43 protein-coding genes, 1 tRNA gene and 1 riboswitch (1 of these 45 running past the window's edge) are annotated in these 57,671 nt (G+C 72.8%); of the genes, 30 read left to right on the forward strand and 14 right to left on the reverse strand.

Annotation, left to right across the window (positions count from 1 at the left end; all coding sequences use genetic code 11):
- Window positions 1-61: 61 nt before the first annotated feature.
- Window positions 62-1,147, reverse strand: a complete 1,086-nt coding sequence (locus HLI28_RS00005) for an aquaporin (protein WP_171245454.1) — start codon at window positions 1,145-1,147, stop codon at window positions 62-64.
- 206 nt (window positions 1,148-1,353) lie between these two features.
- On the opposite strand from HLI28_RS00005, the gene HLI28_RS00010 reads away from it, so the two are divergent.
- The 3 genes from HLI28_RS00010 (at window position 1,354) to pulA (ending at window position 11,974) form a co-directional block, all read left to right on the forward strand.
- Window positions 1,354-2,340, forward strand: a complete 987-nt coding sequence (locus HLI28_RS00010; protein ID WP_171245455.1) for a malate dehydrogenase — start codon at window positions 1,354-1,356, stop codon at window positions 2,338-2,340.
- A 137-nt stretch (window positions 2,341-2,477) separates the two neighbouring features.
- The gene (locus tag HLI28_RS00015) at window positions 2,478-6,044 is read left to right on the forward strand and encodes an ATP-binding cassette domain-containing protein (RefSeq protein ID WP_171245456.1); all 3,567 of its coding nucleotides are present in this window, start codon (window positions 2,478-2,480) and stop codon (window positions 6,042-6,044) included.
- 86 nt (window positions 6,045-6,130) lie between these two features.
- Window positions 6,131-11,974, forward strand: coding sequence for a pullulanase-type alpha-1,6-glucosidase (gene pulA, locus HLI28_RS00020; RefSeq protein WP_171245457.1), 5,844 nt, complete (start codon window positions 6,131-6,133; stop codon window positions 11,972-11,974).
- 90 nt (window positions 11,975-12,064) lie between these two features.
- On the opposite strand, the gene HLI28_RS00025 is transcribed toward pulA, so the two are convergent.
- Entirely contained in the window at window positions 12,065-12,868 is an 804-nt protein-coding gene (locus HLI28_RS00025; protein WP_171245458.1) for an alpha/beta fold hydrolase, read from the reverse strand.
- A 307-nt stretch (window positions 12,869-13,175) separates the two neighbouring features.
- Here HLI28_RS00025 and chvE point away from each other — a divergent pair, with 307 nt between their 5' ends.
- The 5 genes from chvE to HLI28_RS00050 all read left to right on the forward strand — a co-directional run bounded on the left by chvE (window position 13,176) and on the right by HLI28_RS00050 (window position 19,225).
- Entirely contained in the window at window positions 13,176-14,333 is a 1,158-nt protein-coding gene (chvE, locus tag HLI28_RS00030) for a multiple monosaccharide ABC transporter substrate-binding protein (protein ID WP_171245459.1), read from the forward strand.
- 138 nt (window positions 14,334-14,471) lie between these two features.
- Window positions 14,472-16,031 carry a multiple monosaccharide ABC transporter ATP-binding protein gene (gene mmsA, locus HLI28_RS00035; RefSeq protein ID WP_171245460.1) on the forward strand — a complete coding sequence of 520 codons (1,560 nt, stop codon included), beginning with the start codon at window positions 14,472-14,474 and terminating at the stop codon, window positions 16,029-16,031.
- Window positions 16,028-17,206, forward strand: a complete 1,179-nt coding sequence (mmsB, locus tag HLI28_RS00040; protein WP_171245461.1) for a multiple monosaccharide ABC transporter permease — start codon at window positions 16,028-16,030, stop codon at window positions 17,204-17,206. Before mmsA ends, mmsB begins: the two co-directional genes overlap by 4 nt.
- A gap of 91 nt (window positions 17,207-17,297) precedes the next feature.
- Window positions 17,298-18,482: an ROK family transcriptional regulator gene (locus tag HLI28_RS00045; RefSeq protein ID WP_171245567.1), complete on the forward strand. Its 1,185-nt coding sequence runs from the start codon at window positions 17,298-17,300 to the stop codon at window positions 18,480-18,482.
- Window positions 18,479-19,225 carry an ATP-binding cassette domain-containing protein gene (locus tag HLI28_RS00050; RefSeq protein ID WP_171245462.1) on the forward strand — a complete coding sequence of 249 codons (747 nt, stop codon included), beginning with the start codon at window positions 18,479-18,481 and terminating at the stop codon, window positions 19,223-19,225. The genes HLI28_RS00045 and HLI28_RS00050 overlap by 4 nt, the downstream gene beginning before the upstream one ends.
- Window positions 19,226-19,238: 13 nt before the next feature.
- Here HLI28_RS00050 and HLI28_RS00055 read toward each other — a convergent pair whose 3' ends face one another.
- Window positions 19,239-19,739: a MarR family winged helix-turn-helix transcriptional regulator gene (locus tag HLI28_RS00055; RefSeq protein WP_171245463.1), complete on the reverse strand. Its 501-nt coding sequence runs from the start codon at window positions 19,737-19,739 to the stop codon at window positions 19,239-19,241.
- 104 nt (window positions 19,740-19,843) lie between these two features.
- Here HLI28_RS00055 and HLI28_RS00060 point away from each other — a divergent pair, with 104 nt between their 5' ends.
- Both HLI28_RS00060 and HLI28_RS00065 read left to right on the forward strand, forming a co-directional pair.
- Window positions 19,844-20,461, forward strand: coding sequence for an NADPH-dependent F420 reductase (locus tag HLI28_RS00060; RefSeq protein ID WP_171245464.1), 618 nt, complete (start codon window positions 19,844-19,846; stop codon window positions 20,459-20,461).
- 38 nt (window positions 20,462-20,499) lie between these two features.
- Window positions 20,500-21,381, forward strand: coding sequence for a VOC family protein (locus tag HLI28_RS00065; RefSeq protein WP_171245465.1), 882 nt, complete (start codon window positions 20,500-20,502; stop codon window positions 21,379-21,381).
- A 123-nt stretch (window positions 21,382-21,504) separates the two neighbouring features.
- Here the strand turns inward: HLI28_RS00065 and purU are convergent, their stop codons facing one another.
- The gene (purU, locus tag HLI28_RS00070) at window positions 21,505-22,404 is read right to left on the reverse strand and encodes a formyltetrahydrofolate deformylase (RefSeq protein ID WP_171245466.1); all 900 of its coding nucleotides are present in this window, start codon (window positions 22,402-22,404) and stop codon (window positions 21,505-21,507) included.
- Window positions 22,405-22,432: 28 nt separating this feature from the next.
- On the opposite strand from purU, the gene HLI28_RS00075 reads away from it, so the two are divergent.
- From HLI28_RS00075 to HLI28_RS00130, 12 genes are all read left to right on the forward strand, one after another.
- The gene (locus HLI28_RS00075; RefSeq protein ID WP_171245467.1) at window positions 22,433-23,014 is read left to right on the forward strand and encodes a GNAT family N-acetyltransferase; all 582 of its coding nucleotides are present in this window, start codon (window positions 22,433-22,435) and stop codon (window positions 23,012-23,014) included.
- Window positions 23,015-23,052: 38 nt separating this feature from the next.
- On the forward strand, window positions 23,053-24,075 hold the full coding sequence (locus HLI28_RS00080; RefSeq protein WP_171245468.1) for a LacI family DNA-binding transcriptional regulator: 1,023 nt from the start codon (window positions 23,053-23,055) through the stop codon (window positions 24,073-24,075).
- 83 nt (window positions 24,076-24,158) lie between these two features.
- Window positions 24,159-25,772, forward strand: a complete 1,614-nt coding sequence (locus tag HLI28_RS00085) for a xylulokinase (RefSeq protein WP_171245469.1) — start codon at window positions 24,159-24,161, stop codon at window positions 25,770-25,772.
- 28 nt (window positions 25,773-25,800) lie between these two features.
- Complete coding sequence (locus HLI28_RS00090; RefSeq protein ID WP_171245470.1) at window positions 25,801-26,523, forward strand: L-ribulose-5-phosphate 4-epimerase; 723 nt, start codon at window positions 25,801-25,803, stop codon at window positions 26,521-26,523.
- Window positions 26,524-26,552: 29 nt separating this feature from the next.
- Entirely contained in the window at window positions 26,553-28,064 is a 1,512-nt protein-coding gene (gene araA / locus HLI28_RS00095; protein WP_171245471.1) for an L-arabinose isomerase, read from the forward strand.
- Window positions 28,065-28,271: 207 nt separating this feature from the next.
- Entirely contained in the window at window positions 28,272-29,774 is a 1,503-nt protein-coding gene (locus HLI28_RS15845; protein WP_171245472.1) for a helix-turn-helix domain-containing protein, read from the forward strand.
- A 162-nt stretch (window positions 29,775-29,936) separates the two neighbouring features.
- A riboswitch (ZMP/ZTP riboswitch) is annotated at window positions 29,937-30,025 on the forward strand.
- Window positions 30,026-30,067: 42 nt separating this feature from the next.
- On the forward strand, window positions 30,068-31,351 hold the full coding sequence (gene glyA / locus HLI28_RS00105; protein WP_171245473.1) for a serine hydroxymethyltransferase: 1,284 nt from the start codon (window positions 30,068-30,070) through the stop codon (window positions 31,349-31,351).
- Entirely contained in the window at window positions 31,348-32,238 is an 891-nt protein-coding gene (locus tag HLI28_RS00110) for a bifunctional methylenetetrahydrofolate dehydrogenase/methenyltetrahydrofolate cyclohydrolase (RefSeq protein WP_171245474.1), read from the forward strand. The genes glyA and HLI28_RS00110 overlap by 4 nt, the downstream gene beginning before the upstream one ends.
- 134 nt (window positions 32,239-32,372) lie before the next feature.
- Window positions 32,373-32,855, forward strand: coding sequence for a VOC family protein (locus HLI28_RS00115; protein WP_171245475.1), 483 nt, complete (start codon window positions 32,373-32,375; stop codon window positions 32,853-32,855).
- Between the two features lie 59 nt (window positions 32,856-32,914).
- Complete coding sequence (locus HLI28_RS00120; RefSeq protein WP_171245568.1) at window positions 32,915-33,748, forward strand: exodeoxyribonuclease III; 834 nt, start codon at window positions 32,915-32,917, stop codon at window positions 33,746-33,748.
- Between the two features lie 136 nt (window positions 33,749-33,884).
- The gene (locus tag HLI28_RS00125; protein WP_171245476.1) at window positions 33,885-35,117 is read left to right on the forward strand and encodes a Na/Pi symporter; all 1,233 of its coding nucleotides are present in this window, start codon (window positions 33,885-33,887) and stop codon (window positions 35,115-35,117) included.
- Entirely contained in the window at window positions 35,114-35,443 is a 330-nt protein-coding gene (locus tag HLI28_RS00130) for a hypothetical protein (RefSeq protein ID WP_216077203.1), read from the forward strand. The genes HLI28_RS00125 and HLI28_RS00130 overlap by 4 nt, the downstream gene beginning before the upstream one ends.
- A gap of 62 nt (window positions 35,444-35,505) precedes the next feature.
- Here the strand turns inward: HLI28_RS00130 and galK are convergent, their stop codons facing one another.
- Together galK and HLI28_RS00140 are read right to left on the reverse strand one after the other, a co-directional pair.
- Complete coding sequence (galK, locus tag HLI28_RS00135; protein ID WP_171245477.1) at window positions 35,506-36,735, reverse strand: galactokinase; 1,230 nt, start codon at window positions 36,733-36,735, stop codon at window positions 35,506-35,508.
- Window positions 36,736-36,824: 89 nt separating this feature from the next.
- On the reverse strand, window positions 36,825-37,976 hold the full coding sequence (locus HLI28_RS00140; RefSeq protein WP_171245478.1) for an Mrp/NBP35 family ATP-binding protein: 1,152 nt from the start codon (window positions 37,974-37,976) through the stop codon (window positions 36,825-36,827).
- A gap of 135 nt (window positions 37,977-38,111) precedes the next feature.
- On the opposite strand from HLI28_RS00140, the gene HLI28_RS00145 reads away from it, so the two are divergent.
- On the forward strand, window positions 38,112-38,924 hold the full coding sequence (locus HLI28_RS00145) for a YflT domain-containing protein (RefSeq protein WP_216077204.1): 813 nt from the start codon (window positions 38,112-38,114) through the stop codon (window positions 38,922-38,924).
- A gap of 93 nt (window positions 38,925-39,017) precedes the next feature.
- Here the strand turns inward: HLI28_RS00145 and HLI28_RS00150 are convergent, their stop codons facing one another.
- The 7 genes from HLI28_RS00150 to HLI28_RS00180 all read right to left on the reverse strand — a co-directional run bounded on the left by HLI28_RS00150 (window position 39,018) and on the right by HLI28_RS00180 (window position 45,637).
- Window positions 39,018-40,166, reverse strand: a complete 1,149-nt coding sequence (locus tag HLI28_RS00150) for a bifunctional 2-methylcitrate synthase/citrate synthase (RefSeq protein ID WP_171245479.1) — start codon at window positions 40,164-40,166, stop codon at window positions 39,018-39,020.
- Window positions 40,167-40,229: 63 nt separating this feature from the next.
- Window positions 40,230-41,141, reverse strand: a complete 912-nt coding sequence (gene prpB / locus HLI28_RS00155; RefSeq protein WP_171245480.1) for a methylisocitrate lyase — start codon at window positions 41,139-41,141, stop codon at window positions 40,230-40,232.
- A complete protein-coding gene (locus tag HLI28_RS00160; RefSeq protein ID WP_171245481.1) occupies window positions 41,141-42,658 on the reverse strand; it encodes an MmgE/PrpD family protein in 1,518 nt (505 codons plus the stop codon). Before HLI28_RS00160 ends, prpB begins: the two co-directional genes overlap by 1 nt.
- A gap of 166 nt (window positions 42,659-42,824) precedes the next feature.
- Window positions 42,825-43,466, reverse strand: coding sequence for a response regulator (locus HLI28_RS15340; protein ID WP_171245482.1), 642 nt, complete (start codon window positions 43,464-43,466; stop codon window positions 42,825-42,827).
- Window positions 43,463-44,773 (reverse strand): histidine kinase, encoded by a 1,311-nt coding sequence (locus HLI28_RS15850; RefSeq protein WP_171245483.1) that lies wholly within the window; start codon window positions 44,771-44,773, stop codon window positions 43,463-43,465. The genes HLI28_RS15340 and HLI28_RS15850 overlap by 4 nt, the downstream gene beginning before the upstream one ends.
- A gap of 97 nt (window positions 44,774-44,870) precedes the next feature.
- Entirely contained in the window at window positions 44,871-45,440 is a 570-nt protein-coding gene (locus tag HLI28_RS00175; RefSeq protein WP_171245484.1) for a hypothetical protein, read from the reverse strand.
- A gap of 124 nt (window positions 45,441-45,564) precedes the next feature.
- Window positions 45,565-45,637, reverse strand: a tRNA-Arg gene (locus tag HLI28_RS00180).
- Window positions 45,638-45,761: 124 nt separating this feature from the next.
- Here HLI28_RS00180 and argS point away from each other — a divergent pair.
- A complete protein-coding gene (gene argS, locus HLI28_RS00185; RefSeq protein ID WP_171245485.1) occupies window positions 45,762-47,414 on the forward strand; it encodes an arginine--tRNA ligase in 1,653 nt (550 codons plus the stop codon).
- 8 nt (window positions 47,415-47,422) lie between these two features.
- Window positions 47,423-48,814, forward strand: a complete 1,392-nt coding sequence (gene lysA, locus HLI28_RS00190) for a diaminopimelate decarboxylase (RefSeq protein WP_171245569.1) — start codon at window positions 47,423-47,425, stop codon at window positions 48,812-48,814.
- Window positions 48,815-48,983: 169 nt separating this feature from the next.
- Here the strand turns inward: lysA and HLI28_RS15690 are convergent, their stop codons facing one another.
- Complete coding sequence (locus tag HLI28_RS15690) at window positions 48,984-51,674, reverse strand: S8 family serine peptidase (protein WP_171245486.1); 2,691 nt, start codon at window positions 51,672-51,674, stop codon at window positions 48,984-48,986.
- Window positions 51,675-51,934: 260 nt separating this feature from the next.
- On the opposite strand from HLI28_RS15690, the gene HLI28_RS00200 reads away from it, so the two are divergent.
- From HLI28_RS00200 to rpmE, 5 genes are all read left to right on the forward strand, one after another.
- A complete protein-coding gene (locus tag HLI28_RS00200; protein ID WP_171245570.1) occupies window positions 51,935-53,305 on the forward strand; it encodes a homoserine dehydrogenase in 1,371 nt (456 codons plus the stop codon).
- Between the two features lie 2 nt (window positions 53,306-53,307).
- Entirely contained in the window at window positions 53,308-54,414 is a 1,107-nt protein-coding gene (thrC, locus tag HLI28_RS00205) for a threonine synthase (protein WP_171245487.1), read from the forward strand.
- A 1-nt stretch (window position 54,415) separates the two neighbouring features.
- Window positions 54,416-55,375, forward strand: coding sequence for a homoserine kinase (thrB, locus tag HLI28_RS00210; protein WP_171245488.1), 960 nt, complete (start codon window positions 54,416-54,418; stop codon window positions 55,373-55,375).
- 276 nt (window positions 55,376-55,651) lie between these two features.
- Entirely contained in the window at window positions 55,652-57,550 is a 1,899-nt protein-coding gene (gene rho, locus HLI28_RS00215) for a transcription termination factor Rho (protein WP_246246241.1), read from the forward strand.
- A 119-nt stretch (window positions 57,551-57,669) separates the two neighbouring features.
- On the forward strand, window positions 57,670-57,671 hold a 2-nt sliver of the coding sequence (gene rpmE / locus HLI28_RS00220; RefSeq protein ID WP_171245490.1) for a 50S ribosomal protein L31. It continues 211 nt past the right edge of the window; a 2-nt sliver of its 213-nt coding sequence is all that appears in the window; only part of the start codon is in view: it crosses the right edge, with 2 bases visible at window positions 57,670-57,671; its stop codon lies beyond the right edge, outside the window.

A 57,671-nucleotide genomic window follows, 5' to 3' on the forward strand; every position in this document is an offset into this window, starting at 1 on the left:
ACGCCGGGTGGTGGTCCCGCGGGACCACCACCCGGCGTTCGTCGTGGCGGGGGACGTCGGCTCAGGACGTCTTCGAGGAGTCCGTGCCGTCGTCGTCGGTGTCGTCGGTGGCGTCCGTGTCGGTCGCGTCCTTGTCGGCGGTGTTCGTGCCGGTCGCCTTCTCGTCGGTCGTGGTCTCGTCCGACGCGGTCTCGTCCGACGGGACGTCCGTGCCGGCGGTGGACCGCTCGGGGGTCACGGCGTCCTCGGTCGTCACCGCTGCCGCCGTGGCGGAGGCGACCGCCGCGGCGGCAGCGGCCTCGGTGGTGCCCGCGGCGGTGCCGGGCTGCTCGCCCCAGCCCTCGACCGGCGTCGTCGTGCCCATGGGGGCGAACGCCCGCGCGAAGAGCGCGGCGAGGGCCGCGCCGACGAGCGGGGCCACCAGGAACAGCCACAGCTGGCCGAAGCCGCCGCTCGCGGTCCAGGCGTCGGGGGAGATCACGGAGGCCAGGGACCGGGCCGGGTTCAGCCCGGTGTTCGTGACCAGCCAGGACACGATGTGCAGCGCGGTGAGCGTGAGGCCGATGACAACTGCCGGGTAGGTGATCTTGGCGCGCACGTTCGTCACGCCGAGGATCACGCCGACGAAGATCGCGGCGATGACCACCTCGACGATCGCGGCGGTGCCCAGGTCGAAGGTCACCTGGCCCTGGGACAGCTGCGCCAGCGGCGACTGGTCGCCGTATCCGTTGGCGGTGTCGGCGAGGACGGCACCGACGTTCGCCGCGCCGATCGCCGCCGGGAAGGTGCTCGGGACGATGAGCAGCAGCAGCGCACCGGCGGCTGCGCCGCCGACGAGCTGGGCCACCCAGTACGGCAGCAGGTCGACCCACCGGGACCGTCCGGCCAGGGTGAGACCGAAGGTCACGGCCGGGTTGAAGTGCCCGCCGGACAGGTGGCCGACGGCAGCGATGACCGCCATGAGGGAGATACCGGCGGCGAGGGCGATCGGGATGATCGATCCCTGGTTGACGAAGTTGAAGGTCGCCGTGCCGAGGATCGCGAGGACCAGGACGAAGGTGCCGAAGGCCTCCGCGGTCATGCGGGTGAAGAGTCGGGCACGTGGCGTCGTCCCGACGTCCGGTGCTGTCACGGTCTGCGCGGCCATGGAGGTGTCCTTTGCTCGTGTCGAGAAGTGTGCGGGCGCCGCCCGGGGCGCCGCGGCGATGCTGGCAGCGGTCCCTGAGCGCGACCTGAACGCCGCGCGGGCGAACGCTGCCACCGGGGTGCACCGTACCGCGCCTCGTCGGCCGGTCTCCGGGACACCGGCGCGCAAGGGATGACGTGCGCCCCCGGGTAGGCCAGAGTGGGGCCATGAGGACTCCTGTGAACGTCACCGTGACCGGAGCCGCCGGTCAGATCGGGTACGCGCTGCTGTTCCGCATCGCCTCGGGCGCGATGCTCGGCCCGGACACCCCCGTGCGGCTCAAGCTTCTCGAGATCCCCCAGGGCGTCAAGGCGGCCGAGGGCACCGCGATGGAGCTCGACGACTGCGCCTTCCCCCTGCTCGCCGGGATCGACATCGACGACGACGCCGGGCGGGCGTTCGACGGCGCGAACGTCGCGCTGCTGGTCGGGGCTCGTCCTCGGGGGGCCGGGATGGAGCGGGCCGACCTGCTGGAGGCCAACGGCGGGATCTTCGGTCCGCAGGGCAAGGCCATCAACGACGGTGCCGCCGACGACGTCCGGGTCCTCGTGGTCGGCAACCCGGCCAACACCAACGCGCTCATCGCCGCCGCGCACGCCCCCGACGTGCCCGCCGACCGGTTCACCGCGATGACGCGGCTGGACCACAACCGAGCGCTGTCGCAGGTCGCGCACAAGGCCGGGGTCCCCGTCGCGGAGGTGCGCCGCCTGACCATCTGGGGCAACCACTCGGCCACGCAGTACCCCGACCTGTTCCACGCCGACGTCGCCGGCACCCCCGGCGGCACGCTGACGGCCGACAAGGCCTGGCTGACCGACGACTTCATCCCGACGGTGGCCAAGCGCGGCGCGGCGATCATCGACGCCCGCGGCGCCTCCTCGGCGGCGTCGGCCGCCAACGCCGCCATCGACCACGTCCACGACTGGGTGCACGGCACCCCCGCGGGCGACTGGACCAGCGCCGGGATCGTGTCCCGCGGTGAGTACGGCGTGCCGGAGGGGCTCGTGTGCTCCTACCCGGTGACGGCGTCGGACGGTGCCTGGCACGTCGTCGAGGACCTGGAGATCGACGACTTCTCCCGCGAGCGGATCGACGCCAGCGTGGCCGAGCTGGCCGCTGAGCGGGACACCGTGCGGTCGCTCGGACTCGTCTGACGGGTCGTCCCGTCGGTCGGCCCGCCGGGACCCGGCCTCGTCCCCTCCCGCGGTGGGCCGGGGCCTGGCGGCGCGTCCGCGCCGGTGCCGGCGGAAAAGGAGTCGAGCGGCGCCCGACGGCGGCCTAGCCTCGAGGAGTGATCGAGCTCTCCGCGCCGCCGGCGCGTCCCACGACCGTCGCCCAGGACCCGGCGCGACGCCTCGACTGGCGACGCCTGCGCGGCCCCGTGAGCGCGCTGGCCCTCGGTGCGCTGGCCGTCGGCACGGTCGGCACGGCGCTCGGGACCGTCGTCGCCGGCGGTCTCGCCGAGGACCCGACCACGACGGGCGTCCTGTTGCTCGCGCTCTGCCTGATGGGCGGAGCCCTGCTCGACGCGGCCGGCCAGGTCGCGTGGGCCGGCGTCGTCGACCGGGCCGAGGGCCGGCTGCGTCGCGACCTGCTCACCGCCGCCCTGCACCAGCCGCTCGGCGTCCTCACCGAGCAGGCCGTCGGGGAGATCCTCGACCGGGTCGACGACGACACCCACTCGGTCGGAGGCCTCGCCCGCCGCCAGCTGTGGGGGATGGGGCGCACCGTCGTCGGCGTCGGGCCCATCTGGGTCGTGGCGACCCTCACCTGGTGGCCGGCGGGCGTGCTGTTCCCGCTGCTCGGGGCCGTGACGTGGTGGACCGTCCGACCGCTGCTGGGCGAGATCGCACGGCGCAAGGTCGTCGAGGAACGGGCCTGGACGGACCAGGCGGCCGTCCTCGAGGAGGGCGTGGCGGCCCGGGACGACCTGCGGACCGCCGGCGGGCAGGGCTTCGCGCTGCGGCGCCTGGCGGAGATGTCCGCCCGGGTGCACCGCGCGCTGCTCGCGGTGGTCCGGGTCGAGATCCGGCTCATGGCCCGGGCGGGCGTGCTGCTGCACGCCCTGCTGGCCGGTGTCGTCGTGGCCGGGGTCGCCCTGGCGGTCACCGGCAGCATGCCGGTGGACCGCCTGGTCACGCTGTTCCTGGCCACCTCGCTGTTCGTCGGGCAGGTCGACCGTCTCGCCCAGCACCTGCCCGACCTGCAGGAGGGGCTCGGCGCGGTCGTGCGCATCCGCCAGCTCCTGGACAGCGAGCCGGAGCCGGTCGGCGGCGCGACGCTGCCCGACCGCCCGCTCGACATCGAGGTGCGGGGGCTGCGGTTCGCCTACGACGAGGGCACGTTCGCGCTGCGCGACGTCTCGCTGTCCGTGGCGGCCGGGCAGACGGTCGCGTTCGTGGGGCGCACCGGGTCGGGCAAGACGACCCTGGCCTCGCTGCTGTCCCGGGCGGTGGAGCCACCGCCGGGTACCGTGTTCCTCGGCGGTGTCGACGTGCGCGACGCGGACCTGCAGCACCTGCGCGGCGCCGTCGGCGTGGTGACCCAGCGCACGGAGATCCTCGCCGGGACGCTGGCGCAGAACATCACCCTGTTCGCCGACCTGCCCCGCACGGACGTCGAGGCCGCCGTGCACGAGCTCGGGCTGGACGACTGGGTGACCGGGCTGCCCGACGGGCTGGACACCCTGCTCGGTCCCGGCGGGACGTCCCTGTCGGCGGGGGAGGAGCAGCTCGTCGCGTTCGCCCGACTGCTCGTGCGGGACGTGCGACTCGTGGTGCTCGACGAGGCGACCGCCCGGATGGACCCGCACACGGAGGCCCGCGTCGTCGCGGCCTCCCACCGGCTGCTCGCCGGACGGACGGGTGTGGTGGTCGCGCACCGGCTCGGGACGGTGCGCCGCGCCCACCGCGTCGTGGTGCTCGACCACGGACGGGTCGTCCAGCAGGGGCTGCGCGCCGACCTGGTGCGCCAGGAGGGGCCGTTCCGCGACCTGCTCGCAGCCGGGGGAGCCACCGGGGACGACGTGCTCATCGACGGCGACCCCGGCGAGCCCGTGCCGCACGCCGCCGACGACGTCCCGTCGGCCGACGGGTCCGCCGGCGCGACGTCCGGCAGCATCGGAGGTCGGCGCCGCGTCGGGGAACCGCCGACCCACGCCGAGCCCGGTCGTGGGCCCGGCCTGGCCCGCAGCGTGCTGCACGCGCTGGTGACCCGGCCCCGCTGGGGTCTCGCGGCGACCGGCCTGTTCCTGCTGAGCGTGCTGTTCGCGGCGCAGGGCGCGCTCGCCGGGTTCCTGTGGGGCCGCGCGGTGGAGACGGTGGCCGCGGGCGGGACGCCCGTGGCCGAGACGGCGGGTCTCGTGGCGATGCTCCTCGCCGCGCCCCTGTGCCTGGCGGCGGCCGTGCGGCTGTACCCGTCGTGGTGGATCGAGATCATGCTGCGGGTGCGCGTCGCGGTGCTGGTGGGGCAGACGCGCCGGCACCGGCTGCGGCGTTCGCCGGCGGGCGAGGTGGTCGCCCGCGCGCTCGACGCCGACCGGTTCGTCCTCTACGTCGACCGCTGGGTGGACTTCCTCAACGGCCTGGTCGTCGTGCTGGTCACCTGGGCCGTCAGCCGCGAGCCGCTGGCCGGCCTGGTGCTGCTCGCCGTCATGGTGACGACCGCCGCCTGCGCGCTCGCGGGGCGGCCGGTGGCGGGGCGGACGGCGACGCGGTCCGCGGAGGCGCGGGCGGGCTTCGGGCGCGCCCTGGTCTCGGCGCTGGACGCGGCGCGCACCGTGAAGCTCGCGGCGCGGACCCCCCACGTGCACCGTCACCTGGACCAGGTCGACGCCGGCCGGGTCGGGGCGGCGATCCGCGAGCACCGTGTCCAGGCCGTGCTGGACGGCATCCCGACGGTCATGGTGCAGGCGGGCGTCGTGACGGCGTGGGTGCTGCTGCTCACCGGCACCTGGGACCTGGCGACGACGTTGCTCGTCACCGCTGCCGTGAGCGGGTTCCAGTACTTCGGCGTGGTCGCCGGCGCGGTGATCACCGAGGCGCCCGGCACCCGGGCCTGGCTCCGGGCGACCCAGGCGTTCGCGGGCGGCGCGGACCTCACCCGGCTGCCCGAGGGCGTCGACCTGTTCGACGGCACCGCGCCGTCGCCCGTTCCCGCGTCGCCGCCGACGGCGCCGTTCGACCGGCTCGAGCTGAGTGGGCTGGAGGCGGTGCACGACGACGGCACGATCGGCGTGACGGGCGTGGACCTGCAGGTCGAGCGGGGCGAGCTGGTGCTGCTGCTCGGGCAGGTCGGGTCGGGCAAGTCCAGCCTGCTGTCCGCCGCGGCGGGGCTCATGGCGCACCGGGGCGACGTGCGGTGGAACGGCGAGGTCGTCACCGACGCCGAGACGTTCCTGCGCCCGGCCCGGGTGGCGCACGTGGCGCAGGTGCCGCGGGTGCTGTCGGGGACGTTCGCCGAGAACGTCACGCTGGACCACGCGCGCGACGTCGTGGGGCCGGTGGACGTCGCCCGGCTGGCGCCGGACGTCGCCGACGCCGGAGGCGCGGACGCGGTGGTCGGGCACCGCGGGGTGCGGCTCTCGGGCGGGCAGGTGCAGCGCCTGGCCCTGGCACGGGCGTTGGCCACCGGGTCCGAGGTGCTGCTGGCCGACGACGTCTCGAGCGCCCTCGACGCGGCGACGGAGGTCGAGCTGTGGGCGGCGCTGCGCGCGCAGGGTCTGACGGTGATCGGTTCGACGTCGAAGAGAGCGGCGCTGGCGCGGGCGGACCGGGTCGTGGTGCTGGTCGAGGGACGGGTCGCCGAGGTGGGGCCGTGGTCGGCGCTGGAGCGGCGCTGGGGACACCTGGCGGGGTGAGGGCCGACCGTTGCTGCAAAGTTGCAGCAACGGTACAGTCCTCCGCAGGTCGCGATCGACGCGCCCGGTCGACGAAGGAGTCCTCCATGGCCCGTGCCCCCCGCCCACCAGCGCCACGACGCGCCGTCGCCACGCTGGCGGCGCTCGCCGTGGCCGTCCCCGCCGTGGCCGGCGGGCTGGCGCTCGCGGGGGTTCCCGCGGCCAGCGCCGCCGACCGGTCCGTCGCTCTCGTCGGTGACCTGCAGTCCGAGCTGGGCTGCGGCGCCGACTGGGACCCGGCGTGCGACGCCACCGAGCTCGCGCCCGTCGGCGACGGCACCTATGCGGCTGAGTTCGACGTCCCCGCCGGCACCTACGAGTACAAGGTCGCGATCGACGACTCCTGGGACGAGGCCTACGGTCGCGACGGCGGCGGCGACAACGCCCCCCTCGTGCTCGGCGGCGACACCCGCCTGCGCGTCACCTACGACGACGCCACGAACCTGACCGCGCTGACCCCGCTCGGCCTCGCCGGGGAGTACGACGCCGCCACGGACGACGCGCTCGTCGCGGCACCGGCCCGCCAGGCCGGCGGCGACGAGCAGTTCTACTTCGTCATGACCGACCGGTTCGCCAACGGCGACACCGCCAACGACACCGCCGGGCTCGGCGACGACCCGCTGGTGTCCGGGTTCGACCCGACGAACAAGGGCTTCTACCAGGGCGGCGACCTGGCCGGCCTGCACGACAACCTCGACTACGTCGAGGGGCTCGGCACCACCGCCATCTGGCTCACGCCGTCGTTCAAGAACCGCCCCGTCCAGGGCAGCGGCGACGACGTCAGCGCCGGGTACCACGGGTACTGGATCACCGACTTCACCCAGATCGACCCGCACCTGGGCACCAACGCGGAGCTCGAGGCGCTCATCGCCGACGCCCACTCCCGTGGCATCAAGGTGTACTTCGACATCATCACCAACCACACGGCCGACGTCGTCGACTACGCCGAGGGCGAGTACTCCTACATCGACCAGGCCACCTCGCCGTACACCGACGCCGCCGGGAACACCTTCGACCCGGCCGACTACGCCGGCACGGGCGACTTCCCCGAGCTCGACGCCGCGACGTCGTTCCCCTACACCCCGGTGGTCGCCGACGCCGACGCCGAGGTCAAGGTGCCGGCCTGGCTCAACGACTCGACGCTGTACCACAACCGCGGCAACTCGACCTGGAGCGGGGAGTCCGTCACCTACGGCGACTTCGCCGGCCTGGACGACCTCATGACCGAGCACCCGACCGTGGTGAACGGGTTCGTCGAGGTGTACCAGGACTGGGTCGACCTCGGCATCGACGGGTTCCGCATCGACACCGTCAAGCACGTCAACCGTGAGTTCTGGGACACCTGGACCACCGAGGTCCTCGACTACGCCCACGCCGCCGGCAAGGACGAGTTCTTCATGTTCGGCGAGGTGTACGACGCCGACCCGAAGCTGCTCTCGCCGTACGTGCGCGAGACCGACATGAGCTCCGTGCTCGACTTCGCCTTCCAGGCCTCGGCCACCAGCTACGCCAGCGGCAACAGCGCGAAGGGACTCGCCGGGATGTTCGCCGGTGATGACCGCTACACGACGCCGGACACCTCCGCGGCCGCGCTGCCGACCTTCCTCGGCAACCACGACATGGGCCGCGTCGGCTACATGCTGAACAGCACCGACGACCCGCTGGCGCGTGACGAGCTCGCCCACGAGCTGATGTACCTCACGCGGGGCCAGCCGGTCGTCTACTACGGCGACGAGCAGGGCTTCGCCGGCACAGGCGGGGACAAGGACGCCCGCCAGACGCTGTTCGCCACGCAGGTGGACTCCTACGCGAACCAGGAGCTGGTCACCGGCGAGACCGCCGGGAGCCAGGACCGCTACGACACCGACGCCCCGCTGTACTCGCTCATCGCCGACCTGTCGGCGCTGCGCGAGAGCACGCCGGCACTGGGACAGGGTGCGCAGATCGAGCGTCACGTCGCCGACGGCGGCGGGATCTACGCGACCAGTCGCGTGGACCGGGACGAGAAGGTCGAGCACCTCGTGGCGCTGAACAACGCCTCCGAGGAGCGCACGGCCACCTTCGCCACCCTCACCCCGGGCGCCACGTACAGCGCGCTGTACGGGGAGACCGGTGAGGTCACGGCCGACGCCTCCGGCGAGGTCACGGTGACCGTCCCGGCGACCTCCGCCGTCGTGCTGGTCGCCGACCGCACGGTCGGTGCCGACACCTCGGGTGACATCAGGCTTGAGGTCCCGGCCGCCGGCGCCGCCGTGTCCGGTGACGCCCCGGTGCGGGCCGCGATCGACGACGCCTGGGCGGAGACCTCCTTCGCGTGGCGCGAGGTCGGCACCACCGACTGGCAGCCGCTCGGCACCGCCGAGGACACGACTCCGCGGGTCTTCCACACCACGGCCGGGCTGCCCGAGGGCACCCTGGTCGAGTACCGCGCGGTGACCGTCGACGCCGACGGCGACCGTGCCGCGGCCTCGACGTTCGCCTCGGTGGGCGTCGACGTCTCCGGGACCGCCGGCGAGGAGGAGCCCCCGAGCGACATCGACATGGTGACCGTGCCCGGCAACCACAACAGCGAGATGGGCTGCGCCGGGGACTGGACGCCGGACTGCGAGAACGCCCGCCTCACCGAGCGCGCCGACGGCGTGTTCGAGGGCACGTTCGACCTGCCGGCCGGTGACTACGAGTACAAGGTCGCGATCAACGGGTCGTGGGACCTCAACTACGGTGCCGGGGGCGAGCAGAACGGCGCCAACGCCTCGTACAGCCACGACGGCGGCGAGATCACCTTCTACTGGGACCCGGTGAGCAAGGACTTCTCCTCGACCGCCCAGGGCCCGATCGTCACGCTGCCCGGTTCCTACCAGGACGAGGCCGGCTGCCCCGGCGACTGGCAGCCCGAGTGCCTCGCGACCTGGGCCAAGGACCCGGACGGCGACGGCGTCTACACCTGGTCCACCGACGCCCTGCCGGGCGGTGCCTACGAGGTCAAGGTGGCCCACGGCATGAGCTGGGACGAGAACTACGGCGTGGACGGGGCGCGCAACGGCGCGAACTACTCCTTCTCCGTGGGGGAGAGTGACACCGTGACGTTCTCCTACGACATCGCGACGCACCTGCTCACCATCGGGACCGAGAACCCGCCGCTGGCGGGCAGCGGGCAGCAGGCCGCGCACTGGGTGCGCGAGGACCTCCTGCTGGCCCCGGACGACCTCGGGACCGGCGACACCTGGACCCTGTGGACCGCCCCCGAGGGCGGCCTCGAGGCCACCATGCCCGACGGTGGCGACGACGGCGGCGCCACCGTGACCGGACCCGACGGCGGCGAGCTGCCCGAGGGTGCGGCCTCCTACACGCTCGAGCCCGGCGACCTGCCGGACGACGTGGCCGAGGACTTCCCGGCGCTGGCCGACCACACGGCGCTGGTGCCGACGTCGGACGGCGAGGCCCTGGACCGCGCGACGGTCGAGGACCTGCTCACCGGCCAGCTCCTGGTGACCCGCACCGACGGCGACACACTCACGGCCGCCACCGGCGTGCAGGTGCCGGGCGTGCTGGACGACCTGTACGCCAAGGAGGCGGCGAGCCGGCCGTTCGGCGTCACGGTGCACCCGAACCTCAAGTGGGCTCTGTTCGGGCTCTGGGCGCCGACGGCGAAGGACGTCGACCTGCTGGTCTGGCCCGCGGGTCGCGACCTGGGTGAGGAGCCCGACCGCTTCGACACCGCCCGCACCGCGGACGGCTCGTGGACGCTGGACGGCAAGGCCGAGGACAAGAAGTACCCCTGGTACGGCGCGCGCTACCAGTTCGCCGTCGAGGTGTACGTCCCCAGCACCGGGCAGGTGGAGGCGAACGTCGTCACCGACCCGTACTCGGTGGCGCTGACCACCGACTCGACGCACTCGGTGGTCGTGTCGCTGGACGACAAGCAGTTCCAGCCGAAGGTCTGGCGCACCAGCGCCCAGCCCGTCGTGGAGCGGCCCGTCGACCAGACGATCTACGAGCTGCACGTGCGGGACTTCTCGGTCGAGGACTCCACGGTCCCCGAGAAGGTGCGGGGCTCCTACCTGGCCTTCGCCGAGTCGGACTCGGACGGCATGACCCACCTGCGTGAGCTGGCCGAGGCCGGCATGACGACGGTGCACCTGCTGCCGACGTTCGACATCGCCTCGATCACCGAGGACCCGGCCGACCAGGAGACCACCGGCGACCTGTCCGGCTTCGCCCCGGACTCCACGGAGCAGCAGGCCGCCGTCGCGGAGGTGCAGGGTCAGGACGCCTTCAACTGGGGCTACGACCCGTACCACTTCACGACGCCGGAGGGCTCGTACGCCGTCGACCGTGAGGGCGGGGCCCGCGTGGCCGAGTTCCGCACGATGGTGGGCTCGCTGCACGAGGCCGGGCTCCAGGTCGTCCTCGACCAGGTGTTCAACCACACCGCCCAGAGCGGCCAGGCCGAGAAGTCGGTGCTGGACCGGGTCGTGCCGGGCTACTACCACCGGCTCAACCCGACCACCGGCGCCGTCGAGACCAGCACCTGCTGCCAGAACGTCGCCACCGAGCACGCGATGGCCGAGCAGCTCATGGTCGACTCGGTCGTCACCTGGGCCCGCGACTACAAGGTCGACGGCTTCCGGTTCGACCTCATGGGTCACCACTCCCGGGACAACATGCTCGCCGTCCGCGAGGCGCTCGACGCGCTGACGGTCGACGAGGACGGCGTGGACGGCTCGGCGGTCTACCTGTACGGCGAGGGCTGGAACTTCGGCGAGGTGGCGGACAACGCCCTGTTCACGCAGGCCACGCAGGGCCAGCTCGGCGGCACCGGGATCGGGACGTTCAGCGACCGGCTCCGCGACGCCGTGCACGGCGGCTCGCCCGTCGACGGTCCGTCGACGTTCACCCAGGGCTTCGGCACCGGGCTGTTCACCGACCCGAACGGGCGCGAGGCCCGCACCGGCGAGCCCGGCACGGTGAACGACGGCGGGGACGACGAGGCGGCCGACCTCGCCCACCAGACGGACCTGGTCCGCCTGGGGCTGGCCGGCAACCTGCGGGACTACACGTTCCTCACCTCGGACGGCGAGATGACCCGGGGCGAGGACCTCGACTACCGCGGCTCCCCGGCCGGCTACGCCGAGTCCCCGGAGGAGGTCGTCACCTACGTCGACGCCCACGACAACGAGACGCTGTTCGACCTGCTCACGCTCAAGCTGCCGCAGGCGACGTCGATGGACGACCGGGTCCGGATGAATACCGTCTCGCTCGGCACGGCGGCACTGGCCCAGACGCCCTCGTTCTGGCACGCCGGCACGGACCTGCTCCGCTCGAAGTCGCTGGACCGCAACTCCTACGACTCCGGCGACTGGTTCAACGCCATCGACTGGACGGGTCAGGACAACGGGTTCGCCCGGGGTCTGCCGATGGCCGCGGACAACGAGGAGAAGTGGCCGCTCATGGCGCCGCTGCTGGCCGACCCGGCGCTCAAGCCGACGCCGGAGCACATCGCCACGGCCTCCGCGCAGGCGCGGGAGCTGCTGGAGCTGCGGTCCTCGACGCAGCTGCTCCGGCTGGGGTCGGCCGAGCTCATCCAGGAGAAGGTCTCGTTCCCGGGCTCGGGTCCGGACGCCGTCCCGGGCGTCATCGTCATGGCGATCGACGACACGGTCGGTGCCGACGTCGACCCGGCGCTCGACGGGGCGCTCGTGGTGTTCAACGCCTCGCCCGAGGCGGCCACGATCGACCTGCCGGACCTCGCCGGACGGGGCTTCGAGCTCTCGCCGGTGCAGGCCGGCGGCGTCGACCCCGTCGTCCAGGAGACCTCCTGGGACCGTGACGCCGGGAGCGTGACGGTGCCGGCGCGGACCGTGGCGGTGCTGGTCGAGCCCCAGGGCTGACAGCGGTCCACGACGGCGTGCAGGCCGGGAGGCGGAGCTCAGGCTCGGCCTCCCGGCCTGCGCATGTCTGCGTCGTTCCCCGCCTCGTCCTCACGCCGGTGAGCCCGCGTCCGCCAGGAAGGTCTGCACCTCCCGGGTGAAGGCGTCGGGGCTCTCGACGTTGCTCAGGTGCCCGACGCCGGGCAGCACGACGAGACGGGACCCGGGAATGGCCTCGTGGAGGGCCGCAGCGACCGGCAGGGGTGCGCGGACGTCGAGCTCGCCGTGCAGCACGAGCGTGGGCACGCGGATGCTCCCGAGGGCGTCGCGCAGGTCGGCACCGGCCATCGCCTCGAGCATGGTCAGGCTCGCGCGCGGGTGGACGCCGGCCATCAGGTCGAGGGTCCGCGTCCGCAGAGCGGTCGGTGCGGCCGGGGCCAGCAGGCCGGGCACGTACTCCGGCAGCCAGACGTCGGGGTCGCGGGTGACGTCGTCGGTGGCGCGCCGGAGCCGGCGGTCGACCTCGTCGGGCGAGAGCGACCCCGCCCAGCCGGCGTAGGCGCCGCAGAGGACGAGGCTCCGGGGAACCTTTGGGTGCCGGGTCGCCAGGGCGAGCGCCACCCCGCCGCCGAACGAGAGCCCCAGGACGTGCGGCCGGTCGAGGCCGAGGGCGGAGACGAACCCCGCGAGGGTGTCGGCGTAGTCGTCGAGCGTGAAGTCCTCCGGCGGGTCGTCGGAGCCGCCGGCGCCCGGGGCGTCCCAGGCGACGACGTCGAACCGGTCGGCGAGCGCGTCGAGCTGCGGCTCCCACGCCCGGCTGTCGAACCCGAAGCCGCCGTGGAGCAGCACCAGGGGATCGCCTCGGCCCGTCCGTCGGTAGGTGATCCGCCGGCCCGAGACGGTGACCGCGTCCATGCTCCGAGCATGGCATCGTGGGGGCCGGCTGCGCTCCCCGGTCTCGGCGACCGCGGTGCGCATAGGTTCGAGAGTCAAACGCAGGAAGTTCCTCTTTCGGTCAATCCGGGCCCTGAGCGATGGTTGTTAACGCTCACCTGTAACCGGATCGTGATGATCTTGTCCCTCCAGAGCGTTGACTTCGAGTCCCGAACTCAGCAGAGTGTTCCTCGGTCGTCATGACGGCGGCCTTGGTCCGGCCCTCGGTGGGCACCGGCGGTGAAGGTCGCCGCCGGCGGGACCCTCGACGACGAGAAGGAGCGCGAGGATGCGACTCGGCAACAAGATGGGCGCGGTGGCCGCGGGTGCGGCGCTGACGCTCTCCCTGGCCGCCTGCGGTGGCGAGGGCGCGGGCTCCGGCACGGACGGTGCCGCGGGCGACGGCGACGAGAACGTCAAGGTCGGCGTCGCGATGCCGACGCAGACCTACGAGCGCTGGATCCAGGACGGCGGCAACGTCGAGGCCGGGCTCGAGGAGCTCGGGTACGACGTCGACCTGCAGTTCGCGAACGACGACATCCCCACCCAGACCCAGCAGATCGACTCGATGATCACCGAGGGCGTCGACGTCCTGATCATCGCCTCGATCGACGGCACGGCGCTGACCAGCCAGCTCGAGGCGGCCGCCGCGGCGAACATCCCGGTCATCGCCTACGACCGCCTGATCCGCGACAGCGAGAACGTGGACTTCTACACCACGTTCGACAACCGTGCGGTCGGCGTCGCCCAGGCCAACGCCCTGCTGCGCGGCCTCGGCTACTTCGACGAGAACGGCGAGCCCACCGGTGAGGAGGGCCCGTACAACATCGAGCTCTTCGCCGGGTCGCCGGACGACAACAACGCGACCTTCTTCTTCGAGGGTGCGATGTCGGTCCTGCAGCCGCTGATGGACGAGGGCGTCGTCGAGGTGCCCTCCGGCCAGACCAGCTTCGACCAGGTCAGCACGCAGCGCTGGGAGCTCGAGACCGCTCAGAGCCGCATGGAGGACCTGCTGACCTCCACGTACACGGGCAACGACAAGAAGCTCGACGGTGTGCTCGCCCCGGCGGACGTGCTCTCCCGCGGCATCATCAACGCCCTCCAGGGCTCGGGCATGGGCCCGACGATCGAGGAGGGCCTGCCGATCGTCACCGGTCAGGACGCCGAGATCTCCAACGTCAAGCTGATCAACGAGGGCGTCCAGTCCTCGACGATCTTCAAGGACACGCGCAAGCTCGCCGAGCAGGCCGTGGCCGCGACGGAGTCCTTCGTCGAGGGCGAGGAGCCCGAGGCGAACGACACCGAGACCTACGACAACGGCGTGAAGGTCGTCCCGTCCTACCTGCTGGAGGTCGAGACCGTCTTCGCCGAGGACATCGAGCCGGTCCTCGTGGACTCCGGCTACTACACGATGGACGAGGTCGAGTCCGGCCAGACCGCGGAGTGATCCCGCGGGTCTGACCCACCTCATCACGGCCGGGCCGTCCGTCGTGCGCCAACCCGCCACGACGGACGGCCCGCCCCGGGTCCGCCGCCGGCCAGTCGCCGCGGTCGTACCCCCACCCAAGGAGGGACGAGAGCGTAGATGAGCACCATCCTGGAGATGCGCTCCATCACCAAGGAGTTTCCCGGCGTCAAGGCGCTGTCGGACGTCACCCTCACCGTCGAGCAGGGCGAGATCCACGCCATCTGCGGCGAGAACGGCGCCGGCAAGTCGACGCTGATGAAGGTGCTGTCGGGCGTCTACCCGCACGGCACCTACGACGGCGAGATCGTCTTCGACGGGTCCACGGCCGAGTTCGGGTCCATCTCGGACTCCGAGCGCGAGGGCATCGTCATCATCCACCAGGAGCTCGCCCTGGTGCCGTACCTGTCGGTCGCCGAGAACATCTTCCTCGGCAACGAGACCCGGGGGCGTTTCGGTCTGGTCGACTGGAACGCGGCCAACCACCAGGCGTCCGCCCTGCTCGAGCGCGTCGGCCTGCACGAGAACCCGACCACTCCGATCGGCCAGCTCGGCGTCGGCAAGCAGCAGCTCATCGAGATCGCCAAGGCGCTCTCGAAGGAGGTGCGCCTGCTCATCCTCGACGAGCCGACCGCCGCCCTGAACGACACGGACTCCGAGCACCTGCTCGAGCTCCTGCGCGCGCTGCGCGCCGAGGGCATCACCTGCATCATCATCTCCCACAAGCTCAACGAGATCGAGGAGATCGCCGACCGGACGACCATCATCCGCGACGGGCAGACGATCGAGACGATCGACATGTCCGAGACGGGGTCCACGCAGGACCGGATCATCCGCGGCATGGTGGGACGCGACATCGAGAACCGCTACCCGCACCGGACGCCGGACATCGGCGACGAGGTGCTGCGGGTCGAGGACTGGAGCGTCGACCACCCCACCCAGGCCGGGCGACAGGTGATCACCGACGCCGCGTTCTCGGTCCGCGCCGGGGAGGTCGTGGGGATCGCCGGGCTCATGGGCGCCGGCCGCACCGAGCTGGCCATGAGCGTCTTCGGCCGGTCCTGGGGCCGCAACATCCGCGGCTCGGTCTACAAGGACGGCCAGAAGATCCAGGTCCGCACCGTCGCGGAGGCGATCCGGCACAACATCGCCTACGCCACGGAGGACCGCAAGCAGTACGGCCTCAACCTCATCGACGACATCCGGCACAACATCTCCGCCGCCGGCCTGTCCAAGCTCGCCCCCGGCGGCTGGGTCAACAGCAACGAAGAGCTGAAGGTCGCCGAGGAGTACCGTGACTCGCTGAACATCAAGACCCCCAACGTCGTGGCGGAGGTCGGCAAGCTCTCCGGCGGGAACCAGCAGAAGGTCGTGCTGTCCAAGTGGCTGTACACCGACCCGGACGTGCTGATCCTCGACGAGCCGACCCGCGGCATCGACGTCGGTGCGAAGTACGAGATCTACACGATCATCAACAAGATGGTCGCGGCGGGGAAGGCGGTCGTCGTCATCTCCTCCGAGCTGCCCGAGCTGCTCGGCATCTGCGACCGCGTGTACACCCTCGCCTTCGGTCGCATCACGGGTGAGCTCCCCGTCGCCGAGGCGACGCAGGAACGCCTCATGGAGCTCATGACCCTCGAGCGCGACCAGCCCCTGCCCACGAAGGAACTCACCTCATGAACGCCATCGCCTCGCTCCGGGACACGCTGACCCGGAACATGCGCCAGAGCGGCATCCTCGTCGCGTTCGTCGCGATCGTCGCGCTGTTCGCCGCGCTGCACCCCGCCTTCCTGTCCCCGACGAACCTGACGAACATCGTCCTGCAGTACTCCTACATCCTGATCCTCGCGATCGGGATGGTGATGATCATCGTCGCCGGGCAGATCGACCTGTCCGTCGGGTCGGTGGTCGCTCTGACAGGAGCCGTGTCGGCGGTCGTCGTCGTCCGTAACGGGATGCCCTGGTGGGCCGGTGTGCTCGCCGCGCTGCTCGTCGGGCTCATGGTCGGCATCTGGCAGGGCTTCTGGGTCGCCTACGTCGGCATCCCCGGCTTCATCGTGACCCTGGCGGGCATGCTGCTGTTCCGCGGCCTGACCTTCCTGGTGCTCGACAACGCCTCGCTGTCGCCGTTCGGCGGCACCTACTACGACATCGCCAACGGGTTCCTCAACGGGTTGCTCGGCGGGTACGGGTACGACGTCTTCACCCTGGTGATCTTCGGCATCGCCGTCGTCGGCTTCGCCGTCTCCCAGTGGCGGACCCGTCAGGGCAAGATCGCCTACCAGCAGTCGGTCGAGTCCATGCCGCTGTTCGTGCTGAAGCTCGTGCTCGTCGCGGCGGTCGTCATGTGGTTCGGCTACCAGCTCGCGTCCTCGCGCGGTCTGCCGGTCGTGCTGATCATCCTGTCCGTGCTGATCATCGCCTACACGCTGGTCACCCAGAAGTCGGTGTTCGGCCGCCACGTCTACGCCGTCGGCGGCAACCGGCACGCCGCGGAGCTGTCCGGCGTCGCCGTGAAGAAGATCAACTTCTGGATCTTCGTCAACATGGGCGTGCTGGCCTCGGTCGCCGGCATCGTCTACTCCTCGCGCATGAACGGTGCCCAGCCGGGCGCCGGCAACATGTTCGAGCTCGACGCGATCGCGGCCTGCTTCATCGGCGGTGCCTCGACGACCGGCGGCGTGGGCCGGGTCGGCGGCGCCATGATCGGTGGTCTGATCATGGCGGTCATGTCCAACGGCATGCAGCTCATGGGTGTGCCGCAGTCGATGCAGCAGGTCGTCAAGGGCCTGGTGCTGCTGCTGGCGGTCGCCTTCGACATCTGGAACAAGAAGCGGGCCGCGGCCGCCCGCTGAGTCCGGAGCTCGATGCCGACGGGCGGGTGGGACCTCCCACCCGCCCGTCGGCATCCCCTCTACACTCCAGGTCGTGAAGGGACGGCAGTCGATGGCGCGCACGCAGTCGTCGTTGCGGGAGGCCAACCGCTCCCGCGTGGTCGACGCCGTCAAGAAGTACGGCAGCCTGACCCAGGTGGAGCTGGCCGGTGCCACAGGCCTGTCCGCCGCCACCGTCTCCACCATCGTCAAGGAGCTCGTCGCCTCCGAGGTGGTCGAGGTCCGCAACACCGTCCGCTCCGGGCGGCGGGCCCAGCTCGTCACGCTCTCGCACCGCGTCGGCCTGGTGGCCGGCGTCGTCGTCGGGTACCGCACGATGCGGGTGGCGCTCGCCGACGTCGCCCACGAGGTCCTCGCCGAGCAGACGCTCCCGCTGCCGGCCGACCACCGGTCCGACACCAGCCTCGACCGGGCAGCGCTGCTCGTCGTGGACCTGCTCGAGCGGGTCGGCTCGACCCTCGACGACCTGCTCGGCATCGGGCTCGGGATCCCCGCGCCCGTGCACCCCACCACCGGGATGATCAGCGTCCGCGGCGTGCTGCGGGGCTGGGACTCCGTGCAGATCGCCCAGGTGCTGGAGAAGCGGCTGGCCCGCCCGGTGTTCGTCGACAACGACGCCAACCTCGGGGCGCTCGCCGAGTCGACGATGGGCGTCGGGCGCCCGTGGCGGGACATGGTCTACGTCAGCGTCTCCCACGGCGTCGGGGCCGGGATCGTCATCGGCGGGACGGTGCACCGTGGCGTCGACGGCACGGCGGGGGAGATCGGCCACGTCCAGGTCGACCCGGCCGGGCGCATCTGCCTGTGCGGCAGCCGCGGCTGCCTGAACACCGTGGTGGGGCTGCCCGCGCTGCTCGAACCGCTGCAGACCAGCCACGGCAACCTCTCCCTGCGCGACGTCGTGCGGCTGGCCGGGGACGACGACCCCGGCTGCCGGGAGATCGTGGCCGACGCCGGGGAGCGGGTCGGCGCCGTCATCGCCGCGCTCGCGACGGGGCTCGGGCCCCAGGGCGTCGTCGTCGGCGGGGAGCTCGCCGAGACGGGCGAGACCTTTCTGGCACCCTTGCGTGCGGCGCTCGAACGCCGCACGGTGCTCAACCAGGCCGGCGGCCCCGAGGTGGTGCCCGCCGCGCTGGGTCTGCGGGCCGAGCTGGTGGGCGCCGTCGCCCTCGCGCTCCAGCACACCGACGTGTTCGAGCGCCCCGACCGTACCGACGAGGAGATGGCTGGACGATGAGGCCGCCGGCACCGCACCGCACACCCCTGCTCGCCCTGCACGAGGTGAGCAAGTACTTCGGCGCCGTCGAGGCGCTGGTGGGCGTCGACCTCGAGGTGCACTCGCACGAGGTCGTCGCGCTCGTGGGGGACAACGGCGCCGGCAAGTCGACCCTGGCGCAGATCGTGGCCGGGGTGCTGTCCCCGGACGCCGGCCAGATCGAGATCGCCGGCAAGCCGGTGACGATCTCCTCGCCGTCGGCGGCCAACGAGCTCGGCGTGGCCAGCGTGTTCCAGGACCTGGCGGTGTGCGAGAACCTCGACGTCACGGCGAACGTGTTCCTCGGACGGGAGCAGCGCAACCGGTTCGGGCTGATGCACGACGGCGCGATGGAGGTCGAGACGCGCCGGCTGCTCGAGCGGCTCACCGTGCGCATCCCGTCGGTGCGGACCACGCTGCGCCAGCTCTCGGCCGGTCAGCGCCAGGCGGTGGCGATCGCGCGCACGCTCATCGGCGACCCGCGCATCGTCGTCCTCGACGAGCCGACGGCCGCGCTGTCGGTGGCCCAGACCGGCGAGGTGCTCACGCACATCCAGCGGCTGCGCGACCTGGGTCTGGGCGTGATCCTCATCAGCCACAACCTCAACGACGTCCGCGCGGTCGCCGACCGCATCGAGGTGCTGCGCCACGGGCGCAACAACGGGTCCTTCCGCGCCACCGCCTCGCACGAGTCGATCCTGGCCGCCATCACCGGGGCGGCCTGAGTCCAGGGTCGCCTCAGCGGCGTTCGTGGTCGGCGAGCCCGAACGTGTCGTGCGGGTCGACGTGCGCGAGGATCGCGTCCAGCACCCGCGTCAACGACCGCACGTCGGCAGGGTCGAGGTCGTCGTAGACGTTCTCCAGCACCGTGCGGGCGTGCCCCGGTGCGCTCGCCACGACCTTCTCCCAGCCGGCGTCGGTGAGCCGGGCGACGGTGGCGCGGCGGTCGTCGGGCGCGGGGCCGCGCGTGAGGTAGCCGCGCTCCTCGAGCCGGCGCGCGACGTGGGAGAGTCGCGGCAGCGTGGCGCTGGTGAGCCGGGCGAGGTCGCTCATGCGCAGCGACCGGTCCGGGGCCTCGGACAGCATCGCCAGCGTGAGGTACTCGAAGTGCGTCAGGTGGGCGTCGCGGCGGAGCTGCTGGTCGAGCAGCGCGGGCAGCAGGCTGATGACGGCCTGCAGGCGGAGCCAGCTGCGCATCTGCTCGTCGTCGAGCCAGCGCGGGGGTTCGCCCTCGTCCATGGGAAGGTCTCCTCGTCCTGATTGGTTGACACGACAACTGTACCGCCTTACCTTGGTTGTAGCGTCAACCAAATGGCGGGCGCCCCCACCGAGGAGGAACACTCATGACCAGCAGCATCAGCATCATCGGCGCCGGGAACATGGGCACCGCGATCGCCGGCCTCGCCCTCGCCGCGGGCTCCGAGGTCCAGGTCGTGGCGCGCGACGTCACCGCCGCCGAGGCCGTCGACCCCGCCGTGGACGCCGCGGAGCTCGGCAAGCCGCTCACCGGCGACGTCGTCGTGCTCGCCCTGCCGTACCCCGCCCTCGACGACGTCGTCGCCACCTACGGCGACCAGCTCGCCGGGCGCACCGTCGTCGACATCACCAACCCGCTCGACTTCTCGACCTTCGACGCCCTCGTCGTGCCCGCGGACTCGTCCGCCGCCGCGGAGCTCGCCGCCGCGGTCCCCGGGGCCTCGGTGGTCAAGGCGTTCAACACCAACTTCGCCGCCACCCTCGCCACCGGCACCGTCGGCGACGTGCCCACGACCGTCCTCGCGGCCGGGGACGACGCCGACGCCAAGGCCGCCCTCGCCGCCGCCCTCGACGGGTCCGCCGTCCGCGTCGTCGACGCCGGGTCGCTGCGGCGCGCCCGCGAGCTCGAGGCGCTGGGCTTCCTCCAGCTCACCCTCGCCGCCGGCGAGAAGACCGCGTGGACCACCGGTTTCGCGCTGCTCTGACCCGTCCCACCCCGTCCACCCCGCCCAGGAGCCGACCCATGAACACCGCGACCCCGCACGCCGACGACCTCCTCGCGGCCGCGACCACGATGGGAGCCGTCACGCTCCACGTCGGTGATCTCGCCGCGATGAGCGCCTACTACCGCGAGGCGATCGCGCTCACCGAGCTGCCCGACCTGGGCGCCCCCGACCGGGTCGTGCTCGGGCGGGGCCGCACCCCCGTCGTCGTGCTCCGGCACACGCCGGGACTGCCGGCGACGTCACGGCACCAGGCCGGGCTCTTCCACACGGCCGTCCTGTTCGACACCGAGGAGGCGCTCGCCGCCGCCGTGGTGCACGCCGCCCGGCACCCGCTGTCCCGGTTCGTGGGGAACGCCGACCACTGGGTCTCCCGGGCGTTCTACTTCACCGACCCCGAGGACAACGGCATCGAGCTCTACTGGGACCGGCCGCGGGACACCTGGCAGCGGTCCGGGGGCCGGGTCGCGATGGGGACGGACTGGTTCGACCCGCAGGCCTATCTCCAGCAGCACCTGGACGAGTCGGCGCTGGCCGGCGCCTCCGGACAGGGAGCCCAGGTGGGCCACGTCCACCTGCAGGTCGGCGACATCCCCACCGCACAGCGGTTCTACGTCGACACCCTCGGCTTCGAGGTCATGGCGGACCTGCCCGGCGCGCTGTTCGTCGCGGCGGGCGGGTACCACCACCACCTGGCGGTGAACACCTGGAACAGCGCCGGGGCGGGGCCGCGGGCCGCGTCGCTCGGCCTGGGGCAGGTGGCGCTCACCGTCCCCGGGCAGGACGACGTCGAGGCCCTGCGCGACCGGCTGCGCCACGCGCGCGTGCCGGTGCGCGACGACGGCCGGACCCTGCGCTTCGACGACCCGTGGAAGACGGTGGTCGAGGTCTCGGTCGGCTGATCGGCAGCGAGAGCAGGGAGCAGGGGGAAGCCCGGGGCGCGGTCGTCCATCGCGAAGTGCAGGTCGCGCAGCGACCGTGAACGCGACCGTGCCCCGGGCTTCCCCCTGCTCCCGACCTCCGGCTCAGTGGAAGACGACGGTGCGGTGACCGTTGAGGAGCACGCGGTGCTCGGCGTGCCACCGCACCGCGCGGGCCAGCGTGCGCCGCTCGACGTCCTCGCCCAGCGCCACGAGCTGACGGACGGCCCGGGAGTGGTCGACGCGTTCGACGTCCTGCTCGATGATCGGCCCCTCGTCGAGGTCGCCGGTGACGTAGTGGGACGTCGCCCCGATGAGCTTGACCCCGCGGTCGTGGGCCTGCGCGTACGGGCGGGCGCCCTTGAACGACGGCAGGAACGAGTGGTGGATGTTGATCACGCGGCCGTTGAGGTCGCGGCACAGCTCGTCGGACAGGATCTGCATGTACCGGGCGAGCACGACCAGCTCGACGTCCAGCTCGGCCACCAGGGACCGCAACCGGTCCTCCGCCTCCGCCTTGGTCGCCGACGTGACCGGCACGTGGTGGAACGGCTTGCCGTAGAAGTCGGCGATGTCCGCCAGGTCGGGGTGGTTGCCCACCACGCCGACGACGTCGATCGGCATCCCCTGGTCGCGCTCGCGGTAGAGGAGGTCGACCAGGCAGTGCGCCGCCTTGGACACCATGACCAGCGTGCGCATCGGCCGTCCGACGACGTCCAGGGCCCAGGTCATGCCGAACCGGTCCGCGACGTCCGCGACGGCCGGCTCCAGCTCGTCGCGCGAGGCGTGTGACTCGACCTGGACGCGCATGAAGAACAGCCCGGAGCTCGGATCGCCGAACTGCTGGGACTCGGTGATGTTCCCGTCGTGCTGGGCGAGCATCCCGCTGACGGCGTGGACGATGCCCGGCCGGTCGGGGCAGGACAGCGTCAGCACCCACTCGGTGGGCGGTCCGGCGGCGGGCGCGGCGAAGGAGTCGTTCGGCTGCGTGGTCACGCACGCCATTGTCGCCCAGTTCTGCCACGATGGACCCATGAGCGACACCACCGCCACGTCCGGCCGGCCCGACGAGGTGCCTGCCCGTTCGGAGGCGCCGACCCGCATCGCCCTCGTCGACGACGCCCACGCCGGCGAGCTGCTGACGCTGCGCCGCGCGGCGTTCGTCTCCGAGGCCCAGGTCTACGGCGACCCGAACATCCCGCCGCTGACGCAGACCCTGCACGAGCTGCGCGAGGACATGGCGCGGGACGACGTCGTCACGATCGGTGCCTGGACCGGGGAGCGTCTCGTGGGCTCGATCCGGGTCGAGCTGCAGGACGGCCGGGCCACCCTGGGGCGGCTGGCGGTCGCACCCGACCAGCAGGGCCGTGGCCTGGGGACGACGCTGCTCTTCGCCATCCTCGACCACCTGCCCGATGACGTGTCCGAGATCTGGGCCTTCACCGGCAAGGACTCGCAGCAGAACCTGGCGATGTACACCAAGCACGGTTACGAGGCCCAGTACGACGAGGCGGCGGGTGAGCTCACCTACACCTACCTGCGCCGGGTGCTGCACGAGGTGAACGCGCGCAACGCCGGCGAGCGTCCGGCCGGTTCGCCCGCCGACCGCCCGTGACCGGCCCGACGGCGGCGCGTACGGTGCGCCGGCCGTCCATGGCGGACGTCGCGGCGCTCGCGGGGGTGTCCCACCAGACCGTCTCCCGCGTGCTCAACGCCCACCCGAGCGTCCGGGAGGCGACCCGCGACAAGGTCCTGGCCGCCATCGAGGAGCTCGGCTACCGCCGCAACAGCGCCGCCCGGGCCCTGGTGACGTCCCGCTCCGCGACGCTCGGCGTGGTGACCACCGGGTCCGCGTTGTTCGGTCCGACGAGCACGCTCATCGCGGTCGAGGAGGCGGCACGGGACCAGGGCTACTTCGTCTCGGTCGCCACGTTGCGCAGCTACGACACGGCGTCGATCAACCAGGTCCTCGAGCACTTCATGGCGCAGGGCGTCGACGGGATCGTCGTCATCGCGCCGCACGACGCGGTGGCCGCCGCGGTCGAGTCGTTCCGCTCCCCGGTCCCCGTCGTGCTGGTGGCGGCGCTGGAACCGTCGTCGGCGGACGCCTCCGGGCCGTCCACCCTGTCGGTCGCCGTGGACCAACGGGCCGGTGCCCGGCTCGCGACCGAGCTGCTGCTCGACCTGGGGCACGCCGACGTCGTGCACGTCGCCGGCCCGCAGGACTGGTTCGACGCGCGCGAGCGCCTGGCCGGCTGGCGCGAGGCGCTCGACGCGCACGGGGTGCGTCCCGCCCGGCCCCGCGAGTGCTCCTGGTCCGCCGGTGACGGCTACGCGGCGGGGCGGGATCTCGCCGAGGCCGTGGCCGCGGGGGAGGGGCCGACAGCGGTCTTCGCGGGGAACGACCAGCTCGCCCTCGGCGTCCTGCGCGCCGTGTGGGAACGCGGCCTGCGGGCGCCCGAGGACGTGTCGGTGGTGGGGTTCGACGACGTCGCCGGGGCGGCGTACTTCGTGCCGCCGCTGACGACGGTGCGTCAGCCGTTCGCCGAGGTCGGTGCGCACGCGGTGGCGATGGTGCTGGGCTCGCTGGCGGGGGACACGGTGGCGACCCGGCGCATCGCGCCGGAGCTGGTCGTGCGGTCCTCGACGGCGCCGCCGCGGCCGACGGCGCGGTAGTCGGACCTGCCCGGACGGCGACGTTTGGGCATCCATGATGTGAGCGTTAACATGTGACGGGACCATGCGAGGAGGAACCTGGGATGACGCGGCACGACGAGGCGACCGGCAGCCGGGACGCCATCACCGCCGGGCGGACCACGCTCGGGATCGAGCTCGGCTCGACGAACATCAAGGCGTGCCTGGTCGGCCCGGAGCACGAGGTGCTGGCCAGCGGTACGCACGGCTGGGAGAACGAGCTCTCCGACGGGCTGTGGACCTACTCCCTGGAGGCCGTGCACGCCGGGCTGCAGGGCGCCTACGCCGCGCTCGTGGCGGACGTCGAGCAGCGGTACGGCGTGCGCCCCACCACGTACGGCGCGCTGGGCGTCTCGGCGATGATGCACGGCTATCTCGCGTTCGACGCGGACGGCGAGCTGCTGGTCCCGTTCCGGACCTGGCGCAACACCAGCACAGGCCCCGCCGCCGCGAAGCTGTCCGACCTGTTCGGCCACAACATCCCGCTGCGCTGGTCGATCGCGCACCTGTACCAGGCGATCCTCGACGACGAGCCGCACGTCCCGCAGATCGCGTCCTTCACCACGCTCGCCGGCTACGTCCACCGGATGCTGACGGGCCGGCACGTCCTCGGTGTCGGTGACGCCTCCGGCATGTTCCCGATCGACCCGGTCACCCGGGACTACGACCGGCGGCTGCTCGACCAGTTCCGCCACCTCGTCGCCGCCGAACGGCCCGGTCTCCAGGTCGAGGGTCTGCTGCCCGAGGTGCTGCCCGCCGGCGCCGACGCCGGTCATCTGACCGCCGAGGGGGCCGCCCTGCTGGACCCCACCGGCGAGCTGCAGGCCGGTCCGGTGCTGTGCCCGCCCGAGGGCGACGCCGGCACCGGGATGGTCGCCACGAACGCCGTCGCGCCGCGCACGGGCAACATCAGCGCCGGCACCTCGATCTTCGCCATGGTCGTGCTCGAGAAGCCGCTGACCGGCGTCCACCACGAGCTGGACCTGGTGACCACACCCGCCGGCGACCTCGTGGCGATGGTCCACTGCAACAACGGCGCGAGCGAGCTCGACGCCTGGGCCGGGGTCTTCGCCGAGTTCGCCACGGCGCTCGGGCACCCCAGCCAGGCCGACGCCGTCTTCGAGGCCCTGTTCGGGGCCGCCCTCGACGGCGAGGCCGACGGCGGCGGGCTGCTGGCCTACAACTACCTCGCCGGGGAACCGATCACCGGGCTCGACGAGGGGCGTCCGCTCGTCGTGCGCACCCCGGACAGCCGCCTGACGCTGGCCAACCTGATGCGCACCCAGATCTACGGCGCCTTCGGCACCCTGGCGCTGGGCATGAAGGTGCTGCACGGCGAGGGCGTCGCCGTCGACACGATGTTCGCCCACGGAGGCATGTTCCGGACCGCCGGCGTCGCCCAGCGTCTGCTCGCGGCCGCCGTCGACGCGCCCGTCGCCGTCGGGCGGACCGCCTCGGCGGGCGGCGCCTGGGGGATCGCGGTCCTCGCGGCCTTCACCCGCGCGGCCGCCGCGGAGCCCGGTCTGACCCTGGACGGGTACCTCGCCGACCGCGTCTTCGCCGACGCCGAGCTGGACGTCGCCCGGCCCGACGCCGACGACGTCGCCGGCTTCACGGCCTACCTCGAGCGGTACTCCGCCGGTCTCGCCGTCGAACGTGCCGCCACCGAAGCCCTCTGACGACCACCGGAACCGAACGGGAGACCCCATGCCGAACGCCGCCCGCCCGACCGAGGTGCCGGCGCACCTGCGCGCCGCCGTCGACGCCGCCAAGCAGAAGGTCGCCGCCCTGCACGCCGAGCTGCCTCGCTGGGAGCTCGTGGTGTGGACCGCCGGCAACGTCTCCGAGCGGGTCCGGGACGATCAGGGAGGGCCTGACGGCGCGGGCGACCTCCTCGTCATCAAGCCGTCCGGGGTCTCCTACGACGACATCACCCCCGAGGCCATGGTCGTGTGCGACGTGCAGGGCCGTCTCGTCGAGGGGGACCGTTCACCCTCGTCCGACACCGCGGCGCACGCCTACGTCTACGCGCACATGCCCGAGGTCGGTGGCGTGGTGCACACCCACTCGACCTACGCCACGGCGTGGGCCGCGCGGGGTGAGGAGATCCCCTGCGTGCTGACGATGATGGCCGACGAGTTCGGCGGGCCGATCCCCGTCGGACCGTTCGCGGTCATCGGGGACGACTCCATCGGCCGCGGCATCGTCGAGACCCTGCGCGGGTCCCGCTCCCCGGCGGTGCTGATGGCGAACCACGGCCCCTTCACCATCGGCGGGGACGCCCGGGCGGCGGTCAAGGCGGCGGTGCTGTGCGAGGAGGTCGCCCGGGCGGTGCACGTCGCCCGGCAGGTCGGCGAGCCCGTGCCGATCGCGCAGCAGCACGTCGACGCCCTCTACGACCGCTACCAGAACGTCTACGGCCAGCGCTGACGGCGCCGTCGGACTCGAAAGGACAGATGATGAGCAAGCCCTACGGTGACCGCGAGGTCTGGTTCCTCACCGGCAGCCAGGACCTGTACGGTCCCGAGACGCTGGAGCAGGTCGCCCGGCAGTCCCAGGAGGTCGCCGCCGCGCTCGACGCATCCGGCGACGTGCCCGCGAAGGTGGTGTGGAAGCCGGTCCTGAAGGACTCCGCCGCCATCCGTCGCGCGATGCTCGAGGCGAACAGCGACGACGACGTCCTCGGTGTCGTGACCTGGATGCACACGTTCAGCCCGGCCAAGATGTGGATCGCCGGCCTGGACGCCCTGCGCAAGCCGTTGCTGCACCTGCACACGCAGGCGAACGTCGAGCTCCCGTGGTCGGAGATCGACATGGACTTCATGAACCTCAACCAGGCCGCGCACGGCGACCGGGAGTACGGCTACATGCTGACCCGCCTCGGCGTCGCCCGCACCACCGTGGTGGGCCACGTGTCCGACCCCGCGGTGCAGCGGCGCGTCGGCACCTGGGTCCGCGCCGCGGCCGGCCGCCTGGCCACCCAGGAGCTGAGGCTGGTCCGCTTCGGCGACAACATGCGCAACGTCGGCGTCACCGAGGGCGACAAGACCGAGGCCGAGCTGCAGTTCGGCGTCAGCGTGAGCACGTGGGGCGTCAACGACCTGGTCGCCGCCGTCGAGGCGGTGGCCGCGACCGACGTCGACGCGCTGGTCGCCGAGTACGAGTCGCTCTACGACGTCGCTCCCGAGCTGTGCGCCGGGGGAGAGTGGCACGAGTCGCTGCGGTACGCGGCCCGCCAGGAGCTCGCGATGGAGGCCTTCCTGGTCGAGCGCGGCGCCAAGGCGTTCACCACGAACTTCGAGGACCTCGGCGCGCTGCGCCAGCTCCCGGGCCTCGCGGTGCAGCGCCTCATGAGCAAGGGCTACGGCTTCGGCGCCGAGGGCGACTGGAAGACGGCCGTGCTCGTGCGCGCCGCCAAGGTGATGGGCGAAGGGCTGCCCGGCGGCGCCTCCCTCATGGAGGACTACACCTACGACCTCACGCCCGGGTCGGAGCTCATCCTCGGGGCGCACATGCTCGAGATCTGCCCGTCCCTGACGACGTCGAGGCCCCGGGTCGAGATCCACCCGCTCGGCATCGGCGGCAAGGAGGACCCGGTGCGCATGGTGTTCGACACCGACGCCACCGAGGGCGCGGTCGTCGTGTCGCTGGCCGACATGCGCGACCGGTTCCGCCTCACCGCGAACGTCGTCGACGTCGTGCCGCCCGCGCAGGAGCTGCCGAACCTGCCGGTGGCCCGGGCCGTGTGGAGGCCGCGGCCGGACTTCCCCACGTCGGCCGAGGCCTGGCTGACCGCCGGCGGCGCGCACCACACGGTGATGTCCACGGCCGTCGGCATCGAGGCGTTCGAGATGTTCGCGCAGATCAGCGGGACCGAGCTGCTGGTCATCGACGAGGACACGACGCGCCGCGGGTTCGCCGACCAGGTGCGCTGGAACCAGGTCTACTACAAGCTCGCCCAGGGGCTCTGACCCGCCCCACCCGTGAGGCGACGAGCGTCCCTGTCCCTGCCGTCACCCGCTGACCCGCCGGGACAGGGACGCTCGTGCGCGTGCTCCCGGTGGCGCGTCGAGTGTTCCGGCCTGGTCACGATCGGCCTCCGATGCCCGGCGAAGCGTTGACTTCTCGAACGTGCACCTGTTGATATATGGCGTCATCACCATTTTTCGGAGGAATACGTGACTCAGCAGGACGTCTCGGCGACCACCTCGAGCGGCGCCGCACCGAGGCCCCGGTACCGCGGTCGGCACCTGCCGATGGTGGCCGTCGTCATCGCCGCGTTCATCGCCACGGCGCTGGCCTACAGCGGCATGGTCCTGTTCGGGCTCGAGGTCGCGAACATGGCGCCGGTCGAGGCCTACGCGCTCGCCGGGTTCCTCGAGGTCAGCCTGGTGGCCGTCGCGCTCATGGCGCGCAACGCGGCCCTCGAGGGGCGTCCGTACGGGGTGCTCCTGACCCTGACGTGGGTCCTGTCCGGCACCTCCGGCGTTTTCGCGGCGCTGCACGAGATCGCCGTCCCGAACGAGTCGACGCCCTACATGGTGGTCTTCCGGTTCGTGCCGCCGCTGGTCGCCGCCCTGATGTGGCACCTGGCACTCGTCGGCGAGCGGCACCTCGTCACGGGCCACACGCTCGACGAACGCCGCCGCGAGCACCGCGTCCACCAGTACGTCACCGCCCTGGAGCTGTGGCGGGACGCTCGCCTCGACAGCACCGGCACCCGCAACAGCATGCGACGGGTCCGGGCCCTGCACGAGCGCCAGCGCGCCGCACGTGACCGTGCGCTGAAGCTCCTGACGGTCGAGGACTTCGAGCGTCGGATGCAGGTCTGGGTCGAGCGGCTCGAGGCCGCCGAACGGCACGGCAACCGCCTCGACACGATCGGTGCCAGCTCGGTGAAGCGGGGCAGGACCCCGGGGTCCGCTCGCGAGGCGACCGCCGTCACCCTGCCGCCCGCGCGGCGTGAGGTCCTCGCCCCCGCGGCCACCCGGGAGCCGGCGACGGCCGAGGTGCCGGACGAGCAGCCCGAGACCTTCGCCGACACCTTTCGTGCGGCGCTGACCGTCGAGGAGACGCCCGCGGCCGTCCCGACCGTGTCCTCCGACAGGCAGGACGTCGACGACGAGCGGTCGGCCCCGGTGGAGGACGCCGCGGCCGCCGAGACGCACGGGACGGCCGAGCCGGCACCCGAGTCCGAGCCGGTCCGGCACACCGACGAGACCACGCCCTCCGAGACGACGCCGTCCGAGGCGCCGCAGCCCCGGGAACCGCTGCCGGAGACCGGGCACACACGCCGGGTCGAGATGTTCGACCTGGTCGACCGCGCGCGTGCGGAGCGCGCCGCACAGGCCGACGGGCCGACCTGGTCCGCCGTGCGCGAGGGTGCGGACTCCCCGCAGGAGGACACCGACACGGCGGAGGAGACGCCGGCCCCGGCCGCCGGTGACCCGGCGTCGGACCGCGCCGCGGAGCAGGAGTCGCGCACCGACGCGTCCGACCTGCCGACCTCGGGCCGTGACCGTCGCATCGTCGAGCTCGCCCGTCAGGGACTGACCCAGCGGGAGATCGCCGACGAGGTCTCCGCATCGCGGTCCACGGTCTCCCGTGTCGTGCGCCGCTACGAGGACCAGAAGGCCGAGCGCTCGCGGTCGGCGGACGACCTCGAGCTGGCCACCGTCTGACCCCGGGTCCCGGGCGTGCCCGGGACCGCAGAACGACGCACGGACGCCTCCGTCCGGAACCGGCACCCGGTTCCGGACGGAGGCGTCCGTGCGTCGTGTTCGACGGTCCGCGGGTCGTCGTGCTCTCGTCGTCCGATCCCGACCGCACCGACGCTGCTACGATCGACTGGTCGTGACTGGCGTGCAGGTGGATCACCACCGGGAAGCGACAACGCTGTGCTGACGACGGGTCGGTCGCCTGGGCCCGGTCGGACGACATCCGTGGACCGCCGACACAGCAGGAGAACGCCCCCATGAGCACTCCCGACCCCACGTTCGACGCCCCTCTCGCCGAGGTCGACCCGGAGATCGCCGCCGTCCTCGACGGTGAGCTCGCCCGGCAGCGCGACACCCTCGAGATGATCGCGTCGGAGAACTTCGTCCCGCGCGCCGTGCTGCAGGCACAGGGCTCGGTGCTGACGAACAAGTACGCCGAGGGCTACCCGGGCCGCCGCTACTACGGCGGGTGCGAGCAGGTCGACATCGCCGAGAACCTGGCGATCGAGCGGGCGAAGGCGCTGTTCGGTGCCGAGTACGCCAACGTTCAGCCGCACTCGGGCGCCCAGGCCAACGCCGCGGTCCTGCACGCGCTCATCAAGCCCGGCGACAAGATCATGGGCCTGGAGCTGGCCCACGGCGGGCACCTCACCCACGGCATGAAGATCAACTTCTCCGGCAAGCTCTACGAGGTGGCCGGCTACGGCGTCGACCCCGAGTCGTACCGGATCGAGATGGACGAGGTGCGCAAGCGCGCGATCGAGCACCGGCCGGACGTCATCATCGCCGGCTGGTCCGCCTACCCGCGCGAGCTCGACTTCGCGGCCTTCCGCGAGATCGCCGACGAGGTCGGCGCCAAGCTGTGGGTGGACATGGCGCACTTCGCCGGCCTGGTGGCGGCGGGCCTGCACCCGTCGCCGGTGCCGCACGCCGACGTGGTCTCCTCCACCGTGCACAAGACCATCGGCGGACCCCGCTCCGGGTTCATCCTGTCCTCGGACGAGCACGCCAAGAAGCTCAACTCCGCGGTCTTCCCCGGCCAGCAGGGCGGCCCCCTCATGCACGTCATCGCCGGCAAGGCGGTGGCGTTCAAGATCGCCGGCACCGAGGCGTTCGTCGAGCGCCAGGAGCGCACCCGGCGCGGGGCGCGGATCATCGCCGACCGACTGAACCAGGCGGACGTCGCCGGGACCGGCGTCTCCGTGCTGACCGGTGGCACGGACGTCCACCTCGTGCTCGTGGACCTGCGGAACTCGGCGATGGACGGTCAGCAGGCCGAGGACCTGCTGCACTCCGTCGGCATCACCGTCAACCGCAACGCCGTCCCGTTCGACCCGCGTCCGCCGCGCGTGACCTCCGGCCTGCGGATCGGCACGCCGGCGCTCGCGACCCGCGGCTTCGGCGACGAGGAGTTCACCGAGGTCGCCGACATCATCGCCGCGGCGTTGCGCGAGGGCACCGCGGCCGACGCCGAGGCCCTGCGCGCGCGGGTCGCGAAGCTCACCGCCGACTTCCCGCTGTACCCGGGTCTGCACCAGTGACGGCGCAGAAGCTCGACGGGAAGGCCACCGCCGCCGCGATCAAGGACGAGCTGCGCGGACGGGTGGACGCCCTGCGCGAGCGGGGCGTCGTGCCCGGGCTCGGGACGCTGCTCGTCGGGGACGACCCCGGTTCGCAGTGGTACGTCGCCGGCAAGCACCGCGACTGCGCCGAGGTCGGGATCGAGTCCCTGCGCGAGGACCTGCCCGCCGACGCGACCCAGGCCGAGATCGAGGCCGCCGTCACCCGGCTGAACGAGGACCCGGCCTGCACCGGGTTCATCGTGCAGCTCCCGCTGCCCGCCGGCATCGACACGAACCGCATCCTCGAGCTCGTCGACCCCGCCAAGGATGCCGACGGCCTGCACCCCACCAACCTGGGGCGCCTCGTGCTCCGGGTGGGCGGGGAGATCACCTCCCCGCTGCCGTGCACCCCGCGCGGCATCGTCGAGCTGGTCCAGCGGCACGGCGTCGACTGGGCCGGCAAGGAGGTCGTCGTGCTCGGCCGCGGCGTCACGGTGGGGCGCCCGATGGGCCTGCTGCTCACGCGCAAGGCCGTCAACGCCACCGTCACGCTCACCCACACCGGGACGCGCGACCTGCCGGAGCTGGTGCGACGGGCCGACGTCGTCGTCGCGGCGGCCGGTGTGGAGGGCATCGTCACGGGCGACATGGTCAAGCCCGGCGCCGTGCTGATCGACGTCGGTGTCTCGCGCCGCACCGACCCGGAGACGGGGAAGTCCCGCGTGGTGGGCGACATCGCCCCCGAGGCGCGCGAGCAGGCGGCCTGGTACTCGCCGAACCCCGGCGGCGTGGGGCCGATGACGCGCGCGATGCTGCTCGCCAACGTCGTCGACACCGCCGAACGGCAGGCGGGCACCGCATCCTGACCGCGGCACGGTGGCGTCGACCCCGTGGGGTCGGCGCCACCGTCGCCCGGCGCCGCACCGATGAGTCGTGACCCGGTGCGTCGTCCTTCCTGCAGGGCCCCGACCGGCGGGGCCGTCACGCGAGGAGGACCGCCATGGTGACCGTGCGACCGCACCTGTGGTTCGGGAACGACCTGGCCCACGAGGCCGCCGCGTTCTACGCCGACCACCTGCCGGACTCGAGCGTGCGACGGGTGATCACCGCCGCGGAGGGCATCCCCGGCGCGACGGCCGGAGCGCCCTTCATCGTGGAGTTCACCGTCTGCGGCGTCGAGGTCGTCGGCCTGAACGCCGGGCCTGCGCTGCGCCTCGACGAGGCGTTCAGCTTCTACCTGCGGTGCGACGGGCAGGAGGAGGTCGACCACTACTGGGACCTGCTGACGGCCGACGGCGGCAAGCCGGGGCCCTGCGGCTGGTGCACCGACCGGTTCGGGGTGAGCTGGCAGGTGATCCCCCGGCAGCTCGAGGAGCTCTGCGGCGACTACACGACGCCGGCGAACCAGCGCGCGATGCAGGCGATGCTGCAGATGGGCAAGATCGACGTGGCGACGCTGGAGGCCGCCCACCGCGGCGCGTGAGGCGCGGCACGTGAGGCGCGTCGCTGACGCCGTCGGCGACGTGTGGTGGGATGGCCCGCGTGCTGACCGTCGCCACCGCCAACGTCAACGGGATCCGTGCCGCCGTCCGCCGCGGCATCGACGACTGGATCGCCCGCCGGGAGCCGGACGTCCTGCTGCTGCAGGAGGTGCGCGCCCCCGACGAGCTCGTCCATGCCCACTTCGCCGACCACCACGTCGCCCACCTGCCCAGCCGGATCAAGGGGCGGGCCGGTGTCGCCGTGGTCTCCCGCCTCCCGCTCGCCGCGGTCCGTGACGGCGTCGGGTCCGGCGAGGCGGAGCCGGACGTCGACTCCGGTCGGTGGCTCGAGGCGGATCTTGAGCTGCCCGGCGGTGACCGGCTCACGGTCGTCTCGGCCTACCTGCACTCGGGGTCGGCGAAGCCGGGGCAGGAGCACACCCTGGCGGCCAAGTACGACCACCTAGACCAGGTGTCGCGGCGCCTGGACGCGCTCGTCGCGGAGGAGCACCCGGTGCTCGTGGCCGGTGACGTCAACATCGCCCACCGGGAGGTCGACATCGCCAACTGGAAGGGCAACCTCAAGAGCTCCGGGTTCCTGCCCGCCGAGCGGGCCTACCTGGACCGGTGGTTCGAGGCCGGCTGGCACGACCTCGGCCGCGCGCTCGGCGGCGACGGCCCGGGGCCGTACACGTGGTGGACCTGGCGGGGCCAGGCGTTCGACAACGACCGCGGCTGGCGGATCGACTACCAGCTCGCGAACCCCGTGCTGGCGGACCGCGCCCTGAAGGTCGAGGTGGACCGTGCCGCCTCCTACGACGCCCGCTGGAGCGATCACGCGCCGGTCGTCGCGACCTACGACCTCCCAGATCACCGCGGCAAGATGAACGTGTGATGCACGCCCCGGCGCGTGTTCATCTGCTGTTCACCTTCAGGCTGAGATGTCGTCATCCAGCACTGGTTGGCTCGGTATCACCGTGCCCTGAGACGGCCTGACCTGGCGCCGTCTCGACCCCGATGGGAGCCACTTCATGACCGACGTCGTCCCGCAGGCGTCCGTGACCACCGCGAACACGTCGCAGGTCGAGCCCAAGCGGCTGCGTAGCCCCTTCGAGCGGTTCGGCCTGACCGGCCGTCCGCTGCGGACCGTCAACTGGCTCGGAGTCGTCGCCGGCGTCTACGTGCTGATCACCGCCGTGGAGCTCATCGGCTCCGGGTTCAAGGCGGCGACGGGTGACACGGCCGAGTCGCTGTTCGCGTTCGCGTCCAACCCCTTCGTCGCGCTGATGGTCGGCGTGCTGTTCACCGCCGCCACGCAGTCGAGCTCGACCACGACGTCGGTCACGGTCGGTCTGGTGGCCGGCGGTCTGCCGATCCAGATCGCGATCCCCATGCTGATGGGCGCGAACATCGGGACCACGCTGACCAACACCCTGGTGAGCCTCGGGATGGTCCGCGACCGGGAGAGCTTCCGTCGGGCGTTCTCCGCCGCGACGGTCCACGACTTCTTCAACCTCCTCGCCGTCGCGATCTTCCTTCCGCTGGAGCTGGCCTTCGGCCTGCTGGAGCGGGTCTCCGGCTGGCTGGCCGGCGCGAGCTCGGGAGCCGACGGCGGCATCGTCGCCACCCTCTTCGCCGCGATCGGCACCGTGGTGGACACGGTCACGGAGCCGCTGGCGAACCTCCTCGAGGCCGGGACCTCCTTCCTGCCCGACCCGTGGCACGGCGTGCTCATGATCGTGCTGGGCATCGGCCTGATCCTCGGCGTCATCAACTGGCTCGGTCGCCTGCTCAAGGTGCTCATGGTGGGCAAGGCGGCCCAGATGCTGCACTCGTCCGTCGGCCGTGGCCCGATCAGCGGCGTCGCCAGCGGTGCGGCCGTGACCATGATGGTCCAGTCCTCCTCGACCACGACCAGCCTCATGATCCCGCTGGCCGGATCCGGCACGTTCTCCCTCAAGCAGGTCTACCCCTTCACGGTGGGCGCCAACATCGGCACCACGGTCACCGCGCTGATCGCGGCCTTCGCCTTCACGGGGGCGGAGGGCGAGGTCGCCCTGCAGGCGGCGTTCGTGCACGTGATGTTCAACGTCTTCGCCGCCCTGGTGATCTTCGGCATGCCGCTGCTGCGGCAGGTGCCGCTGCGCGGGGCCGTCTGGCTCGGCGACGTGGCGGCGGCCAACAAGCTCTGGGCGGCGGCCTGGGTCCTCGGCGTGTTCGTCGGCGTGCCGATGGCGCTCATCGGGCTGACCGTGCTGCTGTGACCGCCTCTCACGACCGGCGCGACCGGTCATCGACGGAGCGCAGCCAGGACATCGCCGCGCTCGAGCAGGAGCTCGCGCGCGTCGTCGACGAGGCGGAGGCCCGGCTCGCCGAGGTCCGCCGCGAGCTGGCCGAGCGGCGTCAGCAGGAGGCGCAGCACGCCGAGATCGACCGGCTCGAGGAGCATCTCGCCAACGCCACCGTGCAGTGGCGCGAGGTCGGGGAGTTCTTCGAGGAGGCGCTCAAGCAGCTCCGCGGCGACCGGGAGGACGCCGGGGCGGAGCCGTCCACACCCTCCGACGACCCGGGGACCGGCTCGCCGGCCTGATCCCCGACCCTGCGGCTCCTCAGGGCCCGGACCCCGCGTTCCGTCGGGGTCCGGGCCCTGTGTCATGCAGCGGGCGCCGACGGCGGGGCGAGGAGGAACCCCGGGGCCGGCAGGCCTGCGGCGGCGAAGGCCTCGTGGACGGCGGTCACCACGGTGTCGACCTCCCCGACGGGCACCAGGGCGATGGCCGACCCGCCGAACCCGCCACCCGTCATCCGGGCCCCGAGCGCACCCGCGGCCAGCGCTGCGTCGACCACGAGGTCCAGCTCGCGGGCCGACACCTCGTAGTCGTCGCGCAGCGACACGTGCGACGCGGTCATGAGCGGCCCGACCTCGTCCACGCGGCCGGCGCGCACCCGCGCCGCGAACTCCTCGGTCCGAGCGATCTCGGTGACCACGTGGCGCACGCGCCGACGGAGCACCTCGGCGTCCTCGGCACCGCCGAGCCGCCGCAGCGCGTCCTCCAGGGCGTCCGGCGAGATCTCGCGCAGGGACGCCACGCCGAGCATCTCGGCGGCCCGCTCGCAGGAGGCGCGACGTTCGGCGTACTGGCCGTCGACGAGGGCGTGCTCGGCGCGGGTGTCGACCACCAGGAGGGCGAGCCCGGCGCCGGTCGGGTCGAACGGCACGGCGGTGGCCGAGTCGAGGGCCGACAGGCCCGGACGACAGTCGAGCAGCAGGGCGTGTCCCGCCGAGCAGCGCAGCGACGCCGCTTGGTCCATGCCGCCGGTGGGCGCCCCGGCGATCTCGTTCTCGGCGCGCACGCAGGCGGCCGCGAGCTCGGCACGGCCGGCGTCGTCGGCGGCCCGGCCCAGACCGTGCACGGCGTCGAGCGCCACGGCGACGGCGCACTCGAGGGCCGCCGACGACGACAGCCCCGCCCCGAAGGGCACGCACGAGTCGACGACGGCGTCGAAACCCGTGACCTCGTGGCCGGCGTCGCGCAACGCCCAGGCGACGCCCGCGACGTAGGCGCCCCATCCCGACGTCTGCCCCGGGGCGACGTCGGCCAGCCGGGCCTCCCAGGTCTGGCCGGGCGCCTGCGCGGAGGAGAGCCGGACCAGGTCGTCGGTCCGGCTGCGCAGTGCCACGTACGTGCGGTGGGGGAGCGCCACGGGCAGCGCCAGACCGGCGTTGTAGTCGGTGTGCTCACCGATGAGGTTCACGCGCCCCGGTGCGGACCAGACGCCGTCGGGCGTCCCGTCGCCGTCGAAGACCTCGGCGAACAGGGTGCGGACACGCGCGGCGCCGTCGTCGGCGGACCAGGACTCGAGCCACTCGGGAGACGTCATGGCCCTCAGTATGAGGGACCGGCGGTCGCCGCTCGACGGGGTGTCCGGAGAGCGGTCCGCGCGTCGGACGGCCCGGCGGACCGGCGGGCTCAGCCCACGGGGGTGACGCCGAGCCGGCGGCCCGCCAGGCCCCGCTCCCGCCCCGCCAGCCGCCGCGCGACGTCCCGGAGCACCTGGGCGCCGGAGGACTCCGGGTCGGTCAGCACGACCGGCGTCCCGCCGTCCCCGCCCTCGCGCACCGCCAGGTCGAGCGGCACCTGACCCAGCAGCGGGACGTCCGTCCCGGTGGCGTCGCTGAGGCGCCGTGCCACGGTCTGGCCACCGCCGGCGCCGAACACCTCCAGACGCGAGCCGTCGGGCTGCTCCAGCCAGGACATGTTCTCCACGACGCCGATCACGCCCTGCGAGGTCTGCGTGGCCACGGACCCGGCGCGCTCGGCCACCTCCGCGGCCGCCGTCTGCGGGGTGGTGACCACGAGGATCTCGCTGCCTGGCAGCAGCTGGGCGACGGAGATGGCGATGTCCCCGGTCCCGGGCGGGAGGTCGAGCAGCAGCACGTCCAGATCTCCCCAGAACACGTCGGCGAGGAACTGCTCGAGGGCCCGGTGCAGCATCGGACCCCGCCACACGACCGGCTGGCCCTCGGGGACGAACATCCCGATGGAGACGACCTTGACCCCGTGGGCGATGGGCGGCAGCAGCATCGAGTCGACCCGGGTGGGCTGGCGGTCGACGCCGAGCATGCGGGGGATCGAGAAACCGTAGATGTCGGCGTCGACGACGCCGACCGTGAGCCCGTCGGCGGCCATGGCCGCGGCGAGGTTGGCGGTGACGCTCGACTTGCCGACGCCGCCCTTGCCGGAGGCGACCGCGTAGACCTTCGTCAGGCTGTCCGGCTGGGCGAAGGGGATGGTCGGGTCGCCGCTGCCGCCCCGCAGCCGGGAGCGCAGCGCCTGCCGCTGCTCCGGGGTCATGACGCCCAGGTCGACGTCGACGCGGCCCACGCCCTCGACGGCCGCGGTCGCCGCCGTCACGTCGGAGACCAGCGTGTTCTTCATCGGGCACCCGGCGATCGTGAGGTCCACCCCCACGGTGACGTGGGCGCCGTCGGAGGCGTCCTGCGGCGCCTCGACCTGGATCGAGCGGATCATGTCCAGCTCGGTCAGGGGGCGGCGGATCTCGGGGTCGATGACCCCGGACAGGGCGTCGCGGACGCGGGCCTCGAGATCGGTGGTGCTCATGCCTCGATCCTAGGTGGCGCCGGCCGGGGGTCGTGCAGCCCGGCGCCGGCGCGACCGCGGTGCGGGGGGAGGAGCCACGGCCGGCGGGGGCATGTGGCCTCGGGGCGCCCGGTGCGAAATACTGGGCGAATGAGCATGAGCCGTTCGAATCCCCTTCCTCGGGTCCCGACGCCGCCCCAGGGGGACGAGGTCGCCGCGTACGACTCGTACCTCGAGGCGCAGAAGGCCGTCGACTTCCTCTCGGACGAGAAGTTCCCCGTCCAGCACGTCACCATCGTGGGCACCGACCTGCGGATGGTCGAGCGGGTCACGGGCCGGCTCACGTACGGCCGGGTGGCGCTGGCCGGGGCCCTGTCAGGTGCCTGGTTCGGGTTCTTCGTGGGTCTGCTCATGATGCTGTTCGCGAACGGGCAGACCGGCGTCCTGCTGGTCGCGCTGGCTCTGGGCGCCGGGTTCGGCGTGATGTTCTCCGTGCTGTCCTACTCGTTCACCGGCGGACGCCGTGACTTCACGTCGCAGTCGCAGATCGTGGCCTCCACCTACGCGGTGCTGTGCGCCACGGAGCACGCGGCCGAGGCGCGCTCGATGCTGGAGAGCTCCCCGGGCGGGCTCGGCAAGCCGCGTCGCCCCGAGCGGCCGGCGGGGACGACACCGTCGGGTTCGTCCGCGCCGGACCCGCGCTGGACCATGCCGGACGGCGCCCCGCGCTACGGGGCGATGCGGCCCGGCGGGCCGCCGGACACGTCCGGCGGCGGGGCCGGCTCGTCGACCTCCGCCGTGGCCGGCGGCGAGGGTCCGGCGCAGCCGCAGCCGGCGGCGGGGGAGCAGCCGCCCGCGGTGCCGACCCGGGGCGAGGAGCCGCCCTCTCCGTCGGCGTCCACGCCCACGCCCCCGCCGGCGTCCGGTGGGGACGTCGACGACCCCTACGCGCCGCCGCCCGAGCGCTGAGGCGGGACGCGGGCGCACCTCGGCGGTGCGCCCGCGTCCGTCGTGCCGAGACGTCCGCCCGGCACGACGGACCGTGCTCCGCCGGCCGGTGGGTCAGGACCGAGGGACCTCGCGCCGCTCGTGGCCGACGTAGGCCGACAGCGGGCGGATGAGCGAGTTGGCCGCCTGCTGCTCGGCGATGTGCGCCGTCCAGCCGGTGATGCGTGCGGCGACGAACAGCGGGGTGAACGTCTCGGTGTCGAACCCCATGAGGTGGTAGGCGGGGCCCGCCGGGTAGTCGAGGTTCGGGTAGATGCCCTTGCGCTCCACGAACGCCGACTCCAGCGCCGCGTACAGGTCGCCCAGGTCCTGGCGGTCGAAGTGCGTCACGAGGTCGTCCAGGGCGGCCTTCATGGTGGGCACCCGTGAGTCGCCGTGCTTGTAGACCCGGTGCCCGAACCCCATGACCTTGCGCTTGGCGGCCAGGGCCTCGTCCAGCCAGGACTCGGCCCGGTCGGCGGTGCCGATCTCGGTGAACGCGTGCATGACGGCCTCGTTGGCTCCGCCGTGCAGCGGACCCTTGAGGGCGCCGACGGCCGCGACCACGGCGGAGTGCACGTCGCTCAGCGTCGAGGCCACCACGCGGGCGGTGAACGTCGAGGCGTTGAAGGAGTGCTCGGCGTACAGGATCATCGAGCGGTTGAACGCGTCGACGACCGTGGCGTCCGGCTCCTCGCCGAAGGTCATCCACAACGTGTTCGCCGCGTGGTCGAGGTCCTCGCGGGGATCGACCGGGTCCAGGCCGTGGCGGCGGCGCTGGGTGTAGGCCACGACCGCGGGCAGCTCGGCGAACAGCCGGACGGCGTGGTCCGCCGTCGTCTGCGCGTCGGCCAGCGACATCAGGTCCGTGCCGGCGGTCTCCCGGGCGCCGATGACGCTGAGGGCGGTGCGCACGTCGTCCATCGGGTGGGCGTCGGTGGGCAGCAGGTCGATCGCGCGGCGCACGTCGTCCCCGAGGGCCCGGTGCGAGCGCTCGGTCTTGCGCAGCGTCTCGAGCTCGGCGTCGGTGGGCAGCTCACCGTGCCACAGCAGGTGGGCGACGGCCTCGAACGGCTGGGTGTCGGCCAGGTCCTGCACGGGGTAGCCGCGGTACAGCAGCGAGTTCGACGCGGGGTCGACCTTGGACACGGCGGTGGTGTCGGCGTAGACGCCCGCCAGCCCCTTGTGGATCTCGGGCTCGTCGGTGGGGCGGGACTCGGTCATCGGTGCTCCTTTGCTCGGATGACGGCGCGGCGTGCGCGACGACGTGGGTGTCGGGCTCGACGGTCAGAGGTGTCGGTGACCCTCGAGGGAGAAGTCGTACACCCCGGCGTCGAAGGTGTTGTACGCCGGGTAGTCCAGCAGGTCGTACAGCTCGGCGCGGGTCTGCATGTGCGGCACCTGGGAGTCGAGCGACCCCTCGGCCCGCAGCGCCGCCAAGCCGCGGTCGGCGGCACCCATGGCCAGGCGCAGCAGCGAGACGGGGTAGATGACCATCGAGACCCCGGCGTCGCGGAGCTGGGCCGCGGTGAACAGGTCGGACTTGCCGAACTCGGTCATGTTCGCCAGCACCGGGACGTCGAGCGCGTCGGCCATCGCGGCGAACTCGTCGAGGTCGCGCATGGCCTCGGGGAAGACGGCGTCCGCACCGGCGTCGACGAGCGCCTGCGCCCGCTCGACGGCGGCCTCCAGGCCGGCACCGGCACGGATGTCGGTGCGGGCCATCACGAGCAGGTTCTCGTCGCGGCGAGCGGTGACGGCGGCCCGGATGCGCTGCAGGGCGGTGGCCTCGTCGACGACCTGCTTGCCGTCGAGGTGTCCGCAGCGCTTGGGATTGACCTGGTCCTCGATGTGCAGCCCGGCGACGCCGGCGTCCTCCATCGCCTGGACCGTGCGGGCGACGTTCATCGCCTCCCCGAAGCCGGTGTCGGCGTCGACGAGCGTCGGCAGGTCGGTCATCCGGGCGATCTGCCCGGCGCGGCCGGCGACCTCGCTCAGCGTGGTCAGCCCGACGTCGGGCAGTCCCAGGTCGGCCGAGACGACCGCGCCGGAGACGTACACGCCGTCGAACCCGTGCCGCTCGACGAGACGCGCCGACAGCGGGTTGAACGCCCCGGGGAGCTGCAGCAGCTCGTCCGAGCGCAGCCGCTCGCGCAGCGCGGCGCGCTTGGCGGCGGGGGTGAGCGTCGAGTACAGCATCAGAAGATCCCGCCCGGGAGGTCGGCGCCGGCCGCCGGGTCGGTGATCGGCGTGACGGTGAGCCCGGACAGCTCGTCGGCGCCCAGCTCCGGCAGTCGCTGCGCGACGTCGAGGAACCGGTCGATCTCCTCGGGGGCGAGGACGCCGTCGGCGAGGGACCGGAACTTGGCGACGTACTGCTCGCGTCCGAACGGTCGGGCGCCGTAGGGGTGCGCGTCGGCGACGGCGATCTCCTCGACGATCGTGTCGCCGTCGGACAGCTCGATCTCCACGCGGCCGCCGAACGACTTCTCGTCGGGGTCGGAGGAGTGGTAGCGGCGCGTCCACTCCGGGTCCTCGGCCGTGGTCACCTTGCGCCACAGCTCGACGGTGTCCGGGCGGGCGGCCCGCTCGGGGGCGTAGCTGGCCGCGTGGTCCCAGGCGCCGTCCTGCAGCGCGACGGTGAAGATGTACGGGATGGAGTGGTCCAGCGTCTCCCGGCTGGCGGTGGGGTCGTACTTCTGGGGGTCCCCGGAGCCGGAGCCGATGACGTAGTGGGTGTGGTGCGAGGTGTGCAGCACGATCGAGCGCACCGCCTTGGGCTCGCGCAGCTCGGGCCGCTCGGTGCCGAGCCGGCGCGCGAGGTCGATCCACGCCTGCGCCTGGTACTCGGCCGAGTGCTCCTTGGTGTAGGTGTCCAGGATCGCGGTGCGGTCCTCGCCCCGGGTGGGCAGCGGCACCGTGTACCGGGCCTCCGGGCCGGAGAGCATCCACGCGATGAACCCGTCGGTGCCCTCGTAGATCGGGCTGGGCGAGGTCTGGCCGCGCATGGCCCGGTCCACGGCCTCGATCGCCATCTTGCCGGCGAAGGCCGGGGCGTGCGCCTTCCAGGTGGAGATCTCGCCCTTGCGCGACTGCCGGGTCGCCGTCGTCGTGTGCAGCGCCTGGCCGATCGCCTGGTAGATCGTCTCGTTCGGCAGGCCCAGCAGCGTGCCGATGCCGGCCGCGGCGCTGGGGCCGAGGTGCGCGACGTGGTCGATCTTGTGCTCGTGCAGGCAGATGCCCTTGACGAGGTTGACCTGGATCTCGTAGCCGGTGACGATGCCGCGCAGCAGCTCGGCGCCGCTCCGGCCCAGGTGCTGGGCGACGGCGAGGATCGGCGGGATGTTGTCGCCCGGGTGCGAGTAGTCCGCCGCGAGGAACGTGTCGTGGTAGTCCAGCTCGCGCACCGCGACCCCGTTGGCCCACGCCGCCCACTCGGGGCTGGTGCGGTGCTCGGAGGCGAAGATCGTGGCGCCGGCGCCGCCGCGCGAGACCGGGTGCGCCTCCGCCTGGGAGCGCGCGGCGAGGATCGGCGCGCGGCCGAGCGACGCGGTGGCGACCGCGGCGTTGTCGATGATCCGGTTGATCACCATGTCGGTGACCTCGGGTGTCGGCTCGAGCTGCTCCGCCGCCACGTCGGCGATCTTCCAGGCGAGCTGGTCGGTGCGGGCGAGCGGCTCGTCGGCGCGGTACGTGCGGACGGTGTGATCGAGCATGGATCCTCCGGATCGCGGGGACGTCGGGGCGCACGACGTCGGCGTCGACGCCTGCCTCGGAGGTGAACCTAACGCGGACGGGCCGACGCGTCCACGTGGGTATCGGGTAGCACGGCCGTCGTGGCGGTCCTCGACGACGCACCGCAGAGCGGGCCGACGACGCGCGTCAGCGCACGAGCCCGGCCTCGTAGGCGGTGATGACGAGCTGGACGCGGTCCCGGCAGGAGAGCTTGCGCAGGACCACCGAGACGTGGGACTTCACGGTCTGGTCGCCGATGAACAGCTCGGCGGCGATCTCGGCGTTGGACCGGCCGCGGGCGACGGCCAGGAGCACCTCGCGTTCGCGCGGGGTGAGGGTGTCGAGTCCGGTGGTGTCGCGGGCCGCGGCCCTGACGGCGAAGTCGTCGACGAGGCGGCGCGTCACCCGGGGCCCGAGGAGCATCGAGCCGTCGGCGACGAGCCTGGCGCCCTCGATGAGGCGGTCGCCGGTGACGTCCTTGAGCAGGAATCCGCTGGCCCCGGCGCGCAGGGCGTCGTAGACGTACTCGTCGAGGTCGAACGTGGTGAGGATGAGCACGCGGGTCGCGGGATGCCGGGCGGCGATGCGTGCGGTCGCGGCGATGCCGTCGAGGACCGGCATGCGGATGTCGACGACGGCGACGTCGGGCGCCTCGCGGGCGACGACGGTCAGCAGCTCGGCCCCGTCCCGGGCGGTGCCGACCACGTCCAGGTCGTCGGCGGAGTCCAGGATCGAGGCGAATCCCTGCAGGACGACGGGCTGGTCGTCGGCGACGACGACGCGCGTCACGCGACCTCCTCGCGCTGAGGGAGCGGCGCCGTCGGGCCGTGGTCGGGGTCGGTGGGCAGTGTCACGACGAGCACGAACGCGGAGGATTCCACACCCGCGGTGAGCGACCCGCCGAGCGCCTCGACCCGCTCGCGCATCCCGGTCAGGCCACGCCCGGGCGTGACGACGGCGTGCGTCCGGGCGACGGGGTTGGTCACGCGCAGCCCGACACCCTGTGCCGCGCGGGTCAGCTCGACCGCGGTCGGCGCACCGGGCGCGTGACGCCGGGCGTTGGTCAGCGCCTCCTGCGCCGCCCGGTAGAGGACGTACCCCGGCGCGTCCGGCACGTCGTCGCAGCGTCCGGTCAGTGTGACGTCCTGGCCGGCGGCCCGCGCCTGGTCGACCAGGTCCGCGACGTCGCGCGCGGTCGGCTGGGGTGCCCGACCGGGTCCCGCGGTGCGCTGCAGCACACCCAGGACCTGGCGCAGCTCACCGAGGGCGGACCTGGCGTCGTCGGCGATCTCGGCCAGGACGTGCCGGGCGTCCTCGTTCAGGTGGGGGTGGGTGTACGGGGCGGACTCGGCACGCACGGCCACCAGGGAGACGTGGTGGGCGACGACGTCGTGCAGGTCGCGGGCCAGCCGCGCCCGCTCGGCCGCGACGGACTCCACCTCGAGCGCTTGCCGTTCCACGGCGGCCGCCCGGTCGCTGCGATGCCAGGACTCGCGGACGAGGCGGATCGCCGCTGCTGCGCCGACGACGACGGCGACCGCGACGGTGTAGATGCTTCCGGCTTCGACCATGCGTCCGCCGTCGACGCTGCCCGCGTTGACGGGTCCGATCGGCAGCATGGCCGGGACGCCGCTCAGTGCGTACCACCATGCGGTCGCCAGGGTCGCCGCGAGCGGGACGACGGCGCGACGCCAGGAGCCCTGCACCACCAGGCACGAGATCATCAGCAGGGCGAGCCACCAGCCCCACACGAACGTGCCGAGCAGCCAGACGGTGACGAACGGCCAAGCCGCGAGCGTCGTTGCGGTGAACGGACGACGGCGAGCGATCAGCACCGCGGCGACGCAGCTCAGGCCCGCAGCCCACGAGACCAGGGGCAGCAGGTAGCCGGAGTCCAGCCAGCTCGTTCCCAGCAGGAACGGGCCGTCGGCCACCTCCTCGACGATCCCGTCGCCCTGGGGCTCCATGGAGCGGTCCGGAGGAAGCCACAGCGGCGAGAACAGCAGGAACAGTCCGAGCACGGCAGCGAGCACGGCCGATGCCACCCAGCGGCGATCTGTGGTACTGGCCGGTGCGGGGGTCTCGTGGCTGCTCATGACGATGATCTTGTCCGGCGACGGACAGCCCGCACCACCCCCGCGCGGGGGAGCCAGCGCTCCCCGCGCAGGGCGACGACGGCGACCCGCGGCCTGCTCAGCGGCGCGGTCGATCGTCCTCGACCGCGACCTCCGTCGTCGCGGGATCCGGCGCCTGGCGGGCCCCCGGGCGCGCGACCGAGAGCACCGCGAGGACGCCGACGAAGACCGTTGTCACCGGGCTGAGCGCCCCTTGGCGCGTCCAGGTCACGGCGAGCGGGTCGGCCACCCCGCCGGTCACAGGGGAGGGGCCGCCGGACAACGCCGCGATGGGGCTGTACGGGAACTCGGTGGTCGCCGCGGCCCAGGCCGCCAGGGCGAGGACCGTCACGAGAGCAGCCCACACGGGCACCTGGTGCCACCGGGACGACGCCGTGCGCTGGCGCCACCAGAACGGCCAGAAGGCCAGGGCCGTCACGGCGGCGATGGCGAGCCCCTCCCACACCGGCGCTCGCGGGGGCACGATCGCGACCACCGCGCTGTCCCAGCCGAGGAGGGCTCCGGTGCTGATGCTCGAGGCCCGCAGGTCGAGGTACCCGATCGCCGTGACGTAGAGCGCCGCGCCGACGACCGCGGCGGCCGCTCCGAGCAGGACGCCGGGCGCCGTGGGCCGGTCCGCTGCGTGCATGGTTCGTCCTCCGCTCGACCGCCGTCGGTCACGGCAGCAGTGGCCCGAAGGTAGAGGCCCCGTCATGCGCGGGTCAAGAACGACGAAGTCCCCGGGTCGCGGACGACCCGGGGACTTGATCCGGTGCGCCTGGAGGGACTCGAACCCCCGACCTTCTGCTCCGGAGGCAGACGCTCTATCCACTGAGCTACAGGCGCGGGCGCCGGGAATCCGTCATCGCGGGGGACGACCGTCCGGCACGGTGCACGAGACTACCACCGCGAGTCGCCAGGTCGGAAAACCGTGCCGGGTCCCGCCGCGCGAGGCCGATAGAATCGCCCGGTGACACCCGACGAGCTCTCCGAAGCACTCAGCGCTGCCCTCGCCGCGGCCGTGGCCGACGGCACCCTCGCCCTCGACGCCGACGCCCTGCCGTCGACCGTCCACGTCGAGCGACCCAAGCAGCGGGAGCACGGGGACTGGGCGACCAACGTGGCGCTCCAGCTCGCCAAGAGGGCCGGCACGACGCCGCGGGCGCTGGCCGAGGACCTCGCCGGGCGCCTGGGCTCGACCCCGGGGATCAAGGCCGTCGACGTCGCCGGACCGGGCTTCCTCAACATCACGCTCGAGGCGGGCGCGGCCGGTGAGCTCGCTCGCACGATCGTCGAGTCGGGCGCCGCGTACGGCCGGTCCGACGCGCTGAGCGGACGCGTCATCGACCTCGAGTACATCTCGGCCAACCCGACCGGTCCGCTGCACATCGGGCACACCCGCTGGGCCGCGCTGGGCGACGCGCTCGTGCGCATCCTGCGCGCCGCCGGTGCCGACGTCACGGCGGAGTACTACATCAACGACGCCGGTGCCCAGATGGACCGGTTCGGCGAGTCCGTCCTGGCCCAGATCCGCGGCACCGAGGTGCCCGAGGGCGGCTACCGTGGCGAGTACGTCGCCGAGCTCGGCCGTCAGGTGCTGGCCGCCCGGCCGGAGATCGTCGACCTGCCCGAGGACGAGGCGGTGGCGCTCGCCCGCGAGGAGGCGTACCGGCTCCAGCTCGCCGAGATCCGCGACGTGCTGAGCTCCTTCGGCGTGCACATCGACGTGTGGTTCTCCGAGCGGAGCCTGCACGAGTCGGGTGCCGTCACGCAGGCCGTCGAGCGGCTGCGCGAGCAGGGTCACGTGTACGACGACGGCGGGGCGGTCTGGCTGCGCACGACCGACTTCACGGACGACAAGGACCGCGTGCTCATCCGGGCCAACGGGGAGCCCACGTACTTCGCGGCCGACGCCGCCTACTACCTGTCCAAGAAGGACCGGGGCTTCCCGGGCAAGATCTACCTGCTGGGCGCCGACCACCACGGCTACATCCACCGGCTCAAGGCGATCTCGGCCGCCGCCGGGGACGACCCCGCGGAGAACATCGAGATCCTCATCGGTCAGCTCGTGTCCGTCCAGGGCGCCAAGCTGTCCAAGCGGGCGGGCAACATCATCGAGCTGCGCGACCTCGTCGAGTGGATCGGGGCCGACGCCGTGCGGTACTCCCTGTCGCGGTACCCGGCGGACACCCCGCTCGAGCTGGCCGGCGAGGAGATGCTCAAGCAGTCCAACGACAACCCGGTCTTCTACGTCCAGTACGCCCACTCGCGCACCTGCGCCGTGGACCGCAACGCGGCCGACCGCGCCGTGCGCCGCGAGGACGGCTTCGACCCGTCGCTGCTGGACCACCCGACCGAGGCCGTCCTCATCGGCCGCCTCACCGAGTTCCCGCGGATCGTCGCCCAGGCGGCCGAGCTGCGCGAGCCGCACCGCATCGCCCGGTACCTCGAGGGCCTCGCCGCGGACTACCACAAGTGGTACGCCGAGTGCCGCGTCCTGCCGTACCCCGACGAAGCCGTCGAGGACGTGCACCGGACCCGCCTGTGGCTCAACGACGCCGTGCGTCAGGTCCTGGCCAACGGCCTCGACCTGCTGGGCGTCAGCGCGCCGGAGCGGATGTGACGGGGGCGCTGCCCGCCGGCGGCCCGGACGCGGCCGGTACGCCGTGGCCCTCGACCGCCCGCCGCCGCGCCGACGGTGAGCTCGAGGTGGGCGGCGTCGGTGTCCGCGCCCTGGCCGCCAAGCACGGCACCCCGGCCTACGTCCTCGACGAGTCCGACTTCCGCGCCCGGGCCCGCGCCTATCGCGAGGCCTTCGAGGCGGAGTTCGAGCGCATCGGTGCCGGCGTCGACGTCTACTACGCCGGCAAGGCGCTGCTGACCGTCGCCGTCGCGCGCTGGGCCACCCAGGAGGGGCTGCGTGTCGACACGGCCTCGGGCGGCGAGCTCGCCGTGGCGCTGCGTGCCGGTGTGCCCGGGGCGGCGATCGGGCTGCACGGCAACAACAAGTCGGACGACGAGATCCTCGCCGCCCTGGAGGCCGGTGTCGGCCGCATCATCGTCGACTCCCGGGTGGAGATCGACCGGGTCGCCGACCTGGCCGCCGCCCGGGGCGTGGTCGCACCCGTGATGCTCCGCGTCACCACCGGCGTGCACGCCGGTGGGCACGAGTACATCTCCACCGCCCACGAGGACCAGAAGTTCGGCCTGTCGGTCACGGCGGGCGACGACGGCGAGACGTCCCCGGCGCTCGCGGCCCTCGAGGCGATCGTGGCGCGGCCCGAGCTCGAGCTGCTCGGCATCCACTCGCACATCGGGTCCCAGATCCTCGACCCCTCGGGCTTCGAGGCCGCGGCGCGGGTCGTGCTGCAGCTGCGCGCCGACCTGGCGGGTCGCACGGGTGTGCTCGTCGAGGAGGTCGACCTGGGCGGCGGGTACGGCATCGCCTACCTGCCCGCCGACGAGGCGCTGGAACCCGCACCGGTGGCGCAGGACGTGGCCGCGGCGGTCGCCGCCGTGTGCACCGAGCTCGGCACGCCGCTGCCGCGGTTCTCCATCGAGCCCGGGCGGGCCGTCGTCGGACCCGCAGGACTGACGCTCTACACCGTCGGGACGGTCAAACCGGTGACGGTCTCCGGCAGCGGCACCGACGACGAGACCTTCTCGCGGCTCTACGTGTCCGTCGACGGCGGGATGAGCGACAACATCCGCCCGGCCCTGTACGGCGCGGACTACCACGCGGAGGTCGTCGGGCGCGTCTCCGACGCCGCGAAGGTCCTGTCCCGCGTGGTGGGCAAGCACTGCGAGAGCGGCGACATCGTCGTGCACGAGGTCCTGCTGCCCGCCGACGTCCGCGCCGGCGACCTGCTGGCGGTGGCGGCGACGGGTGCGTACGGACGGTCGATGGCGTCCAACTACAACGCGCTGACCCGCCCGCCGGTCGTCGCCGTGGCGGACGGTTCGTCGCGGGTCCTGGTGCGGCGCGAGACGGTCGAGGACCTGCTGGCGCTCGACCTCGGCTGACCCGGTCGCCCCCTCCCGCGACTCAGGCCACGTCGCCGCGAGTCAGGCCGTCTTTCCGCGAGTCAGGACGAAACGCGCCGAGTCAGGACAGCCTCCGGACGAGCTCCCACGGACGCGGAACGGCCCCGCCCCCTGCAGCAGGGGACGGGGCCGTTCGTCGTGCGGACCGTCAGGGACGGTCGATGGTGAACTCGGGGGACGTCCAGGTCTCCCAGTGGTCGGGGTTCGACCGGTCACCGTTCGCCTTGAGGGCGTCGATCTTCAGGCTGTACTCGCCGTCCTTCAGATCCTTGGTGACGGTGGTGTTGCCCCTGGTCTTCGTCACGGTGCCGTCCCAGACGAACGCCTGGACACCGGCGGACGACTCGTTGCGACCGAGCGGGCCCAGGTCCGCGGCGACCGTGAAGGAGCCCTTGACGCGGTCCTTCGAGTCGATGACCGTCAGCGTGAAGTCCTCGACCTGGTGGTCGAAGTGGGCCAGCACGTACGGGTAGTCCGGCAGACCGTCGACCCACTCGAGGGAGAAGGTCTCGCCGCCGGCCTCGCTGTACGAGCCCATCGGGTCGATGCAGTCGAACTCGACGAACTCGGCGCACTCCGAGATCCGCGAGATCCACGGGACGTCGACCATCTCGCCGTCGCCGAGGTCGATCGGGGTGATCGCCTCGATGTCCTGGTAGTCGCCGTCGAAGCCGGCGTAGGGGACCGAGGTCTCCGAGCCGTCGTCACCGGTGATCTCGATGAACCCGCCGTAGAGCACCTGGTAGCCGTCGAAGCCCGGCGAGGTGATCGTGACGTCCACCTCGGCCGACTCCCCGGCAGGCACGGTGACCTCGGTGTCCGAGAACTCCGCCGTGCCGGCGATGGTCGAGAGCGTCGGGGCGAAGGTGTCGCCGTAGGTCGCCAGCGCCGTGGTGTGGCCCATGGTGTAGGTCACCTCGGCGTCGGAGTCGTTCGCGACGGTCAGCGTCGTCGTGACCGGCTCGAAGACCGGCTCGCCGTCGACACGGTCGACGACGGACTCACCGAGCGAGATCTTCGCCGGGGTGACCGAGGTCGTCGCGGCGTAGGCGGCCGGGACGTCGATCAGGCCGGCACCCTGGCCGTGCACGGTCTCGACGTAGGCACCGGCGTACAGGACCGGCTCGGCCGTGTTCTGCAGCAGGTCCCGCATCTCGGTGGCGGCGATCTCCGGGTCCGCCTCGAGCAGCAGCGCGGCGGCGCCGGCGACGTGCGGAGCGGCCATCGAGGTGCCCGACAGCGTGGCGTAACCGCCCTTGGCCAGCGGGTACGTCGAGCGGATGTTGCCACCCGGCGCGGCCAGGTCCGGCTTGAGGGACAGGTCCGGGGCCAGGCCGTAGGAGCTGAAGTCGCTCTTCTCGCCACCCGTGGGGCTGACGACCGAGACCGTCTCGTCGGTCCAGGTGAGCGTGACGGTCTCGCCCGCGTCCATCTGCGCCTTGAGCATGTCGCCGTCGGCGAGGCTGATGCCGACGCCGGGGACACCCTGGTCGGTGACCCCGCCGCCGTTGAACAGGCCGGGGATGTTGTTCGCGATGACGACGGCGGTCGCACCGGCGGCCACCGCGGAGGCGTACTTCTCCTCGAACGTGCAGCTGCCGCGGTCGACCAGGGCGGTCATGCCCGTGGGGTCGGCGAGCAGGGTGTCACCCATCGTGTCGACGCAGCCGCGACCGACGTGGACCATCGCGTCGGTGGTCTCACCGGCCGTCGGAGCGGCCACGGTGGAGAGCACCGTGTAGGCCACCGGCTCGCCCGAGGGGTTCGCGACCGCCTTGGCGGCGTCGGTGTTGGTGTTGTCGACCGACGCGACGCCGATGACCTTCTCGCCGACGCCCGGGGCGCCGGCCGAGTAGACGCCGGAGCGGCCGGAGTTGCCGATGGAGGCGGCGACGATCATGCCCGCGTCCACCATGGCGTTCGAGGCGCTCGCCGTCGGGTAGCTGGGCCAGGTGAAGGCCGAGCCGATGGACATGTTGAGGATGTCCATGTCGTCCTCGAGGGCCATCTCCATGGCGGAGATCATGATGTCGGCCTCGGTGGAGCCTTCGCAGCCGAACACCCGGTAGGCGCCGAAGGTGACCTCGGGGGCCACGCCGACGACGTCGCCGTCGGCACCGACGATGCCGGCCACGTGGGTGCCGTGACCCTGGCAGTCCATCGGGTCGCCGTCGGGCTGGGGGACACGCGCGTCGGCGTCGGGGGACCCGGCGTCGTAGGCGTCACCGACGAAGTCGTACCCGTAGGCCACGCGCTCGGTCGGGAACTCGCCGCCGCCGAAGTCGGGGTGCGCGTAGTCGATGCCGGTGTCCATCACGGCGACCTTGACGCCGGCGCCGGTGAGGCCCAGCTCGTTCTGCGCCACGTCGCTGCCGGTCATCGCGAGAGCCGTCGCCATGTCGGGGATCGCCGCGGTCTGCGGCTCCGGCACGGAGAGCTGGACCATCGGGTAGATGGCCTTGACGCCCTGGGTCGCCTGGAGGCGGCCGAGCTGCGAGCTGTCCATGTCGATGGAGAACCCGTTGAACAGGCTCGTGAACTCCTCGCGCTCGGTGTAGTCGACGCCGGCCGCGCCGGCCGCGTCCTTGAACGCGGAGTGCTCGCGGCTCACCTGGGCGCGCGAGCTGCCCTGGGCGGTCGGCGGGCTCTCCAGCTCGACGAACCAGGCGCCGGGCGTCTCGTTGACCAGCGTGTCCTCGTCGCCGGCCGGGGCGGTGTGCACCGGGGCCAGGGCTTCCGGGCCGTCGGGGTCGTTTGCGGTCGCGATGCTCGGCAACGCCACGGTGGTGGCAGCGAGGCCGAACGCGGCGAGCGCGCCCACGACCGGGCGTCGTCGCATGGTGATGCGCACAGTGTCCTCCCAGATTGGGTTGATGTGGCGCACACACTAAGCGTGATGTGTGACACAGGTGTATCGGGCAAGTGTGCATGGCATCACACTGTGACCGGATCGTGATGTCCGGGACCGCCGTTCCAACGATCGGCGTCACGATGCGGACGGCGTGTCCGGCCGGGACCCGTGCGCGGCTATCCTGAGCCTCGATCCCGCACGTTCGAAGTGAAGGTGGCCCCGTGCCCGCTGCAGACCACCGGCCCGCCGTGACGGCGCCGTCGGACCCTGACCGCCGTGAGCGACGCCCCCTGCGCGTCGCTCTGCTCGGGTGCGGCGTGGTCGGCACCGAGGTCGCCCACGGCCTGCTGGAGAACTCCGCCGAGCTGGCGGCCCGGGCCGGTGCGCCGCTCGAGGTGGTGGGCATCGCCGTGCGGGACGCCTCGCGGGAGCGCGAGGGCGTCCCGGCGGCGCTGCTGACCGAGGACGCCGAGGCGCTCGTCGACGCGGCCGACGTCGTGGTCGAGCTGATGGGCGGCATCGAGCCGGCCCGCACCCTGATCCTGCGGGCTCTCGAGCGGGGCGCCAGCGTGGTCACCGCCAACAAGCAGCTGCTCGCCGAGCAGGGGCCGGTGCTGTTCGAGGCGGCGGACACCGCCCGCGCCGACCTCTCCTTCGAGGCCGCCGTCGCGGGTGCCATCCCGATCGTCCGACCCGTGCGCGAGTCGCTGGCCGGGGACCAGGTCCAGCGGGTGCTCGGCATCGTCAACGGCACCACGAACTACGTGCTCGACGAGATGACCACGCAGGGGCTCGACCTCGAGGACGTCGTCAAGCGCGCCCAGGAGCTCGGGTACGCCGAGGCCGACCCCACGGCCGACGTCGACGGCTACGACGCCGCGGCCAAGGCGGCCATCCTCGCCTCGCTCGCGTTCCACACCCGCGTGTCGATCCACCAGGTGGCCCGCGAGGGCATCCGCCACATCACCCGGGACGACGTCGAGTGGGCCCGTCGCACGGGGTACGTGCTCAAGCTGCTCGCCATCGCCGAGCGCACCGACGAGGGCGTCGCGGCGCGGGTCCACCCGGCGCTGGTGCCGACCGACCACCCGCTGGCCGCCGTGCGCGGGGCGTTCAACGCCGTCTTCGTGGAGGCGGAGGGTGCCGGTCCGCTGATGTTCTACGGCCAGGGCGCCGGTGGGCGTCCCACGGCCTCGGCGGTGCTGGGCGACGTCGTCTCGGCGGCCCGCGACCGGCTGATCGGCGGCAAGGGCCCGCACGAGTCGGCGTACGCCTCGCTGCCGGTCCTGGCGGCCGACGCGGCGATCACGCGCTACCAGGTGCGGCTCGAGGTGGCCGACCGCACCGGTGTGCTCGCCCAGGTCGCCGGCGTGCTGGCGGACCACGGCGTCTCCATCGACACGGTGCGCCAGAGCGAGGCCCTCACCGCAGCGTTCGAGGCCGAGCCCGCCTCGGAGCCCGCGCCGGGTGCGGTGCGGGACGAAGGCGAGCCCGTGGCCCGCCTCGTCATCACCACCCACGCCGCCCGGGAGGCGTCGCTCGCCGCGACGGTGTCCGCCCTGCGCGACCTGGAGCCCGTCCGTCAGATCACGTCCGTCCTGCGAGTCGAGGGAGTCTGAGCATGCCGGCCCATCAGTGGCGGGGTGTCATCACCGAGTACGCCGACCGGTTGCCGGCCCACGTCGCCGAGAAGATCGTGACCCTCGGCGAGGGCGGCACGCCCCTCGTCGAGGCGCCCGCGCTCTCTCAGCGCACCGGCGCGGAGGTGTTCGTCAAGGTCGAGGGCATGAACCCGACCGCCTCGTTCAAGGACCGGGGGATGACGACGGCGATCTCCACGGCTGCCGCACGCGGCGCGCAGGCCGTCGTGTGCGCCTCCACCGGGAACACCTCGGCGTCGGCCGCCGCGTACGCCACCCGCGCCGGCATGGTCTGCGCCGTGCTGGTGCCGGAGGGCAAGATCGCGATGGGCAAGCTGAGCCAGGCGGTCGCGCACGGTGCCCAGCTGCTGCAGATCGACGGCAACTTCGACGACTGCCTCGTGGTGGCGCGCAAGCTGGCCGAGGCCTACCCGGTCGAGCTCGTCAACTCGGTCAACCCGGACCGCATCGAGGGGCAGAAGACCGCGGCCTTCGAGGTGGTCGACGCCCTGGGCGACGCACCCGACATCCACGCGCTGCCGGTCGGCAACGCCGGGAACATCACGGCCTACTGGAAGGGGTACCGCGAGTACGCCGGTATCCCGACGAGCGAGGACGGCCCGGGTGCCGCGCCGGTCGCGGTGGCGACGCGCACCCCCGCGATGTGGGGTTTCCAGGCGGCCGGCGCCGCACCCATCGTCGCGGGCCACCCCGTCGAACCCGAGACGATCGCCACCGCGATCCGCATCGGCAACCCCGCCTCCTGGGCGCAGGCCGAGGCGGCCCGGGACGACTCCGGGGGGACCATCGAGGCGGTCTCCGACGCCGAGATCCTCGCCGCGCACCGGGTGCTGTCCGCCGACGTGGGCGTCTTCGTCGAACCGGCCTCGGCCGCGGGCGTCGCCGGGCTGCTCTCCCGTGCCGAGCGCGGTCTGGTGCCGGCCGGTGCGCGGGTGGTGGTCACCGTCACCGGGCACGGGCTGAAGGACCCGCAGTGGGCCCTGCGCACGCCCGACGGCGGCGACGTGACCCCGACCCGGGTGGGGGCCGACGTCGTGGCGGTCGCCGACGCTCTCGGACTGGGCTGAGATGCAGCTCGGTGCGGATCGCGTGGTCGTGAGGGTGCCGGCCACCAGCGCCAACCTCGGTCCGGGGTTCGACGCCCTCGGCCTGGCGCTGGGCCTGCACGACGAGATCGAGGTGGACCTGCTCGCCAGCGACGAGATCAGCGTGGAGGTCGTCGGGGAGGGCGCCGGCCAGGTGCCCGACGGCGAGGAGCACCTGGTGGTGCGGGCCCTGCGGCACACGCTCGAGCTCGCCGGCGCTCCGCTGACCGGCCTGCGCATGCGGTGCACGAACCGCATCCCGCACGGCCGCGGTCTGGGGTCGTCCGCGGCGGCGGTCGTCTCGGGGATCGTCGCGGCGCGCGGTCTGCTCGCGGACCCGCAGGCCCTCGACGTGACGGCCATGCTGGGCATCGCGACGGAGTTCGAGGGACACCCGGACAACGCCGCGCCGGCGCTGCGCGGCGGAGCCACCGTGGCCTGGTCCGGACCGCACGGGCCCCGGGCCGTCGACCTCGAGGTGGACCCCCGGGTCACCGCCACGGTCCTGGTGCCCGACACCCGGCTCTCGACGAGCCGGGCGCGGGGCGTGCTGCCCGCCCAGGTGCCGCACGCCGACGCCGCCTTCACGGCCGGCCGTGCCGCGCTCCTGGTCGAGGCGCTCGCGCGCCGTCCCGAGCTGCTGCTGGACGCCACGGAGGACCGGATCCACCAGGACTACCGGGCCGAGGTGATGGCGGGGACCGCGGAGCTCGTGCGCGCGCTGCGCACCGAGGGGTTCGCCGCGACCGTCTCCGGCGCGGGGCCGACGGTGCTGGTGCTGGCGGCCGAGCGGCAGACGGCCGGGCTCGACCGTCTGCTTGCCGACCTCGTCGACGGGATGGCGGGCTGGCGTGCCTGGCGGCCCGGCATCGACGTCACGGGAGCGGTGTGCAGGAGTGGTAGCATGGACCAAGCCTTCGGGACGGTGGCAGGACGAGCATGAGGTTGTCGTTCCTGACCCACGTCGGCATCGTCACGTGATGATGGTTTGCACGATGCGTCCGTCCGTTGCCCCACCGCAGCCCGCTCGTCGGGTCCTGCGCCGGAGGCCGTCAGCAACCCCGTCAGCCGACGTCGTCGTACCACTGATGCGAGGTTTCGCGTCCGGGTGCCCCCTGCACCCGGTCGCCCGCCACCCCGGTCCGAGCGGACGCCCCGCAGGACCGCATACGAGGGGGAAGGGTCCTTCGTGACGAACACCACCGACAACCTGAGCTCGATGAAGCTTGCCGAGCTCCAGGCGATGGCGTCCCAGCTGGGCGTCAAGGGAACCAGCCGGATGCGCAAGAGCGACCTGGCCGACGCCATCCGCTCCCGTCGCTCCTCCGGCGGCAACCGCCAGGACGACGCCGGTCGCGGGGCCGGAGCGGGCAAGCCCGTCTCCGCCGAGCCCGTCGTGGCCGCGTCGACCGCGGCTCCCTCGGTCCGCAGCGAGGCGCCCGCGGAGGACGCCCCGCGTCGCCGCCGCGCGGTGCGCAGCTCCGGCGCCGCCACCGGGCAGGAGCAGCGGGCCGACGGCGGCCCGCAGGAGGGTGCCGGCCCGACGAACGACCGTGAGGCGCGGCTCGCCGAGCTCGCCGACGCCGTCGCCGCGCCGAAGGAGCGCCAGTCCCGGCCGGACCGCCAGGAGTCGGGCTCCGGCCCGAAGGGCGACGGCGAGGGCGGCCGCGGCCGCGGCGGTCAGGACCGTCAGGACGACCGGTCCGCAGACCGCGGCGACCAGGGCGGCCAGGGTCGTCAGCAGGGCGGCCAGGGTCGTCAGCAGGGTGACCAGGGCCGCCAGCAGGGCGACCAGCAGGAGAAGTCCGGCTCGCGCCGTCGTCGCGGCCGCGACCGCGGTCGCGACCGGCGCCGCAACCGCGGAGGCCGCGGTGGCAACGGGCCGGACATGCCCCTGGAGGAGCCGGAGGTCCGCGAGGACGACGTGCTGCTCCCCGTCGCGGGCATCCTCGACATCCGCGACAACTACGCGTTCGTGCGGACCAGCGGCTACCTGCCCGGGCCGAAGGACGTCTACGTCTCGATGAACCAGGTCCGCAAGTCGGGCCTGCGCCGCGGCGACGCCGTCGTGGGCGCCATCCGGCAGCCCCGTGACGGCGAGGAGCCGCCCAGCGGCGGCGGCGGGGGCGGCAAGAACGCCCGCAACAAGTTCTCCGCGCTGGTGCGTCTCGACACCGTCAACGGGATGACGCCGGAGGAGGCGCGTCAGCGTCCCGAGTTCACGAAGCTCACCCCGCTGTACCCGCAGGAGCGCCTGCGCCTGGAGAACCCCGAGGCGACGCGCCTGACCCCGCGGGTGATCGACATCGTCGCCCCGGTCGGCAAGGGCCAGCGTGGTCTGATCGTCTCGCCCCCCAAGGCCGGCAAGACGATCATCATGCAGCAGATCGCCAACGCCATCACGGCCAACAACCCCGAGGTCCACCTCATGGTGGTGCTCGTGGACGAGCGGCCCGAAGAGGTCACCGACATGGAGCGGACCGTCAAGGGCGAGGTCATCGCCTCGACGTTCGACCGCCCCGCCTCGGACCACACGATCGTCGCCGAGCTCGCGATCGAGCGTGCCAAGCGCCTGGTCGAGCTCGGCCAGGACGTCGTCGTGCTGCTCGACTCCATCACCCGCCTGTCGCGCGCCTACAACCTGGCGGCCCCGGCCTCGGGCCGGATCCTCTCCGGCGGTGTGGACGCCGCGGCGCTCTACCCGCCGAAGAAGTTCTTCGGTGCCGCGCGCAACATCGAGGAGGGCGGTTCGCTGACCATCCTGGGCTCGGCGCTGGTCGAGACGGGCTCGAAGATGGACGAGGTGATCTTCGAGGAGTTCAAGGGCACCGGGAACATGGAGCTGCGGCTGTCGCGCAACCTCGCGGACCGGCGGATCTTCCCGGCGGTGGACGTCAACGCGTCCGGCACCCGCCGCGAGGAGATCCTCATGTCCAAGGAGGAGCTCGGCATCGTCTACAAGCTGCGTCGCGTCATGGGCGCACTGGACCAGCAGCAGGCCATCGAGCTGCTGCTCGGCAAGCTCAAGGACACCAAGAGCAACGTCGAGTTCCTGCTCCAGGTCCAGAAGACCACGCCGTCCGGCCTCACGGACGACCGTCCCGGCGAGACCGTCTGAGGTCACACCCGGGAACATCCCCGCCAGGACAGGTGTTCTGGCACAATGGTTCGTCGGCCTGCCGGTTCACGGCTCGCGGTCCTGCGAGGCGACCCGGCGGCATCACACCAAGGAGCATCAT

It is taken from the genome of Isoptericola sediminis (genome assembly GCF_013085345.1).
In the GTDB taxonomy this organism is placed as follows: Bacteria; Actinomycetota; Actinomycetes; order Actinomycetales; family Cellulomonadaceae; genus Isoptericola; species Isoptericola sediminis.

Bases quoted from the DNA above. Each gene is read 5' to 3' on its own strand.
- HLI28_RS00005 (WP_171245454.1), bottom strand. From the start codon at position 1,147: ATGGCCGCGCAGACCGTGACAGCACCGGACGTCGGGACGACGCCACGT.
- HLI28_RS00010 (WP_171245455.1), top strand. From the start codon at position 1,354: ATGAGGACTCCTGTGAACGTCACCGTGACCGGAGCCGCCGGTCAGATC.
- pulA (WP_171245457.1), top strand. From the start codon at position 6,131: ATGGCCCGTGCCCCCCGCCCACCAGCGCCACGACGCGCCGTCGCCACG.
- HLI28_RS00025 (WP_171245458.1), bottom strand. From the start codon at position 12,868: ATGGACGCGGTCACCGTCTCGGGCCGGCGGATCACCTACCGACGGACG.
- chvE (WP_171245459.1), top strand. From the start codon at position 13,176: ATGCGACTCGGCAACAAGATGGGCGCGGTGGCCGCGGGTGCGGCGCTG.
- mmsA (WP_171245460.1), top strand. From the start codon at position 14,472: ATGAGCACCATCCTGGAGATGCGCTCCATCACCAAGGAGTTTCCCGGC.
- mmsB (WP_171245461.1), top strand. From the start codon at position 16,028: ATGAACGCCATCGCCTCGCTCCGGGACACGCTGACCCGGAACATGCGC.
- HLI28_RS00045 (WP_171245567.1), top strand. From the start codon at position 17,298: ATGGCGCGCACGCAGTCGTCGTTGCGGGAGGCCAACCGCTCCCGCGTG.
- HLI28_RS00050 (WP_171245462.1), top strand. From the start codon at position 18,479: ATGAGGCCGCCGGCACCGCACCGCACACCCCTGCTCGCCCTGCACGAG.
- HLI28_RS00055 (WP_171245463.1), bottom strand. From the start codon at position 19,739: ATGGACGAGGGCGAACCCCCGCGCTGGCTCGACGACGAGCAGATGCGC.
- HLI28_RS00060 (WP_171245464.1), top strand. From the start codon at position 19,844: ATGACCAGCAGCATCAGCATCATCGGCGCCGGGAACATGGGCACCGCG.
- HLI28_RS00065 (WP_171245465.1), top strand. From the start codon at position 20,500: ATGAACACCGCGACCCCGCACGCCGACGACCTCCTCGCGGCCGCGACC.
- purU (WP_171245466.1), bottom strand. From the start codon at position 22,404: ATGGCGTGCGTGACCACGCAGCCGAACGACTCCTTCGCCGCGCCCGCC.
- HLI28_RS00075 (WP_171245467.1), top strand. From the start codon at position 22,433: ATGAGCGACACCACCGCCACGTCCGGCCGGCCCGACGAGGTGCCTGCC.
- HLI28_RS00080 (WP_171245468.1), top strand. From the start codon at position 23,053: ATGGCGGACGTCGCGGCGCTCGCGGGGGTGTCCCACCAGACCGTCTCC.
- HLI28_RS00085 (WP_171245469.1), top strand. From the start codon at position 24,159: ATGACGCGGCACGACGAGGCGACCGGCAGCCGGGACGCCATCACCGCC.
- HLI28_RS00090 (WP_171245470.1), top strand. From the start codon at position 25,801: ATGCCGAACGCCGCCCGCCCGACCGAGGTGCCGGCGCACCTGCGCGCC.
- araA (WP_171245471.1), top strand. From the start codon at position 26,553: ATGAGCAAGCCCTACGGTGACCGCGAGGTCTGGTTCCTCACCGGCAGC.
- glyA (WP_171245473.1), top strand. From the start codon at position 30,068: ATGAGCACTCCCGACCCCACGTTCGACGCCCCTCTCGCCGAGGTCGAC.
- HLI28_RS00115 (WP_171245475.1), top strand. From the start codon at position 32,373: ATGGTGACCGTGCGACCGCACCTGTGGTTCGGGAACGACCTGGCCCAC.
- HLI28_RS00125 (WP_171245476.1), top strand. From the start codon at position 33,885: ATGACCGACGTCGTCCCGCAGGCGTCCGTGACCACCGCGAACACGTCG.
- galK (WP_171245477.1), bottom strand. From the start codon at position 36,735: ATGACGTCTCCCGAGTGGCTCGAGTCCTGGTCCGCCGACGACGGCGCC.
- HLI28_RS00140 (WP_171245478.1), bottom strand. From the start codon at position 37,976: ATGAGCACCACCGATCTCGAGGCCCGCGTCCGCGACGCCCTGTCCGGG.
- HLI28_RS00145 (WP_216077204.1), top strand. From the start codon at position 38,112: ATGAGCCGTTCGAATCCCCTTCCTCGGGTCCCGACGCCGCCCCAGGGG.
- HLI28_RS00150 (WP_171245479.1), bottom strand. From the start codon at position 40,166: ATGACCGAGTCCCGCCCCACCGACGAGCCCGAGATCCACAAGGGGCTG.
- prpB (WP_171245480.1), bottom strand. From the start codon at position 41,141: ATGCTGTACTCGACGCTCACCCCCGCCGCCAAGCGCGCCGCGCTGCGC.
- HLI28_RS00160 (WP_171245481.1), bottom strand. From the start codon at position 42,658: ATGCTCGATCACACCGTCCGCACGTACCGCGCCGACGAGCCGCTCGCC.
- HLI28_RS15850 (WP_171245483.1), bottom strand. From the start codon at position 44,773: ATGAGCAGCCACGAGACCCCCGCACCGGCCAGTACCACAGATCGCCGC.
- HLI28_RS00175 (WP_171245484.1), bottom strand. From the start codon at position 45,440: ATGCACGCAGCGGACCGGCCCACGGCGCCCGGCGTCCTGCTCGGAGCG.
- HLI28_RS15690 (WP_171245486.1), bottom strand. From the start codon at position 51,674: ATGCGACGACGCCCGGTCGTGGGCGCGCTCGCCGCGTTCGGCCTCGCT.
- thrC (WP_171245487.1), top strand. From the start codon at position 53,308: ATGCCGGCCCATCAGTGGCGGGGTGTCATCACCGAGTACGCCGACCGG.
- thrB (WP_171245488.1), top strand. From the start codon at position 54,416: ATGCAGCTCGGTGCGGATCGCGTGGTCGTGAGGGTGCCGGCCACCAGC.
- rho (WP_246246241.1), top strand. From the start codon at position 55,652: ATGAAGCTTGCCGAGCTCCAGGCGATGGCGTCCCAGCTGGGCGTCAAG.